Origin of the sequence: Hymenobacter perfusus (assembly GCF_003944765.1) — a bacterium.
Lineage (GTDB): Bacteria > Bacteroidota > Bacteroidia > Cytophagales > Hymenobacteraceae > Hymenobacter > Hymenobacter perfusus.
Genome location: NZ_RWIU01000001.1, coordinates 1 through 57,293, shown reverse-complemented (window position 1 = coordinate 57,293; position 57,293 = coordinate 1). Strand labels below are relative to the sequence as shown.

Below are 57,293 nucleotides of genomic sequence, written 5' to 3'. Positions count from 1 at the left end.
GTAATCTGCATAATCCGCGCTAGATAATCTGTAGCGGAATGCCCAGGGCCAGCATAATCAGAATGATCATGCCCACCGCAATGCGGTACAGCCCGAAGGCACGGAAGCCAAACCGGGACACAAAATCTACGAACGACTTCACCGCCAGCAGGGCCACAATAAAGGCCACCACGTTGCCAAACAGCAGAATCTTGATGTCATCGGTGCCGGGCGCGGCTACTTTAAAGGTTTTATAAAGCTGGTAGGCCGTAATGACCGCCATGGTGGGCACGGCCAGCAGAAAGGAGAAGTCGGCGGCCGAGCGCCGGTCAAACCCCTGCGCCAGACCGCCCACGATGGTAGCCGCCGAGCGGGATACGCCCGGAATAAGAGCAATACATTGAAACAGCCCGATTCTGACGGCCTGCGCGAAATTGGGTGTGGTTACCTGCTTTCGCTCCGAAGTGAAAAGCTTGTCGATGAATACCAGTACCACCCCGCCCAGCATAAGTGACCAGGCCACTACGGCCACGTTCTTGAGCAAGGCTTCAATCACATCCTTGAGCAGGAAGCCCAGAATCCCGAAGGGAATAAAAGCTGCCGCCAGCTTCAGGTAAAAGTCGAAGCTCTGCAGAAACCGCCGCCAGTAGAGTACCACCACCGATAGGATGGCCCCAAACTGAATGGAGGTGATGAACGTGTCGGTGAATGGCAACTGTCCGATGCCCAGCAGGTTGGCCACGATAATCATGTGGCCAGTGCTGGAAACCGGTAAAAATTCGGTCAAGCCTTCGATAATAGCCAGTAAAAAGGCGTGCCAGTACGACATAAGCAGAGGAGTAGGTTGCTAAAAACAGCCAGCATCCTGAGCGGAACGGAGTATCGGCCGTAAGTGGCTGAAACCTCGTTTCGCTCAGGATGGCCGCGAAAAAAACAGAAATTGAAACGACCTACCGCTTGTAAGTAGGTGTGGTGATGACGGGCGTAGCCGGAGCGGCCTGCGAAGGAACCGTGGTTACAGTAGCCGCGTCACGGGCAATGGGAGCTGCCGCGCCGGAGCGGGTCATGATGGCCCAGAATTCAATGACAAAGCCCACGGCCAGCAGAATCGGGCCGAGTGTGATGCCCAGAAATCCTTCGCCGTAGTCTTCGGTATCGAGGGTCATGGTGATGAAGCCGGCAGCCAGCACGGCCAGCCCGATGAACATCAGGCGGTAGTTACGCGGCCCGAAGGCGAAGCGGGGAGTGTTCGGTTCCATGCAGGCAAAGGTAGGAGGGATGCGGCAACGCACCGCGTAAATTCAACCAACGGTGGGTTGGGCTCAATACAATTCGTCCAGCGACATGCTCAGGTACTTGCGCACGGCGCGCCAGGAACTGAGAAACCCGATGCCCATGCCCAACACTACCAGCGCCACAGCCAAGGCCCCGAACAGGCGAATATCCTGCAACAGGCGTAATTCGGCCAGCTGCAGATACGCGTATTGCAGCAGCGCCAGCAGCAGCAGTCCGGCCAGCATTCCGCTTACCAGCCCCTGCCACACCGCCCGCCGCAGAAACGGCCACTGAATAAACGACGGCGTGGCTCCTACCAGCTGCATGCTGCGAATAAGAAACCGCTGCGAGAACAAGGCCAGCTTAATGGTATTATTGATAAGGACCACCACCACAAACGTGAGCACCGCCGCAAAGCCCAGCAGCACCAAGCTCACATTGCGCAGGTTCTCATTCACGGAGGTAATCAGGCTTTCCACGTATTCCACTTCAAACACGCCCTCTTCCTGCGCCAGCTCCTGCTTGATGCGGGCCAGGTTTTTGGCGTCAGCAAAGTCGGCGTTTATTTTGATGAGGTAGGCGTCGCGCAACGGGTTGTCGCCCAGAAACTGCTGAAAATCCTCGCCGGTCTGGTCGATGAGCTGCTTGGCGCCTTCCTCCTTGGAAAGGAACCGAACCTGGCCTTGTCCGTTCTTCACGGCCACGTAGGGCTTGCGGGCGAAATCCTGTTGCAGCCGCAGCAGCTGGGTTTCGGGCAGGCCGCGCTCCAGATACACCTGCATTTCCAGGTTCTCCTTCACCAGCGTCGACACTTTCTGGGCATGAATCAGCAGCAGCCCAAACAGCCCGATTACCAGCAGCGCCAGCGTGATGCTAAATACCACCATCAGGTGCGGGTAGCTGCCGAGCTTCTTCTTGCGGGTCGGTTGGTTCATGGAGGTGAGGCGGTGATTTAGCGAGTTAGTGATTTAGTGAATTAGTAATTAAGCCATGCTGATTGCGCAAGTAGAGCGGTCAACTCGCTAACTCACTAAATCACCATTTCACATCACGGTGCGGGGGTCATCGTCGATTTGTAGTTCGCGGGCCTTGCGGGCGTTCTGGTCGCGGCGGCGCAGGCGCTTGCGTGAGAACAGCTCCCGGAAGGTGTCGAATTGCTCGGTGTGCAGCAGCGAAACGCCGGCGCGGGCCTGGTTCACGTTCTGGCTTAAGCCGGTTAAGTCACGCGGGGTTGTTTCGTAGCGTAGCTTGGCCCGAAACTTCCCATCGGGGCGCAGGTAGTATTCCAGGCTCAAATCACCGATTACAGAGCTTTGCGCAGTGGCAATGGGTTGGGGCCCCGCAACGGAACTACCTACGGCATTGCCCCCGATACTGCCTTCGCGGGTGATGCGCAGACGACCATTCAGAAAAGAGTAGCTGAGGCGCAGCTGCAACGCCTGCAAATCCTCGGACGTCAGCCCATTCAGGTTGAAGCTGATTTCCAGATTGGGGTCAATCTGGGAAGTAAGCAGGCCCAGCTGGGTTGAAATAATCTGGCCCAGGCTATTGCCGATGGCATTATTTTCCCCTTGCAGGCGCGTAACCGCCAATGAACCAATGGGCGTCAGCTGCCGGAATACTACCAAGCTGAAAACCTGGCGGTTCAGCTCCTGCTCATCATTACGCAACGACGAGAGGAACGGCGCCAGGTCACCTTCCAGCGAGGATGGAATATCGTTGAACTCCAGGTTCAGGCGGATGATGGGCTGCAGCAGCGGGCCCGTCAGGTTCATAACGGCCGTCACGGGTACCACGGCCGTGTTGGTGGCCAGAATGGGAGCCAGGGAAGTGCGCTGGGTGTAGGTGGCCGTCACGTTCATCTCGCCGGCCAGCGGGTCACCGTTCCAGGAAATAATACCGCCGGGCCGCACCACAAATTCCTTGTTGACGAGGCCCTGAAGCGTAAAATTGTAGGCCCCACGCACAATTTCTACCTGCCCGTACATATTGAAGTCACCGCGCGTATCAATATTGAGGCGTAGCTGCCCGGTGGCCGTGCCCCGGATGATGTCACCGGTGCTTTCATCCAGCAGCAGTTCCACGTAGGCATCGGGCGTGATGTCGAGATTCATGTTCAGGCGAATGCCCGAAAGGTCGGTGGTACCGGCCACCTGCACGGCCTTGGTGCGGGCCGTATCGGGCAGGTTCCGGTTCACGAACTTGATATACTTGGCCTGCTCGGCCTTGGCCGCATTATCGAAGGGCAACGATACGCGGGTACCCGGCTCGGAGCGCGCCGTTACGTTCATGAACAGGTTATCGGAAGGGCCGCGCACCACCGCCGTGCCGGTTGCATAAGCCTGCCCGAAGTACAGCTCATTGTCTTTGCGGGTGGTGTTCAGGACCTGCAGCTTCCGGAAGGAGGCGTTCAGGTCCAGGCGCATGTTCTGGAAGCCCTGCTCGTAAATATTGCCGTTGATGGTACCGGTATTGCCCTGAGGGTCGCGCACCGTGATGTTCTGCAGCGCAATCCGGTCTTCCAGGAACCGAATCCGGTCAGAAAAAGTGTAGGTGGTGCCCAGGTAGATGAAGGTGAGCTGTCCGTCCGTTACATCAATATTACCCGTCAGAACCGGGGCCGAAAGTGGGCCGGTGACGCGCAGCGTGCCCACGCCGGTTCCATTCAGGTCCCGGAACAGCGTATTCAGGAAAGGTTCGGCCAGCTTGATGGGCGCCTTATCGAGTACGCCGGTGAGGTTGAGCTGCTGGCGTTCCTCGCCGGGAGCGTAGTAGCCCGTGACGGCCAGTACGCGCTGCTGGTCCCGGGCTACATCCAGGTTCACGGCCAGGCGCTTGGCGGCGTTGTCCCAGTCGCCCCGGCCTTCCACGTTACCGATGAGCACATTGCCCATCTGCAGCGAATCGACCTGCAAAGTAGAGTTAATTACCAGCGGACCATACACGCCGCTGATGGTACCCAGGGCATTCACCCGGCCCGCAAACTTCTGGGTACCGGTCAGGCCGTTCAGCGTAGCCAGCTCGAAATTCTTCACCGTCAGGGCCAGCGGTTTGTTGGGATTCTCCGAGAGAAAACCCTGGGCGCTGATGCTCTGGCCACCATTGCTGAGCGTCACGTTCTGAAAATTGAACTCCCGGCCGCCACCCGATATAATCAGGGAGTTGTCAGGCGCAATGGTCCAGTCCTTGCCCAGCAGGTTCACGCCCGACTGCCGGAAGGTCACCTGCACGGCATCTTCCAGAAACGCCAGGGCCCCGTTAATCTGGGCTTTGTTGGTGGTGCCGGTCTGGGCAAGGGAAGTGGAGAAGTTGATGCGCTCCTGGTCCCACACGCCTTCCACGTAGAATTTCTCGGTGGCACCCAACCCCGGAACCCGCTGCCGCTCCGAGGTTACGCTGGCCTGCGCCAGTACTTCGGGCTGGTACGGCAGCTTGGAAGTGATGAAGTCGAACTCGCTGCTTTGCAGGCGCAGGCTGTCGTAGCGCAAGTCGGCTACCAACCCGCCCAGCTGGAAAATGGAGGTTTGCCCGTTGCGGAAAGAGCCCTCAATGAAGGTCGAATCGGACACTGTGAGCTGGGGCATGAACAAATGCAGCACCGGGTTGGGCTTCTTCAGCAGCACACTCAGGCCAATTTGGTAGTTGGGCAGGGGCCGTTGCCGCTTGCGGCGGTAGTAGTCGGCGGTGGCGGCATCGTTGCTGGCGAAGTTGAGGCGGTATTCCTCTACCAGCGTCGTCACGTCGCGGATAACGGTGCTGGGCGTGAAGTTGCCGGCCAGGGCCAGGTTCAGCACTTCCGAGCGGACCGTGAGGCGGCGCTGGCCCTCACTGTACTGGCTCACCACGTCCAGCGTATCGACGGGCACGGTGCGGCCGGCATAGGAGATGCGAGAGTTGCGCAGGCGGGCATAGCCCAGCAGCTTATCCAACTGCAGACCCTTGAACTTCACATCGGCGGTGGTAGCAATGGTGACGCTCTGGTTGGTGAGGCCCAAGGCCCGCAAATCGGCCTTGCGCACGCGGGCCCGCAAATCGAAGGCCTGACGCGCCTGGTTCAGGTCGATAGTGCCGTCGGCGTCGAACTGGAGGCTGGGGTCGTTGGCAGCCAGTTTGCCGGTGAAGGACTCGCGGCTGAAACGGCCGTTGGTGGTGATGTTGCGGTAGCGGTAACCGTTAAGCCAGATGCTTTGCACGGTGGCGTTGGCCGTGAGGCGGGCCGTGCGCAAATCGAAGCCCACGCCCTGCACCTTGCCGTTCAGGGTCACGTCGCGCACAGTGCGCTCATCGCCCAGCAGCTTGCCCAGTTGAAAGCCGGTGGTGCGCACCTGGCCCTCGTAGCTACTATAGCGCGGGTCGTTCTTGAACTTGAGGTTCACGTCGCTCACCACCGAGCCCAAAGCCGTCTGGAAAGAGCCGTTGGCCACAAAGTCGTTGTAGAAGCCTAAGAACTGGCCTTTCAGCCGCACCGTGCCCAGCCGCTGCACGTAGGGCCAGCCCGAAGCCGGAATGTAGCGCCGGATGTCGCGCCCATCCACCACCGACGGTTGCAGGCGCATCTCAATGAAGCTTTCCTTGATATTGGGAAGCCCTTCCACATTGATGTCGCCCTTCACCCGGGTATTGCGGCCGTAGGTGATGTCGAGGTTTTTGGTGGTGAAGTTGCGCACGTAGCCCTTGGCTTGCCCCGAAATTAGGACGGTTTCCTTTAGCTCACGCATGAAGGGCTGGGGCGCAAACTTGGCAATATCGTCAGAGTACACCCGACTGGGCTTGAGCCGGGCAATGACTTTCACTGAGTCGTTGAAGTCGGTGAAGTTCAGGAAGTGCTGGTATTCGAAGCGCAGGTAATCGTGCAGCTGGCTGTTCTGCACGCGCAGCATCAGCTTATCAAATTCCCAGAATTTGCCCGCGTAGGTCATGTTCGAGGTCAACTCGCGCAGACGGGTGCCCGAGGGCCGGTCCACGGTGCGCAGCCCCTGAACGTTGGCGTGAATGGTGTCGCCCTTGAACCACAGCTGGTCGGCATCGGCGTAGATGCTGTCCAGGTACATGTGGGCGTAATCCATGGTGCGGCCGTACTCCGGAATGCGCGGCACGTTCTGGCGTTCCAGCACAAAGCGGCCGTTGCGCAGGCCCAAGGCCTCAATCTTGAAATCGAAGGGCTTACTGACTTTGGTGGTATCGGACGGGCCCAGCAGCCGCTTCACGGAGCTGATGAACTGGTCCAGAGTGGTCGAATCGGGCTGGTCCTTATAGGTTATCAGATTAAAGCGCGGCTCTTCCAGCGTGAGCTTGCCGACGTGCAAATGGCTGGGGTCGAAGACGGTAAACAGCCGGATATCGGCATCGGCCCGTCCAATGCTGAACAGCTCGTTGCCGCGCCGGTCCAGCACCCGCACGCCTTCCAGCAGCACCCGCGAAAACGGCCGGATATCCACCCGGTTCACCAGTACCTGCTGGCCCAACTTATCGGTGAGGATGCGGGCGGCGCGCCGGGCCACATCGGTTTGCACGCTCGGAATCCGCAGGGCCACCAGCGCCCCCACCACCGCCAGGACCAGCAGCAGCAGCAACGCAAACACGACTTTGAGGAGGACGGACAGAAACCGGGGCACGGAGGAGAGGGGCTGAAACGGGGCAACAACAAAGATAGGTACTTACCCCCGACCGTTGCCTGGGAGGCCGACTGCCGGCAAAAACGTTTGTCTGCCGCGTAAGGTTAAAGAAAACGCCCGAAGCGGCAATCTGGTCTTTTGCCCCGACCTTTGCGGGGAGAAAAATTGTCTGTCATCCTGAGCTTGCAAAGGACCTTGTTGCGCCTGCACAACCAGAGGGCGCCTTGCTCTACTGTTAAAAGGTTCTTCGTAAGCTTAGGGGGACAGCATTTCACTCATTTGATCCGTTACTCAGCTACTCTCTCAGATGACCATTCTCGCTATTGAGTCTTCCTGCGACGATACCTCGGCCGCCGTTTTGGTGGACGGGGAAATCCGCTCCAACGTGGTAGCCACCCAGCAGGTGCACGAACAATACGGCGGCGTGGTGCCCGAACTGGCCTCTCGCGCCCACCAGCAGCACCTGATTCCGGTGGTGGAAGCGGCTCTACAGAAAGCCGGCGTCAGCAAAGCTGATCTTGATGCCATAGCCTTCACCCAGGGCCCGGGCCTGCTGGGCTCGTTGCTGGTGGGCGGTATGTTCGCCAAAACCCTGGCTTTGGCCCTGAATAAGCCCCTGATTGCCGTGAACCACATGCGGGCCCATATCCTGGCCCACTTCATCGAGGACCCCAAGCCCCGGTTCCCGTTCCTGTGCCTGACCGTGAGCGGGGGGCACACCCAACTGGTGGTGGTGCGCTCGGCCCTCGATATGGAAATTATCGGCCAGACCACTGACGACGCGGCCGGCGAAGCCTTCGATAAAACCGGCAAGCTGCTGGGCCTGCCGTACCCGGCCGGTCCCCACCTCGATAAGCTGGCCCGGCAGGGCAACCCCACGCGCTTCCCGCTGCCGGTAGGTGCCATGCCCGGCTACGATTTCTCGTTCAGCGGGTTGAAAACGGCGGTGCTGTACTTCCTGAAAAAGGAAACGGCTCAGAACCCGAACTTCATCCAGGAAAACCTGCCTGACCTCTGCGCCAGCATTCAGCACACAATCATCCAGACCTTGCTGCGCCAGCTGCGCCGCGCTGCCCACGACCAAAGCCTGACCCAGATTGCCCTGGCCGGAGGCGTGGCCGCCAACAGCGGCCTGCGTCAGGCGCTGCAGGACGAGGCCGCCGCGCAGGGCTGGGAAGTGTTCATTCCCGCCTTCCAGTACTGCACCGATAATGCCGGCATGGTGGCCATAACCGCCCAGTTTCAGTATGAAGCCGGCGACTTTGCCGATCAGCTCGTCAGCTCCGATCCGCGCCTGAAGCTGGCCTAACCCGGTTGAACGACGAACCGGAACCGGCGGGGTATTCCTGTTATTTTCGGGCCGAAAACAGCCCTGACACTGCCGTCTGCGTACACCTTCCACTGCGAAACACTGCGAGAATCAACACCGTGAGTAAGAAAGACGACAAACCCAAGAACATCAACATCCAGAACCGTCGGGCTCGCCACGAGTACGCGTTTCTGGTGCAATACGAAGCCGGCCTGATGCTCCAGGGTACCGAAATCAAGAGCATCCGGGAGGGCAGCGTGCAGCTCCAGGACGGCTTCTGTACCTTCCACCAAGATGGCAGCCTGTGGGCTCATAATATTACCATTGCCCAGTACACCGAGGGCACATACAACAACCACGAGCCCACCCGAGCCCGCAAGCTGCTGCTCAACAAAAAAGAGCTGAAGCAGCTGGCCGGCAAAGCCCAGGAGCAGGGCCTGACCATCATTCCGGTGCGCATGTTCGTCAGCGACCGGGGCTTTGCCAAGCTGGAAATTGCGCTAGCCAAAGGCAAAAAACTCTACGACAAACGCGACGACCTCAAGGCCAAGGACCAGAAGCGCGAAATGGACCGCGCCCGGGACTACTAAGTGAAATGGTGAGGTGGTGAAATGGTGAGTTTTTACGTTGGTTTTTGGTGAGTTACATTTTAAGCGGGAGCTTCGCAGAAATATATAAGTAGCGTGCTTGGATAAGTAACGCCTACTTACGCAAGGTGAACGTCAAACTCACCATTTCACCATCTCACTATTTCACCGTTTTGGAATACGGAATTTGCGCGCTGAGCGCCGTGCCGGTGCGCGCCGAAGCCTCCGATAAAGCCGAAATTGTCACGCAGCTCACCTTTGGGGAGTGCTACTCCGTGTTGCGTGCCCAAAACCAGTGGCGGCAGATCCGGGTGGCGGCCGACGGCTACGAGGGCTGGTTCGATGTGAAGCAGCACCTGCCCGTGTCGGCCGCGTATTTCCAGCAGTGGCAGCAGCAGGACCACCCCCGCACCCTCGATGTGGTGCAGATGGTGAGCGACGAAACCACCCGCATCCCCGTGACGCTGGGCACCCGCCTGCCGTTTTTCGATGGCATGACGCTGCGGGTTGGCGAGCGGCAGATGTTCTATAACGGGGCCGCCACCAACCCCCAGAACGGCCACGGCCCTCACGGCCCGGCCGAGGTGCGCCTGCGCCTGCTCCTGAAAATGGGCCAGTTGTTTCTGAAAGCGCCTTACCTGTGGGGCGGCAAAACGCTGTTCGGCATCGACTGCTCGGGGCTGATGCAACAACTATACGGCCTCATCGGGGTGCAGCTCCCGCGCGATGCGCACCAGCAGATTCACCTGGGCCAGCCGGTGCATTTCGTGGCCCAGACCCGCCCGGGCGACCTGGCTTTCTTCGATAATGCCGACGGCCGCATTATTCACGTAGGTCTGCTGTTGGAAGACCAGCAGATTCTGCACGCCAGCGGCGAAGTCCGCATCGACCCGCTCGACCACAACGGCATCTTCCGCCGCGACCAGCAGAAGTACAGCCACAAGCTCCGCCTCATCAAGCGCATTCTGCCCGATGACTGAGCTGCCGGTGGTCACCAGACCGTCATGCTGAGCTTGTCGAAGCATCTCGCGTGCTGATGTCTGAATAGCATTGCGACGTCAGCACGCGAGATGCTTCGACAAGCTCAGCATGACGGTCTGTAATCGGTGCAATGCCCCGCCGAACTAAAGCCTTCGTCTATTGTTAATGCGCTAAGAATCATCTAGCTTTCTGGCAGACCAGATTCTTTTTTCTTAGCGTAATATGGACCAAAAAGTGCTTGTGTTAAACGGCGACTACACGGCTATTACGCTGTGTAGTGTACAGAAAGCTTTCGTGCTACTGTTCCTGGAAAAAGCCGAGCTGATTGCCAAATCGGAAAATGGCGTGTTGCGTACGGTGAGCAAGGCATTTCCCAAGCCCAGCATCATTCGCCTGCAGCGGTATGTGCGTGTGCCTTACAAAGGCATTGCCCTCAGCCGGCATAATATCATGAAGCGGGACCATTTCGAGTGCCAGTATTGCGGCTCCACGAAAAACCTGACCCTCGACCACGTATTGCCTCGAAGTAGGGGCGGCGACTCCAGTTGGGCCAACCTGCTTACGGCCTGCGCCCGGTGCAACCATTCCAAAGGCCACCGTACCCCCCAGGAAGCTGGCCTCACCATCCGGCAGCAGCCCAAAAAACCCACCCTCACCGGCTTCCTCAAGCTCAGCGCCGGCACCCTCGACCAAAACTGGCACCCGTATCTGCACTAAAACCGGCAGCCCCCGTGGCTGACCGGTTTTTTTGTTGGCTTTTGCGTGCCATTAGTAATCAGCCGCTGGTCCATGCAACTATTAAAAATACAAGCAGCTCTTCTATTAGAACAACCCTGCTTTTACCTCCCATGAAACATTTTATTCTGCTCATCTTCTTAAGCCTGGGCAGCCTGCTCCAGGTATCCTGCCAAAAGGAAACCGTTACGGATGGTGTCCGCGTCAGAGTGAAAAACGCCAGTAGTTACCAGTTCAAAGACGTGCATATTGATACCTCTGGTGGCACCAATGACTATGGCCGCCTGAACGCCGGAAAGGAAACCGAGTACGCTGCTTACACCCAGGCCTATAACTATGCCTACATAAAAGTGACAATAGATGGCCGGGATTTGGTGCTGCAACCTACTGATTACGTGGGTGAAACAGCTCTGGAGTCCGGTAAATATACATACCGAGTAGGAGTCAGTGACCTGGCCGCGGGCCGCCTGAGCCTCGCCTTGGAAAAAGACTAGATAATACTTCTCTACAAAGCGCAAAGGCCCCGCATCACCTGATGCAGGGCCTTTGCATGTTAAGTGGCTGGCCGCTAGTACCGGTCGGCGGTACCTTCTACGGGAGTGCCGGCGACAAAAGCAGCTAGGTCCCGGTTGAGTCGTTCCTTTTCCGTGATGAACAGGCCGTGCGGTGCGCCGGCGTACTCCACGTACTGGGCCTGGGGTACAAACTGCGTCATCCGCTCCCCGCTTACTTTGGCCGGTACGGTGGCGTCGTCGCCGCCGTGGATAACCAGCGTGGGTACTTTCAGGACCGCCAGGTCGCGGCGGAAGTCGGTGGCGGCAAAGGCGTACACGCACTGCTCGGTGGCGCGGGGCGAGGCAATCTGGCACATGGCCTGCATCCAGTCGAGCGTAGCCTGGCTTACCGGATGGCTAACCATCCCTGCGCCGAAGAACTGTTTGCCGAAGGTGGCCAGGAAATCGAACCGGTCTTTGTTGATGCCTTCTACCATCTTGTCGAAGTTCTCCTTCGGCGCGCCGTCGGGGTTATCGTCGGTTTGCAGCAGGAAGGGCGTAACGGCCGATACGAAGACTACTTTACTCACGCGGGCACCGCCGTGACGGCTCATGTAACGGGCCACTTCGCCGCCACCCATCGAAAAGCCCACCAGCGTTACGTTCTGCAGATCCAGCGTGTCCAGTACGGCTTTCAGGTCGTCGGCAAAGGTGTCGTAGTCGTTGCCGTCCCAGGTTTTGGTGGAGTTGCCGAAGCCCCGGCGGGTGTAGGCCACAACGCGGTTACCGTGCTTGGGCAGTTCGGCCAGCTGGTATTCCCACATCTCGTAGGAAGCGGGCCAGCCGTGAATCAGCACGATGGGGTTGCCCTGGCCCTGGTCGGTATAATGCAGTTTTACTTCGGTACCGTTGGCGTCCTGGCCGGCTTTGATATAACTCATGGGAAAGTCGTGAAGAAGGTAAGAGAGAAATGAGTCAGAAAATAAACTCAGGTATCTGCATACGCCGGGCCTCAGGCAACGATAATCGAATGCCAAGAAATTGCACGAGTTTGAACGCGTAGCCAAATTCTGCGTTATTTGGGCCGATGAGCTTCCTTTCCCAATCTCGCCCGGCCCGGCTGCTTCGCCTGCTGCCCGCCCCTCTGGCCCTTGGCCTGCTGCTAACGGCCTGTAATTCCGGCTCCGACAAATCGGCCGCCGAAACTTCTGAAACGGTAGCGGCTACCGCTCCCACGGTAGCCCTCACCGATAGCGCCTCCTGGTACCAGCAGTTCCGGGGCGTACTGCCGGGCTCTACTGATAGCATCACGGTGCATTTGCAGCGCGTGAACGAAGTGCCCGGTGAAAACACCCTGGGCCGCCTCGTAGGCTTCTACGCCGCTGCCGATGGCCATCCGTATGAGCTGACCGGCGACGTGAGCCCCGCCACCGACAGCCTGCGCCTGCGCGATACCAGCCACGAGTTGCTCAACGAGCAGAACGTAGGCCCGCAGTGGCTGCTCAAGCAAGAGGGAGGGGCCTTGGTAGGCACCCGGGCCGGCCAGCCGGTACGCCTGCGCCTGCTGCGCCAGCCGGTGGGCGTGCGTTTAAGCACCCGCACGTTTGCCGCCGCTGTGTTGCCCCGCCCAGAAAGCCCACAGGATAGCGTGTTCGGGCAAATTTCCATGTTTGCGCTGGTTCCTGAATCGGGGGCAAGCAAGGATAAGCTGGCCGCCAACCTGGCCCGGGGCCTACGCGGTGACTCGCTGGAATCGAAACCCGCTTTGTCGCTGGATGCGCTTTGGGACGAGCAACTGGCCTATTTCACCAAGGAATACCGCAAGGAAGTGGCCCCCATGGTGAGCAAAGTGCTGGCCGACAGCACAGATGACTACCAGCCCCTGGCTACGCTCAGCTACGAGCAGGAAGCCAACACGTACGTGCTCTGGAATGAGGGCGACCTGCTGAGCATCGGCTACTTCGGCTACGACTTCTCGGGCGGCGCGCACGGCATCTACGGTACCTACGTGCGCAGCTATGACACCCGCACCGGCCGCGCCCTCGGCTTCAACGACATCTTCAAGCCCGGCACCCGGCCGCAGCTGGAAGGCATTCTGGGCCGCTATGCCCGGCCGGCCCTGGGCCTGAAAGACGGGGCCTCGATGGCCGGTAAGCTGTTCAAAAACTCGCTGCCTGCCACCCGCAACGTGTACCTGACCAGCGGCGGCGCAGTATTCGTGTACCTGCCCTACGAGGTAGCCTCCTACGCTCAGGGCGAAATCAGCGTGTTTGTGCCGTATTCGGCGTTGCAGGCGGTGTTGAAGCCCGGACTGCCCATCAGCGGCGGCCAAGCCGTAGCCCGCAACTAGCGGTAGCCAATCAGGCAGAAGCACCCCGAAAGGTCCGGCCCGTCGCGGAATATCTCTACTAATCTGGAGTATTCTGCGGCGGGCCGGACCTTTCGGGGGCCGTATTGGGGTTACGCAAGCAGAAAGAGCCCCGGTGTATAAAATACCGGGCTTTTAGGCCCGCCTGAATCCGCATCGGAGGTAGAAGCGGTATCTTTGACACAGTTCCTTTTTACCACCTTCTATGCTCGCACCCAAATTCGCAGCTTCCCGCTCCTTCCACCAGGAGTTGAAGCGCCGCACCAACGCCTACTTCGCGGACGCCGGTAAATCCACCACCGGCGGCAAAACGCTGTTTTTCAAAGCCGTGCTGCTTACGGCTGCCTTCGTGGCCGTGTACCTGCATCTCGTATTCTGGACGCCTTCAGCCTTGGTTGGTGTGGCCGAATGTGCTTTGCTGGGTCTCATTGGCGCGGCCATCGGCTTCAACGTGATGCACGACGGTGCCCACGGCTCGTTCAGCAAGAAGAAGTGGATGAACCAGTTTGCGGCCTTCACTCTCAACGTGATGGGCGGCAACTCCTACATGTGGAACGCCAAGCACAACCTCATCCACCACATGTACACCAACGTGGAAGGCGTGGACGACGACCTCGACGCCCAGCCCTGGCTGCGCCTGAGCCCCGAGCAGCCCCGCCGCAAGCTCCATCGCTTCCAGCATCTGTACTTCTGGTTTTTCTATGCTTTGCTGTTCGTGGCCTGGATTTTCTTCATGGATTACCAGAAGTATTTCAAAGGCAAAATCGGCGAAATGCCCATTAAGAAGATGACCGCCTCCGACCAGGGCGTGTTCTGGGGCTTCAAGGCGCTGCACCTCGGCCTGTTCGTGGCGCTGCCCATTTACACCGTAGGCTTCCTGGGCTGGCTGGTAGGTTTTCTGGCGTTTGCCGCCGTGGCCGGTTTCACCCTGAGCATCGTGTTCCAGCTGGCGCATACCGTGGAGCACACCAGCTTCGTGGTGCCGCACGAAACCACCCGCAAGATTGAGGACGAGTGGGCCATCCACCAGATCAAAACCACCGCCAACTTCGCAACTGATAACAAGGTCATCAGCTGGCTAGTGGGCGGCCTCAACTTCCAGGTTGAGCACCACCTGTTCCCCAACATCTCCCACGTCCACTATCCGGCCCTGAATAAAATCATCCGCCAGATGTGCCAGGAGTTCAACATCGAGTACAACGAGTACCCCAAGATGCGCTACGCCGTAGCCTCCCACGTAGCGCACTTGCGCGAGTTGGGCCGGGCGTAAATTAGAGATGTCCACATTAGTACTCAAAAAGCCGAACGGTCTACTCTAAGCTGGGTAGACCGTTCGGCTTTTTGAGTACTAGCGTTTTAGCTGTGTCACTCTACGGCGGATAAGCGGTAAAGCATTCTTTCTGAACTCTGCTAGTGCGGGTCCAGCATCTTCCCAATTAACCTTATGGATAATCGAGTCATTTTGTAGCACACTAATATTGGTGATTCTTAGGTCGCAATTCGGACCAATTAATCCCTGAGAAGATGAAACAGGGTAGCCACAATTACACAAATTGAATCCATAGAAGGTATTGGTTTTAGGATTGTAGAGGATGTATTGCTTATTGTTTCGATAGTCGAGAAAATATCCACTATCTATAAACCTCGTGTCTCCAACGACATTCACACCTCTGCGCTTAGCTTCACTACTAACAATCGGTTGTAGTATTTGATAATTCGTACGGAACGTGCTGTCATAGTATAGGCTGGTAATTCCTTCCTCAGTCAGTGCTTTGCTATGAGCTCTGACTTTTTGATAAGATCTAAATTGCTCATGGTAGGTGCTGCAACTACTAAGCAGAAAACCAATAGTATAGAATATGTATCTGAGTGCCATATATGGAGTAGCAGTAAGACGATAGATCAAGCTAGTCAAATGTAGCAAATACACTTTCGTATTCCTGCCCCAAACTCCGTATCTTTGCGGCCCCGCCAGGGTGGCGAGGCCGGCGCAAGTGCGCTGTGTATCAAACAAAAACGCGTTCCGGAGGCGGGCCCTGCGCCGGACGTGTACACGAGGGCCATTGCTAATATCATGGCAGAAGTAGTAGACAACTTCGACTGGGACAACGTGGGAGCCAGCGGCTTCGGTGGAAACTATTCCGCTGAGCAGCGCGCCGAAATGGAGCAGATGTACAGCGAAACGCTGACCACTGTTCAGGAGGAAGAAGTAATTAAAGGTACCGTTGTGGGCATCACTGACCGCGACGTAATCCTGAACATCGGCTTCAAATCCGATGGTCTGGTGCCGCTTTCCGAATTCCGCGACCTGCCCGACCTGAAGGTTGGTGACGAGGTAGAGGTATTCATCGAAGACCAGGAAGACCAGAACGGTCAACTGATCCTGTCCCGTAAGAAGGCCAAAATCAAGCAGGCTTGGAAAGCTATTTACGACGCTCTGGAGAACGATACCGTTCTGGAAGGCGTAGTGAAGCGTCGCACCAAAGGCGGTCTGATCATGGACCTGGACGGCGTAGAAGCCTTCCTGCCCGGCTCGCAAATCGACGTGAAGCCCATCCGTGACTTCGACATCTATGTGGGTCGTCGCATGGAAGTGAAAGTGGTGAAAATCAACGCCGCTTTCGACAACGTGGTAGTTTCGCACAAAGTCCTGATCGAGAAAGACCTCGAGAAGCAGCGCGAAGCCATCCTCAACAACCTGGAGAAAGGCCAGATCCTGGAGGGCGTTATCAAGAACATGACCAACTTCGGTGTGTTCATCGACCTCGGTGGCGTAGATGGTCTGCTGCACATCACGGACATCTCGTGGGGCCGCATCGCTCACCCGAGCGAAGTACTGCAGCTCGACCAGAAACTGAACATCGTAGTTCTGGACTTCGACGAAGCCAAGAAGCGTATCAGCCTCGGTCTGAAGCAGCTGACTCCTCACCCATGGGATTCGCTGCCCGCCGATATGGGCGTAGGCTCGAAGGTGAAAGGCCGCATTGTGAATGTTGCCGACTACGGCGCGTTCATGGAAATCATCCCCGGCGTAGAAGGCCTGATCCACGTTTCAGAAATGAGCTGGAGCCAGCACCTGCGTAACCCGCAGGACTTCATCAAGCAGGGCGACGTGGTAGAGGCTCAGATCCTGACCCTGGACCGCGATGACCGCAAGATGAGCCTCGGCATCAAGCAACTGAGCGAAGATCCATGGACCCGTGGCGACTTCGGCACGAAGTACGCCGTAGGTACCAACCACAACGGTCTGGTGCGCAACCTGACCAACTTCGGCCTGTTCGTTGAGCTGGAAGAAGGTGTGGACGGCCTCGTACACGTTTCGGACCTGTCGTGGACCAAGAAGATCAAGCATCCTTCGGAAGTAGTGAAGGTGGGTGACCGTCTGGACGTGGTAGTACTCGAACTCGACGTGGCTAACCGTCGTCTGGCCCTGGGCCACAAGCAGCTGGAAGAAAACCCCTGGGATACGTTCCAGACGGTATTCACCCCCGGCTCGGTCCACAAGGCTACCATCACCGATAAGAACGACCGTGGCGCGGTGCTCGAATTGCCTTATGGCATTGAAGGCTTCGCGTATCCCAAGTCGCTCTCGAAAGAGGATGGCTCGCAGGCTGAAAACGGCGAAACCCTCGACTTCCGCGTGATTGAGTTCTCGAAAGATGACCGTCGCGTAGTTCTGTCGCACTCGGCCGTGTACAATCAGCAGGCTGAAGAAGACACCCGCGCTTCGAAATTCACCAAGAAGAAGCCGGCCGCTGGTGCTGCCGCTGCTCAGGGTGAAGGCAAGCTGAGCGACCTGAAGAAAACTCAGCCGGCTGAGAAGTCGACCCTGGGCGACCTGGACGCTCTGTCGGCTCTGCGCGACAAGATGCTGGGCAACGAGCAGGGCGCTGAGTAATCAGCTAATCGCTTTTGTCTGTAAGAAGGGCCCCGACGCAAGTCGGGGCCTTTTTTGTGGTAATTTTTCCCGCACAATGCCAATGACTTACTGTACCCAGGCGGGAAAAACCAGCAGTTGGCTTGGCAGGCGTAGGATTAAGCCGTATGTTTGCATCCTCAAAGCCCTGGTGACGTGACCGAGTGGCTAGGTAGAGGTCTGCAAAACCTCCTACAGCGGTTCGAATCCGCTCGTCACCTCTTCTACAATTCCTGTTTTCAGAGTGCCAGTGCCCCGGTTGACTAGCCCCGACCGGGGTTTTTTGCGTCTAATGGGTTCGGTCTGAAAAAAGATACCAAGGCTTTCCGGCTGAGAATGATACGCCTACGAGGTGGAGAAGCTGCTAAACCAAAAATCGGTTTCCTGCGGCATAATCCCTACATTTCATTTCTGCGTAGAAGCGCGCACGCAACTATTCTTTCCACTTCTCTCCCGTATGAAGATTATTGACCTCCGCACGATGCGCGGCCCCAGCTATTGGTCCGTGAAGCATTACAAGCTGATTGTAATGAAAGTGGACCTGCAGGACCTAGCCGACGTGTGGTCGAATGCCCAACCGGTACTGGCCGAGCGGCTCCCCATGCTGCTGCCCGAGCTGGGCCAGCCCCAGCCCGCCGAGTCCGAAAAGTCGGCTCAGAAACACCCGCCCCTCACTGACGAGCAGTTGGCCGATGGTGAGCCTTTGGGCCACGTAATTCAACACGTAGCGTTGGCGCTGCAGCGGATGGCCGGTATGCCGGTGTACTGGGGCAAGTCGTATCCGGCGCACCAAGAGGGTGTGGAGTTTGTGGTGTTCAGCTACCAGGAGGAGCGAGCCGGCCGCATGGCCGCCGAGGCCGCCGTGCAACTGGTGGACGACCTGTGCCACGGCCGAGAGGTGAACGTGAAGCCGATTATCGACGAGCTGCACGAAATCCGGGAAGAGGAGTTTTTCGGGCCCAGCACCTGGAGCATCGTTTCGGAAGCAGCTTCGCGCAACATTCCCTACATCCAGCTCAAGAACAGCAGCATCATCCAGCTGGGCTACGGCGTGAACCAGAAGCGCATCTGGGCCACCACCACCAGCTACACCTCCCACGCGGGCGTGGAGGTGGCCGGCAATAAGAACCGTACTAAAGCCATGCTCAAGGACTCGGGCGTGCCCGTGCCCAACGGTACCACCGTGTACTCGGAGGACGGCCTGCGCGACGCGGTGGAGGAGCTGGGCTTTCCCATCGTGACCAAGCCGCTCGATGGTAACCACGGCAAAGGCGCCACCATCCGCATCACCAATTGGGAAGATGCGGTGGAAGGTCTGAAAGCCGCCCAGAAGTATTCCCGCGCCGTGATTGTGGAGCAATTCATTGAGGGCGACGACTACCGCATGCTGGTGGTAAACGGCAAGCTCATTGCCGCTGCCAAACGCACGCCCGCGGCCGTAAAGGGCAACGGCACCAGCACGATTCAACAGCTCATCAACGAAGTAAACACCGATTCGCGCCGGGGGGTGGGCCACGAGAAGGTGCTCACCAGCATCAAGGCCGATCAGCATACCATTGACCTGCTCAGCAAGCAGGACCTGACGCTGGACTCAGTGCTGCCGGCCGGCCAGGAGTTGTACCTGAAAAGTACCGCCAACATCAGCACCGGTGGTACTGCCACCGATGTAACCGATCTGGTACACCCTTACAATCTGCTGCTGGCTGAGCGGGTGGCCGGCATTGTGGGCCTCGACATCTGCGGGATTGATCTGCTGACGTCAGATATTGCCATTCCGCTGAACGAAACGCGCGGGGCCGTTATTGAGGTGAATGCCGCACCGGGCTTCCGGATGCACATTTCGCCCACCGAGGGGCTGCCTCGCAACGTGGCCGCGCCGGTGGTGGACATGCTGTTCCCGCAGGGCAGCACCGCCCGGATTCCGATTTTCGCGGTAACGGGGACCAACGGTAAAACCACTACCTCCCAGTTGCTGGCCCACATTGTGGCTTCTAAGGGCTATAAGGTTGGCTTCACCACTACCAATGGCATCTACATCCAGGGCGTGCAGTTGCAAAGCGGTGACTGCACCGGCGGCCAGAGCGCCGAGTTTGTACTAAAGGACCCCACCGTGAACTTCGCGGTATTGGAAACGGCCCGGGGCGGTATGCTCCGTTCGGGGCTGGGTTTCCACACCTGCGACGTAGCCATTGTGACCAACGTAGCCGCCGACCACCTGGGTATGCGCGACATCTACACGGTGGAGGAAATGGCGGCCGTGAAGGGCGTATTGCCGCGCACGGTGCGCAAGAATGGCTGGGCCGTCCTCAACGCCGACGATGACCTTGTGTACGCTATGCGCGAGAAGCTGGAGTGCCGGGTGGCACTATTCAGCATGGATGAGCACAACCCCCGCATCCGGGAACACGCCGAAAACGGCGGGCTGGCGGCCGTGTACGAGGAAGGCTACATCTCCATTTACAAAAACAGCTACAAGCTGCGTATCGACCGGGCGGCAGAATTCCCGATTACGTTTGGCGGTCGGGCCACGTTCAACATCGAAAACTCGCTGGCGGCGGCACTGGCCTGTTACTGCTACGGGTTCGACAAGGATGAAATCAAGCAGGCGTTGCGCACGTTTGTGCCGTCGGCGGCCAAAACGCCGGGCCGCATGAACTCCTACAAATTCCCGCAGTTTGAGGTGATTGTGGATTACGCCCATAATACCCACGGCATCGGCAAGTTTGCTCAGTTCCTGAACGCTACCGAAGCCACCCACAAAGTAGGCGTGATATCGGGGTTGGGTGACCGGCGCGACGAGGATACCCTAGGTTTCTCCCGCATTGCTGGCCGCATCTTCGACGAGGTTATTCTGCGCCAGGACCGGGATTTGCGCGGCAAAACCGCCGAGCAGCTTAAGGAAATCATGGAGCGCGGCCTGCGTCTGGATAACCCGGACCTGCCCATCACCTACATCGAAAACGAGATGGATGCCATTGACCACGTGCTGGCCACCGCTAAGCCCGGCTCGGTTATCGTGATGTTCACGGAGAACATCAAAGCCACCATTAAAAAACTGGACGACTTCGAATCACGGATTTAAGCGGACTACGGCGGATTGGTCGGATTTTGTAGACGATTCTGACGTACTCTCCGCAGCTGTGAACTAAAAACGAAAGCGGCTTGCCATTTAGCAAGCCGCTTTCGTTTTCGGTTGAATAGGCAATCATCTACGAAATCCGACTAATCTGCGAAGGAAGCCGCGTGAATCCGTGATTTATTTCAGCGTGAAGGTGGTTTTGCCGATCATCACGCCGCCTTCGTAAAGCTCTACCGTGTGGAGGCCGGTTTTGTAGCCGGCACCTTTGGCGTACAGGAACTGCACGGGCTGGCGGGTATTGTCGAACACCACGTCCTGCTTGGCAGTGTAGAAGGCTTCGGCGCCATCAATCATGAACGTACCGCCGCCGGTACTCAGGTTGTAGAGGGCTGCGCCATCGGGCTCAATCAGACGCATCATGATCTGCTTGGTTTCCTTCGGCGACACATCGTTGCGGCCCAGGTTGAAGGTTATCTTGATTTTCTCGACACGCTTGGCCTTGAACTCGTTGTCGTCGTCAGCCTTTTCCTTTTCGCGGCTGTTTACCACACCCACGCGAATATTCTCGGCCTGCAGGCGGGAGGCTACAGCCACTTTCTCGCTCAACTCCTGGTTGGAGCGCACTACCGTGGAAATGGTGTCCGTGAGCTTGTTCTGGCGCTCTTTCAGGGTGGTGGTTTCGGTGTAAAGCGCTTCGTTATCGGCTTTCAATTGGACAATTTCTTCATCCTTCTTGCGGAGCTGAGCTTCGAAGTTGGAGGCGCGCTGCTTGAAGCGGCGTTGCTCGGCCACGCTGAAGCTGCTGGCCCGGAAGGAGCGGAGTTTCAGCAAATCGGCATTGATCTGGGCCAGTTTGGCTTCCAGCGAATCATTGGCCAGACCCATGCCCTGTACTTCCTGGCTCTGGCGCTCAAAATCAGCCTTCAATGCCTCGTATTGCTTGATTTGCTCTTCCAGCTTGGCGTCCTTGGTTACCACATCGGCCTGGAGCTGCTCGTTCTGCTTGCTCTTCTGCTGGTTCATGTAGAACAGCACGCCGTTGATGCCCAGCAGCACCAGAATCAGGGCCACAATCAGCAGGACGCGGTTGTTGTTTTTGGGCTCGGGGCTCTGGTCTTGTTCCATTGCGAATGGGGTTAAGTGAAGCCCGGAGAGTCCGGGCGCAGGTAGTACCTTTAGGGCAAAAATAACGGAGTTCCGTACCCTGGCAAGTGCCGAAGGTACAACCCTGCCGCAATATGCTCCCATATTCGCCCCTTGACGCCACTTACTGGCAGCAACGCTACGCAAATGGCCAAACGGGCTGGGACGCGGGCCGGATAACGCCGCCCCTGCAGGAATATTTTGCCCAGCTGGGGCCGCCCGATGCCCGCCGCATCCTGATTCCGGGGGCCGGCCGCGCCTACGAAGCCGAGTATCTGCACCGCCAGGGCTGGCCCAACGTGTGGGTGGCCGACCTAGCGCCGGAACCCTTCCGCGACCTGCAGCAGCGCGTACCGGACTTCCCGGCCGGGCACCTGCTACTGGCTGATTTCTTTCAGCTGGAACCCAATCCGGCCTTCGACCTCATTGTGGAGCAGACCTTTTTCTGCGCCCTCGACCCGGCTTTGCGCCCGGCTTACGCCCGGCAGTGCGCCCACCTGCTCCGGCCCGGCGGTACACTCATGGGCCTGCTGTTCGATACTGAATTCAGCCAGCCCGGTCCGCCATTTGGGGGCTCCCGCGCTGAGTATCGGCCCTATTTCGAGCCGTACTTTACGTTCCACCACTTTGAAACCGCCACCAATTCCCTAGTTCCCCGCCAGGGGCGGGAGCTGTTTATCTGTTTGAAAAAGAAGGAGCACACGCCGTAGCTTGTGCCGTACCGGGGTTTAGTCCCATCTAATAGTTTCCTTTTCCATCTGCTTGCGTTGTTACAACCCAAGCTAAAGCGTGTGCTACATGATTGATCAACTTGCCAACGCCCTGCCGCATTTCCGTAATACCAATTCCGGTCAGTTCTTTTTGATGGCCGGCCCCTGCGTGATTGAGGGCGAGGATATGGCCCTGCGCATTGCCGAGCAGGTGCGCACCATCACCGACCGCCTGCAGATTCCGTTTATCTTCAAAGGCTCCTACCGCAAAGCCAACCGCAGCCGCCTCGATTCCTACACTGGTATCGGCGACGAGAAAGCCCTGAAAATTCTGCAGAAGGTAAGCCGGGAAATCGGCGTGCCCACCGTCACCGATATTCACGAGTCAGAAGAAGCGGCCATGGCGGCCGAGTACGTGGATGTATTGCAGATTCCGGCGTTTCTGTGCCGTCAGACCGATTTGCTGATTGCCGCCGCCAAAACCGGCAAGGTGGTGAACGTGAAGAAAGGCCAGTTCCTGAGCGGCGAGTCGATGCAGTTTGCGGTGGACAAGGTGCGCCAGTCAGGCAACCCGAACGTGATTCTGACGGACCGGGGCAACTCCTTCGGCTACTCTGATCTGGTGGTGGACTTCCGCAACCTGCCGGCTATGCGTGCGTTTGGCGTGCCCGTGGTGATGGACGTGACCCATTCGCTGCAGCAGCCCAACCAGAGCAGCGGCGTAACCGGCGGCCAACCCCAACTCATCGAAACTATTGCCAAAGCCGCCATTGCCGTTGGGGCCGACGGGCTGTTCATCGAAACCCACCCTACGCCCGCCACGGCCAAATCCGACGGGGCCAACATGCTGGCCCTGGATGGCCTGGAAGACCTGCTCCGCAAGCTCACCCGCGTGCGCGAAGCCGTGCGGTAGCAGTTGTTAGTTGTCATTGCGAGCATGTGACGCATCAAGCCAGTGTCGAAGCACCCGAAGGACAGCGTAGCTAATCCTTCCTTATCTGAGCGCGAATCCTGACCTATGCAAAAAGCCCCTGACGCCAGCACGGACGTTGGGGGCTTTCTGCTTCTCAGGGTTCAGAACACGAAAAAGGACGGATTAGCTACGCTGTCCTTCGGGTGCTTCGGCCGCCAGCCTCGTAATAACAGAAATGCTAAGCCGATAGCCGGCGGGTGCGCTCCAGCACTTTATCTACCAGATTATCGAAGCGGAGTGCAAAGTGCTGTTTGGGCTGGTTGCGGCGGAAGAACACTAGGCCGATAAAAAACAGGTCTATGGTCAGCGTCACATCGGGGTGCTGCTGAATGGCGGCCCAAGCCTGCTCCATTTCTGCCGACCAGTGAATGTCGTCCAGCACGAACACGCTGTGGTCGGTGCGGTGCTGGTTCATCTGCTCGAAATAGCGCAGGGTAGGTTCGTAGCGGTGGTTCCCATCGAAAAAGGCAAAATCGACGGGGGCGGGGAGAGCCGCCAGGGCCGGCCCCAAAGTATCATCCAGGTTGCCTTCGATAATTTCGGCGTTGCGGATGCCGGTGGCCTCGAAGGTACGGCGAGCCACGGCGGCCGTGGCGGGGCAGCCTTCGAAGGTGAGTACCCGTGCCCGGGAGTCAGCGGCGGCCAGGTAGGCGGTGGTCAGTCCCAGGGAAGTGCCCAGCTCCACGATGGTGCGGGGCTGAAAGTGGTTAACCAGTCGGAACAGCAGCTGGCCCAGTTTGGGCGGCTTGGCGGCCGTGCGGGCAATATCGCGCAGCTGCCGCACACGGCCGGCTCCGGTGTGGGAACCCGCGCCAAAGTCCCGGACTTCGATGGTCGTGGCGTCGTGCATGAGTTCAGTGCGCCGGTTTTCTACTACGTCATAGGCCGCGAAATAGCCTTGGTGGTTCACGACGTGCGTGTACAAACCAAAGACGAAGGGCGAGTGCAACCCGTGGGCATTACCGGAGCGGAGCAGGAAACGCAGGTAGCTGAAAATCTGAAAAAACAACGGCGGGAGCAGATACGAGCCGGCCAAACCAGCTCTGATCAACAAAAAAGGTATAAAGTCACTGGCGCCGACAGAGGAAAACGGAAACGCAGAAACTCATCCGAGGACCTGCAAGATACCGAACCCACAAAAAAGCCGCCCCGGCAAAAACCGGAGCGGCTGAGAAGTATCGTTCGTACTGGCAAGGCGTTAGTTCAGACGATACGGCACCACGAGCGTAAACTCAGGAATGTCAACGGTAAACTCGCTACCGTCCATCACGCGCTCCATTTGGTAGGTGCCCCGCATTTTGCCCAGTCCCGATTTCAGGTTGCATCCCGATACGTACTGGTGCGCTTCGCCGGGTTCCAAGGTAGGCTGCTGTCCTACCACGCCTTCACCCTCTACTTCCCGTACCACGCCGTTGGCATCATAGATGTACCAGTGGCGGCGCAAGAGCTTTACCGTGTACTCGCTGTTATTGCGGATATCAATTTTGTAGGCAAAGACGTAATGTTCCTGGCCTGGGCTGGAGTAGTCGGGCAGGTAGTTAGTGGTAACACTGACGGTTACGCCCTGGGTGGTGGTAGTATTCATAACGCCGGGATTTCCGAAGGAGAAAAAAGCTAACAGCCGTGTGCGGAATTTGGTTTATCTACGCAGCCGGCGCCTACAATGGTCCACCCAACTGAAAAATAATCCTCTCCCGTATGTCTGTAAAGATAGAAGAAAGCTGGCGCAAGGTACTAGCCGCCGAATTTGAAAAACCGTACTTCCAGCACCTCATTGCCTTTGTGAAAGGGGAATACGCTACTACCACCGTGTATCCGCCCGGCCCCCAGATTTTTCATGCCTTCGAGGCCTGTCCGTTCGAACAGGTGAAAGTAGTGATTCTGGGTCAGGACCCTTACCACGGAAAGGGCCAGGCCCACGGCCTGAGCTTCTCGGTAGCCGAAGGAGTGCGTACGCCGCCGTCGTTACAAAATATCTTCAAGGAGCTGCAGGCCGATTTGCCCGAGAGGCCGCCGGCCCCCAACGGCAACCTCGACCGGTGGGCCGAGCAGGGCGTGCTGCTGCTCAATGCCACGCTTACCGTGCGGGCCGCCGACCCGGGCAGTCATCAGAAGAAAGGCTGGGAGCAGTTCACCGACGCCGTTATCCAGCAGATTTCCGACCAGAAGGAGCACGTAGTATTTGTCCTGTGGGGCGCGTACGCCCAGAAAAAAGGCGAAATCATTGATGCCCGTAAGCATCTGGTGCTGAAAGCCGCTCATCCTTCGCCCTACGCCGCCGACCGGGGTTTCTTCGGCAGCCGCCCTTTCAGCCAGACTAATGCCTACCTGCAGCAGCACGGCGAGCAGCCGATTACGTGGTAACTCACGGATTTAAGCGGATTAGAACGGATTAGTCGGATTTTGTGGTCGATTACTCAGTTCAGACTGATGTTCTGAAAATGAAAAAGGCTTGCCCACTGGGCAAGCCTTTTTGCAACTATGGGCTCGTCAGAAGCCGGCTATAAAATCCGACTAATTCGTTCTAATCCGCTTAAATCCGTGAGTTAATCTACCAAGTTAAACAGGCGGTTCCAGCGGATTTTCTGGGCAAACGAGGCGTGCGGATCAACCGACAGCCAGATAAGCACGGCCTTGCCCACAATGTGGTCGGCGGGTACGAAGCCCCAGAAGCGTGAATCCAGAGAGTTGTGGCGGTTGTCGCCCATCATGAAGTAGTAGTCCTGCTTGAAGGTGTAGCTCTTCAGGGGCTGGCCGTTCTGCAGAATCTGGCCGTTGGCATCCACGCTCATGCCTTCGTTGTGCTCGTAGCGCAGAATGATTTTCTGGTACTGGGGCGAGTTCTGGGGCGTGAGCTGCACCGTCTGGCCCTCTTTCGGAATCTGGAGGGGACCGTAGTTGTCCTTGTTCCAGGTGGGGAAGGGCGGGTTGGCCAGAGGCTGGCTGTACGGCGAATCAGGGTTGTTAGGGAATACCTGCTGCCGCTCCGGCTGGTTCGGCGGCGTCTTCAGATCCACGATTCCCTTCACGTAGGGCTGCTTTTTGAAAAACTCGTAGGCTGCCTGGGTCATGTGTACCTCATAGCCCCGGCCATACTGCTCGGTATCCATCTGGTACGGAATGCCCTCGGGCGTGTCGTAGTTCACCACGCCGTATTCCTTGAAGGCAGCCGTGAGGTCGTCGTTGGCCTGGGGAACCTGCAGGAAATAGCTGCTCTGCATCTCCGGATAGTTCTTGGCGGGTTTGCCGTTGATGAACACCTGGCCCTGCTTGATTTCGAGTACGTCGCCGGCAATGGCAATGCACCGCTTGATGTAGTTGGTGCGTAGGTCGGCGGGGTGCTCGGCCTCGAAGGGCACGTTGAACACCACCACGTCGTTGTTTTTCACCTCCGAGAAGCCGGGCAGCCGGTAGCTGGGCAGCTGAATCAGGTCGGAATAGCTTTTGATGCTGCTGCCCCAGATGGTCTGGTGTGTGAGCGGCACCTGCAAGGGCGTCTGGGGCGTGCGCGGGCCGTAGTGCAGCTTGCTCACGAACAGGTAGTCGCCCACCAGCAAAGAGTGCTCCATGGAGGGCGTGGGGATGGTATAGGCCTCGAAGGTGGCCCAGCGGATGAGCGTGGCCGCCACCACCGCAAACAGAATGGCGTCGCCCCATTCCCGCACGGCGCTTTTGCGCTTTTTCGGCTCTTTGCCGGGGGGGACCGGGCCCGACGGGTTTTTCTCGAGGTATTTCTCCCAGGATTGTACTGCCATAACTAAGTCAGAAACCAAAAAAACAAACAGCCGGTCGTTACCGACTCAGCTTCAGTTTGAACGACGGAAGATGCGAAATAATGCGGGAAGTGGTTAAATGGTGAGTTGGTGATTTAGTGAGTTGTGTGTTCGGCTGACGCTGCCTGCGCAGATTGAACGTCTAACTCACCATTTCACCACTTCGCTAACTCACCACTTACAGTCCCAGCAGATCCTTCATGCCGAATACACCCTGGCGACCAGGCAGCCATTCGGCGGCCAGCAGCGCGCCCTGCACAAATCCTTCGCGGGTGTGGGCTTCGTGCTTGAGTTCAATAGAATCGGCAGGGGAGGAGTAGGTGACGATGTGGGTGCCCACTACCGCGCCCTCGCGCTCCGAGAGAATCGCCAGCTCCGAAGCCACGTCGGTGGCTTCGTTACGCCAGGTGGTTTTGGCCGGGAAGTGGCGCAGAATGCCTTCGGCGGCCGTGAGGGCCGTGCCGCTGGGCTGGTCCACCTTCTGGGTGTGGTGGATTTCCCGCACCTGCACGTCGTAGCCGCCAAACTGGTGTATTTTGGCGGCTATGTACTCATTAAAGTGGAAAAACAGATTCACGCCCACACTATAGTTAGAAGCGTAGAACAATGGCGTGTTAGTTTCCTGGCTCAGCGCCTGGGCCTCGGCGAAGTGGTGAAGCCAGCCCGTAGAGCCGCACACTACCGGAATACCCTGCCGGAGACAGGCCACCACGTTCTGAAACGCGGCGTCGGGGTGGGTGAACTCAATGGCTGCATCCACCTGGGCGGTGGTAAAGTCGGAGATGCGTACGTCGGGCCGCGAGGGGTCCACGATGCCGGCAATCTGGTGGCCGCGGGCAATAGCCTGGGCTTCGATGGCGCGGCCCATTTTGCCGTAGCCAATCAGCAGGAGCTTCATGAGGAAAAAATTCTGGTAAGCAGATTTCGGGGTGTTTCCGGCCAGCTTGGCGCTCCAGGCAGCCGAACTATCATTATTTCAGCCGCAAGGTAAGGGCCAGACCCGCGCCGGGCGCTATGGAGTGAGTAGGCAGCAGAGTTGGCTGCACCTGCAGGCTCAGGTCGTCGCTGATGTCGAAGTCGCGCAGGTGCGCGTCTACCAGCGCATCAAGCACCGTAATACCGTACACCAGCGCCGTGTAAGCAATGAATGTGTCGCGGTTGCGGCGGTAGAAAACAATGCCTCGCTGGATGTTGTCGATGCTGGTTTCCTGACTAACGTTGTCGCCATTCAGGTCGCCGAAGGCGATGCGCGGGTTGCTGTTCAGGTATTGGTCTTTGCCGTTTACATACTCTTTGTAGCGGGTTTGGTAGAAGAACAGGCCGTAGCCCACACCGCCCAGGCCACCGTACACCAGCGGCAGCTTCCACCAGCGGCGGTTGTAGATCTGGCCCGCACCGGGCAGCATCAGGGCCAGCAGCGTGGCTTTCTTGGGCCGGGTCATGCGCATACCAAACAGCCGCTCGGTCATGCGGGCCGTATCGGGGGCGGCTTTCGTAGTCACCTGCACCGAATCGGGGCCGGCCGTAACCGTTTGCGCCTGGCTGGTGAAGCCAGGCAGCAGAAGTAGGCTAGCCAAACCGCCTGCCCAACCAAAACGGACAACCAAAGACATCATTTTACAAAGTGGTTTTAGGCTGCCCCGGGGCTTTGAAAGCCATGCGGAGCTGTATCCCGGGCGTAAAGCCGGCCGTGGTGGCGGATAATAAAGTGGGCCGAAACTGCAAAGCCAGATTTTCGCTTACGTCGAAATCGTGCAAGTGTGCATCCACCAACGCATCCAGCGCAACTACGCCGTACACAATACCAGTGTAGCCGATAAAGGTGTCACGGCGGGTACGGAAGCGGCTCAAACCAACATCTACAGCCTGCTCAGTTAACTCGCGGCTGACATTTTTGCCGCTCAGATTTTGCAAACTTTGGCCTTTGCCCAGCTCCCGACTGCCGGTAACGTACTCCCTATACAGCATCTGATAGTGGTAGAGGCCATAGCCTACACCTCCCAGGCTGCCATATACTAGCGGCAGCTTCCACCACCGACGGTTATAGATCTGACCTGCACCCGGCAGCATCAGAGCCAGCACCAGTGCTTTGCGAGGACGCGTGACACGCTGGCCCAGCAGCCGCTCAGTACGCCTGGCCGAGTCGGCTGGAACCGGTTGACGCTGCGCCTGTGCCGTCATGCTCAGGCCGAGGCTTCCCAGCATAATTCCGAGCATAGCAGAAAAGCGGAAGAAGCGCATAGCGACGGAAAGAAAGAGGCGGAACGAAGTTCCGCCCTTTAATGGTATCTAGGCTGGCTGCAGAATGTGCAGGATGCGTTGCATGTCCTCCACCGAGTCGAAAGCAATTTTGATTTCGCCCTTGCCTTGCGGACCGGGCTTTACCAGAACCCGGCTGCCAAACCGCTCCGAGAGGTGACGCTCGGCGCGCTTGAGCTCGGCGGGTGGTACTACGGGCACGGCTGGCTCGGTTGGTTTCCGGTCCTCCTCGGTGGCGGCTCCGGCTCCGTTGCGTACCAGCTGCTCTACGCGGCGCACCGAAAGGTCCTCGTCCACGATGCGGCGGAACAGGCCGAGCTGCTGCTCCATGCTGTCTACATTCACCAAAGCCCGCGCGTGGCCCATGCTGATGACGTTGTCGCGCAGGCCGATCTGAATATCGGGCGGGAGCTTGAGCAGGCGCAGGTAGTTGGTTACCGTTGAGCGGTTCTTGCCCACCCGGTCGCCCAGCTCTTCCTGCTTGAGGTTACACTCACTCACCAGCCGCTGGTAGCTGAGGGCAATTTCAATGGCGTTGAGATTTTCGCGCTGAATGTTCTCAATCAGGGCCATTTCCAGCATCTGCTGGTCATCAGCCTTCCGGATGTAGGCCGGAATGGCGTCGAGGTCGGCGAGCTTGGAGGCCTGGAGGCGTCGTTCCCCCGAGATGAGCTGGTAGGCATTGGTGCCTACCTGCCGAACCGTTACGGGCTGAATGATGCCCTGCACCCGAATGCTCTCGGCCAGCTCCTGAAGGGCTGCCTGGTCAAAATGGGTGCGGGGCTGGTAGGGGTTGGCCTGAATGTGAGCCACCGGAATCAGGCCCACGGAGTTTACGGGGTGGGGTACCAGGCCCAGCCGTTCGCTCTTTTTCTCATAGCTGCCCTCAATCAGGGCGTTCAGGCCCCGGCCCAGGCCCCCAATCCGGCGCTTGGCCCCGAGAGCGGCGGCCGGAATATTCTTGTCTTCGTTTTTCTCTGACATACCTGCAGTCAGCCTTCGCCCAATAGCACGGAGCAAAAGCCGGATTCAAAAATACACAAACCCCCGGGATGCGCGGAGAATTTGTTCCACGGTCCGCAAAAATCGTGAAACACAGGGCTAAAAATAGAGTGGGTCAGCGACTTAAGTCGCTGACCCACTCTATTTTTCTTCAATTTGAAGATGACGATTTTTCAAGAAAACTGCCGTATCTGCCCAGCTATCGACTATATGACTACCAGAAACCAGCTACGCAGTGGTGTCCTCAGTAGCTTCTTCCGGCTCGTCGGCGGCCTCAATGTTCTTTTCCACGATTTCGCGGGCCAGGTTGAGGTAGCTCAGGCTGCCTTTGCTCTCGGCGTCGTGCAGAATCACCGGAATGCCGAAGCTCGGCGACTCCGACAGCTTCACGTTGCGCGGAATGATGGTATCGAACACTAGTTGCTGGAAGTGCAGCTTCACTTCTTCCACTACCTGGTTGCTCAGGCGCAGGCGCACGTCGTACATCGTGAGCAGGATGCCCTCAATCTCCAGCTCCTCGTTGAGGCGGCTCTGGATGATTTTGACCGTGTTGAGCAGTTTGCCCAGGCCTTCGAGGGCAAAGTATTCGCACTGCACCGGAATGATAACCGAGTGCGCGGCCGTGAGAGCATTCACCGTAATCAGGCCCAGAGAAGGTGAGCAGTCGATGATGATGAAGTCGTACTGGTCGGCCAGGGGCCGGAGCGCGTCCTTCATCTTCTCCTCCCGGTTAGGCAGGTTGATCATCTCCACTTCAGCGCCTACCAGGTCAATATGGGAGGGCATCAGGTCGAGGTGGGGGAGCAGGGTGGTTTGCAGGATGATATCCTGGGCGTTGATGCCGTCCACCATGCACTCGTAGATGCTGTTCTGAATGTCCTTCGGGTCGAAGCCCACGCCGGAGGTGGCGTTGGCCTGCGGATCGGCATCTACAAGCAGGGTCCGATACTCCAGCGCCGCCAGCGAGGCCGCGAGGTTGATCGAGGAGGTGGTTTTGCCCACCCCGCCCTTCTGGTTGGCTACCGCAATAATTTTGCCCATGTGGTTGAAGCTGTTAGCTACTAGCTGTTAGCCGTTAGCTCGTCTCAGATAATGCAGAAAGAAAAACTGTTGGCAGTCGGCCGACGGCTTTCTTACAAAGAAATGGTTTCGCCTACGGCCAGCAGCATCAGCTCCTTGCCGGCGGCAGTGGCTTTGGCTTTGGCTTCCTCGTGGTTGATAACCAGCGGCGGGAAGGTATCGAAGTGCATGCCAATAACCTTGCTGGCCCCGGTCCAGTCGGCGGCTACCAGCGCATCATCTACGCCCATTGTGAAATGGTCGCCGACGGGCAGGATGGCGAAGTCCAGCGTGTGTCGCTCACCGATGAGCTTCATATCGTAAGTGAGGGCCGAGTCGCCGGCGAAGTAGAAGGTTTTGCCTTCGGCTTTCACCACGAAACCGGCTGCCAGTCCGCCGTAGGAGCCATCGGGCATGGAGCTGGAGTGGGCGGCGGCCACCATCTGCACGGTGCCGAAAGGCAGCTGCACGGTACCGCCCAAGTTCATTTTGATGTCGGCTTTCAAGCCCTTGGCCTCAAACCAGGCCAGCACTTCAAACATGCCCACCAGCTCGGCGCCGGTACGCTTGCCAATTTCCTCCACGTCAGCTACATGGTCGCCGTGGCCGTGGCTGAGTAGAATGAAATCGGCTTCGATCTGGTCAACGTTTACGTCCTTGGCCAGCGGGTTGGGCCGGATGAAGGGGTCGAACAGGATTTTGCTGCCGCCGGCTTCGAGCAGGAAGCAGGAGTGGCCGTAGTAGGTCAGGTTCATAGGAGGAAGGGCTGGTAAAACGGCAATATGGCCGCAAACCCAGGATGGGATACCTTTGCAAATATACACTGTTTCGCCGTTCCCATGTCCCCGTTTTCGCGCCGTGCTGTTGGTTTTGCCCCGTTACTGCTTGGTTTGCTGGCGGCCTGCTCCGAGCCGGCGGCCACTACGGATACCCGCCGAGTGTTCCGCTACAACCAGCCCGAAAGCCTGACCTCGCTGGACCCGGCCTTCGCCCGCAACCAGGCCAACACCTGGGCCGTGACCCAGCTCTACAACGGGTTGGTGGAGCTCGACGACAGCCTCAAGCCCGGTCCTGCGCTGGCCCAGCGCTATGAAATCAGCCCCGACGGCCGCCGCTACACCTTCACGCTACGCCCCGACGTGCGCTTCCACGATGACGCCGTGTTTGCGGGCGGCCAGGGCCGGCGCGTCACGGCCCAGGACTTCGTGTACTCGTTCCGGCGGCTGCTGGACAGGGCCACGGCCAGCCCCGGCGGCTGGATTTTTCGGGGCAAGGTGCTGGAGAAAGCCAGCGGGGAACCGTCGGATACGTGCTTTGTGGCCGTGAACGACTCCACGCTGCGCATTCACCTGAAGGAGCCGTTTATTCCGTTTCTCGGGATTCTGACCATGCCTTACGCTTACGTGGTGCCGCAGGAGGCGGTGCAGAAGTGGGGCAAGGATTTCCGGGCACACCCGGTGGGCACGGGGCCGTTCCGGTTTAAGGAGTGGGACGAGGGCAACGCCATCATCTACCACCGCAACCCCACCTACTGGAAAAAAGACGCCGAAGGAAAGCAACTGCCTTATCTCGACGCCGTGCAGATCAGCTTTATTCAGGACCGCAAGACGGAGTTCCTGACCTTTATGCAGGGCAAGCTCGACTTTCTGAGCGGCATCCGGAGTGGTTCCCGTGACCTTATTATGTATCCTGATGGCGCGGTGCGGGAAGATTTCAAGGGCAAATTCCGCCTCCAGAAAGTGCCCTACCTCAACACCGAATACCTGGGCATGCAGCAGGACCTGACCAACCTGCGCGGCGACAACCTGACCACCGGCCGCGCTTTGCAGGACAAGCGCGTGCGCCAGGCTCTGAACTACGCCCTCAACAAGCCGGAGTTCCTGGCCTACTTCCTGAATAACGTGGGCAAGCCCGGCAACTCCGGCTTCATGCCGGCCTCGCTGCCCTCTTTCAGTGCCGAAAAGGTGCCCGGCTACGACTACCAGCCCGAGAAGGCCCGGCAGTTGCTGCGCGCCGCCGGTTACGGTCCCGGCAAGCCGCTACGCCTGCGCCTGAACACGGTGGCCGAGAGCAAGGAGTTCTGCGAGTACTACCAGAAAAAGTGGGCCGACGTGGGCGTGCAGGTGGAAATTGACGTGAACCAGGGCGCGGCCCATGGCGAAATGGTGGACAACGGCCGCGCTGCTTTCTTCACCCGCAGCTGGCTCGGCGACTACCCCGACGCCGAAAACTACCTGGCCCTGTTCTACAGCCCCAACTTTGCCCCGGCCGGCCCCAACAAAACCCACTTTAAAAGTGCCCGCTACGACCAGCTCTACCAGCAGGCCAAGCTGGAGCAGGATGCCGCCCGCCGCTACGCCCTCTACCAGGAAATGGACCGTCTGGTAGTAGCCGAGTGCCCCGTCATTGCCGTGTACTACGATGAAGTCGTGCGCCTCACCCAGAACAACGTGCTGGGCCTCACGCCTAACCCCATGAACCAACTGGTGCTGGAACGAGTGCGGAAGGAGTAAGAGAGCTTAGATCATAGAACAAAGAGCTTAGAATACAGCCAGTCAGGTACTGTGTTCTAAGCTCTTTGTTCTATGATTTAAGCTCTAAACTACGGGTTGGTGCTCCACATGCCAGCCTCTTTAATAAAGATGCGGCGGTTGAGTTTGAGCTGGCTGATGATGATTTCGGCAATGTCTTCGGGCTGCATTACCTTGTCGGGGTTGCCGTCGGTGAGGTTGTTGCTGACGGCCAGTTCGGTGGCCACGGTGCTGGGTGTGAGGGCCGAGACGCGGATGTTCTGCTTGCGTACCTCCTGCATCAAAGACTCGGTGAAGCCGAGCAAACCGAACTTCGAGGCGCTGTACGCGCTGGTGGTGGCGGCTCCGCGCTGGCCGGCCGTGCTGGCCACGTTGATGATGTCGCCGGTCTGGCGCTCTAGCATCTGGGGTAATACGGCGCGCGTCACGTAGTAGGCCCCCAGCAGATTCACCCGGATGATGTTTTCCCACTCCTCGGGGTCCATATCCACCACTTTGGCGAAGGTGCCGATGCCGGCGTTGTTGATGAGGATATCGATGGTGCCGAGCTGGCCGAGGGCCTGCGCTACGGCCGTATCCACGGCGGCGCGGTCGGCTACGCTGGCGGCTACTACCACGGCCTGGCCGCCCAGGGCCTCAATTTCGCGGGCTACCTCTTGCAGCTGGGTTTCGGTGCGGGCCAACAGGGCCACGCGCACGCCTTCTTTGGCCAGAGCCAAGGCTACGGCCCGGCCGATGCCTTTACCGGCACCCGTCACCAGGGCCGTTTTGCCAGTCAGATTTTCCATGAGTTGGATTGAGTTGAATAGGAGAGAGGGTATAACTGTATTGCGGCCGAAAGGTTGATACTGTCATTTCGAGCGAAGCTAGAAATGACAGTAGCGCGCAAAACCTGCTTATCTTTCTCGCCCGTACTTCTTTCCTGCTTCCTATGAAGAAAATTGCCCTTACCGGTCTGCTGGCCGGGGCGCTGCTAGCTGGCTGCAACCAACAGAAACCTGCTGCCGAAACCGGTGCGGCCACTGAAACCACGCTGGCTGACATGAAGGACCTGCCCACGCTGTTCGACGCCTACTGGGAGGAAAATGCTAAGCTGTTTCCGCTGGAGGCCACCAGCCAGGGCGACAACCGCTACAATGACCAACTGCCCAACGACGGTACTAAGGCCTTCCGCCAGCAGCTCCGGAGCTTCTACCAGAAATACCTCGACGGCCTGCACAAATTCAACCGCGAGGAGCTGTCGGCCAACGATAAAATCAGCTACGACATCTTCGAGTACGACGTCCAGAACAAGCTGGAAGGCCTCAAGCTGAATACCTGGATGATTCCGTTCCAGCAGTTCTGGGGCCTGCCGATTTCGATGGGCCAGTACGGCTCCGGCGAAGGCGTGCAGCCCTTCAAAACGGCCCAGGACTACGACAACTGGCTGGGCCGCGTCAAGGGCTTTTCAGTGTGGGCCGATACGGCCATCAGCAACTTCCGCCAGGGTATGAAGGCTGGCGTGGTGCTGCCCAAGGCGCTGGTAGTGAAAATGATTCCGCAGATGCGGGCCATGGAAACCACCGACGCCACCCAGAGCCTGTTCTACGGCCCCATCAACAAGCTGCCCGCCGATATGCCGGCCGCTGAGAAGCAGCGCATTACGGCGGCCTACCAGAAGGCCATTGCGGAGGAGCTGGTGCCCACCTACAAAAAACTCGGCGACTTTCTGGAGCGGGAATACCTGCCCAAATCCCGACCCAGCACCGGCATTGCGGCCATTCCCGGCGGGGCCGACATCTACAAATACTACGTGAAAACGTGGACGACTACCGACAAAACGCCGGAGGAAATCTACCAGACCGGCCTGAAGGAGGTGGCCCGCATCCGGGGTGAAATGGAGAAAGTGAAAACCCAGGTGGGCTTCAAGGGCGACCTGCCGGCCTTCTTCGCTTCCCTGAAAACTGACCCCAAGCTGATGCCCTACAAAACGCCCGAGCAGGTGCTGGGCGCGTTCCGGGCCATTCAGGCCAAAATGCAGCCCAACCTGAAAAAGATGTTCGGCCGCACGCCCAAAACGCCGTTCGAAATCCGTCAGACGGAGGCGTTCCGCGCGGCCTCGGCCTCGGCCGAGTACAACCAGGGCAGCCCCGACGGCTCCCGCCCCGGCATCTTCTACATCCCGATTCTGGATGCCACCACCTTCAACGTGACGTCGGGTATGGAGTCGTTGTTTCTGCACGAGGCCATTCCGGGCCACCACTACCAGATTTCCCTGCAACAGGAAAACACCGAGCTGCCCAAATTCCGGCGTTTTGCCTGGTACGGGGCCATGGGTGAAGGCTGGGCCCTCTACACCGAAAGCCTGGGCAAGGAGCTGGGCCTTTACACCGACCCCTACCAGTACATGGGCGCCCTCGGCGACGAGATGCACCGCGCCGTGCGCCTGGTGGTCGACGTGGCCATGCACTCCAAAAACATGACCCGCGAGCAGGCCATCCAGTACATGCTGGCCAACGAAGCCATCAGTGAGGAAGGCGCCACCGCCGAAATTGAGCGGTACATGGCCATTCCGGGCCAGGCCCTGAGCTACAAAATCGGGGCGTTGCAGATCCGGGAGCTGCGCCGCCGCTACGAGCAGCAGCTAGGCGCGCATTCCGATAAGCTGCGCGAGAAGTACGCCGGCCAGAACCGCAGCCACTTTAGCATCAGCGCCTTTCACGACGAGCTGCTGAAGGATGGCGTGATGCCGCTGGCCGTGCTGGAACGCAAAATGGATAACTGGGCCCGCAATCCGCAGTAAGGCCTTATTGGTGCAGTGTTAGCCATAGAATAGAACGTCATGCTGAGCTTGTCGAAGCATCTCGCGTGCTGATGTCGGAATAACATTGCAACGTCAGCGCGCGAGATACTTCGGCAAGCTCAGCATGACGTTCTTATGCCCAGATAGAAACCATTCCCAGCCACACAATTCCGTCTAAAGAGGCCCGTAACTGACCGTTACGGGCCTTTTTTGCGGGTGTACCTGACCAAGTTGCAGCTGCGGCCGTTAAAGGCATCATTCACCCCGAACCTCTAATTATCCCGACCTAAGATGAGCAAACACCAATGGCAAACCCTGGGCCTGGGCACTCTGGCCGGCTTCCGCAGCATGACGGCCCCGGCCTTGCTCAGTAGTAACCTGCTCACGTACCGGCCCCACGCGCTGGCCGGCTCGCCGCTGCGCTACCTGCAAAAACCCCTGGTGGCGCACGGCCTCAAGCTGCTGGCTGCCGGCGAAATGACGGCCGATAAAATGCCCCAGATGCCTGACCGCATCACCCCTACGGCCCTGCTGGGCCGGGCCGGCGCCGGGGCGCTGGTAGGCGCCACGCTCTACAAAATCAACCACGACAGCCAGTGGCGCGGGGCGCTGCTGGGCGGCGTGGCCGCCATTGCGGGCTCCTACCTGAGCTTCTTCCTGCGCAAGAAAGCCACCGAAGGCTCCGGCCTGCCCGGGGGCCTGGTGGGCGGCCTGGAAGACCTGCTCACGGTAGGCTCGGGCCTGGCCCTGACCAAAGGCAGCCACGCCGGCGAGCCAGAGTCGCGCCGTTGGGCTTTGTAAGCAACACCTCAACAGACAACGAACACAAAAAGCCCCCGCAGCGAAGCTGCGGGGGCTTTTTTTCTCTCTTGAAAGTGCTCCGGCTACTCCTCGCGGGTGGTGCTGCGTGCTTCGGGCGAGCTTTCGGGCATGGTGCTGGTGGGGGAGTTGGGGTTGCCGGGAGCGGCGTCCAGGGCCGCATCGGGCGAGGTTTTCTGGTCGGCGGCCGAGCCTTTACCCATCGGGGTGTTCACCTCCTGCTGGCTGCTGATGCTGTCGAGGTCGGTTTCGGTGGCGCGGGCTTTGGGGGCTTCGGAGAAATCCTGGCTGGCTTGCGGGTCTTTGCCGGGCGTCTTGTTGTAGTCGCAGGCCGAGAGCGTGGCTAGGGTGCCGGCCAGCAGCAACGGAAGAATACGTTTCATGGGAAGAAAGAAAGGGAGGAAAGAATACGGGTTCTGAAAAGTGGAGGAATCCTGCCGGGGGCGGCCTAGTGGCCCGGACCAGGGCCGGGGGCGGCCGCCGGTTGGGTGGCACTCTGCACTGCTTGTTGCTGCATAGCGCCGGTCGTGCCGGTGGTGTCGGCCGTGGCGGGGCCGGCGGCTTAGCGCTCCTCGGCCGGACGGGCGTTTTCGCAGCTGGCCAGCGCCAGGCCCGCCAGTAGCAGCAGGGGTTTCAGGGAATGGAACATAAACAGGAATACGCTGATGAAAAGCTTCTGCTGGGCAAACGTGCGGGGCGGGGCTGCGGTTGCGCGCCTATCTTTGGCCCATGTCCATTCCTGCCCTGATGAACTGGAGCGGCGGTAAAGATTCGGCCCTGGCCCTCTACCACGCCCTGCGCAACCCCGCTTTGCACGTTACCGATCTGCTCACCAGCGTAAATGCCCACTACGGCCGCGTATCCATGCACGGCGTGCGGGTGGCGCTGCTGGAGGAGCAGGCTCGCCGCATCGGACTGCCCCTCACGAAGCTGGAGCTCCCCGAAATGCCTGATATGGCCGACTACGAAGCCCGGATGCGGGCCACCCTGGCTCCCTTGCAGGCAAAAGGCATTCAGCGGGCCATCTTCGGGGATATTTACCTGGAGGATTTGCGCCGCTACCGTGAGCAGCAGCTGGCCGGCATCGGGTTGGCGGCGGAGTTTCCGCTCTGGCAACGGCCCAATGCCGATTTGCTGCGCGAGTACCTGGCGCTGGGCTTCCGGGCCGTGGTGGTGTGCGTGAACGAGAAGTATCTCGACCAGAGCTTCTGCGGCCGGGAACTGGATGCCGACTTCCTGCGCGACCTGCCGCCCGGCGTGGACAGCTGCGGTGAAAACGGCGAGTACCACAGCTTCGTGTTCGACGCGCCCTATTTCAGCAGCCCCATTCCATTTGAGCGGGGCGAAATCGTGCGGCGCACCTACGCCGCCCCGGCCAGCAGCAGCGTGTGCGCCCCCGATGATGAAACCGACGCCTCGCCCGCGCCCTTCGATACCGGCTTCTGGTACTGCGACCTGCTGCCCGTGGAACCGGCCGCTGGCTGAGCCGCTGAAACCTTTGGCGCGGTTTGGCAGTCCCTATACCATTCCCAACCCGCCCCTTATGACCGACGCGTCGGCTATCATCCTCTTCGACGGCGTGTGCAACCTGTGCAACGGGTTCGTGCAGTTCGTCATCCGCCACGATGCCGCCGGCCGGTTCCGGTTCGCGGCGTTGCAGTCGGCCGCCGGGCAGGCGCTGCTGCGGCAGCACCAACTGCCCACGCCCGCTGAGCCCGACTCGGTGGTGCTGCTGACGAACGGGCAGGCGTACACGCACTCGGCGGCGGCGCTGGGTATTCTGCACGGGCTGGGTGGCGGCTGGCGGTGGCTGGCGCGGTTAGGCTGGGTATTTCCCCGGCCGCTGCGTGATGCGGTGTACCGGCTCATTGCCCGTTACCGCTACCGGTGGTTTGGCCGGCAGGATGCTTGCTGGCTGCCCACGCCCGAGCTGCGCGCCCGGTTTCTGTAGTCCATTCTTTCCCTTTTCCTCTTTCCACCCACATGATGCACGCTCTGGTTTTAGCTGGTATTGATCAGCCCGCCGTTTTACAGGAAGTTCCCACACCCCAGCCTGGCCCCGGCCAGGTGCAGGTATTGCTCCACGCCGCCGCCCTCAACCACCGCGACGTCTGGATTCAGAAAGGCCAGTACGCCGGCCTGAAATTCCCCATCATCCTTGGTTCCGATGGGGCCGGCGTGGTAACGGCCCTGGGGGCCGGCGTAGATGCCAGTCTGCTCGAGCAGGCCGTTATCATCAACCCCGGCAGCAACTGGGGCCCCAACCCCGCCGCCCAGGGCCGCGAATTCCAGATTCTGGGCCTGCCCCAGGACGGCACGTTTGCCGAGTACGTGTGCGTGCCCGCCGAATACGTGCGCGCCAAACCCGAATACCTGAGTTTCGAGGAAGCGGCTGCCCTGCCGCTGGGCGGCGTAACGGCGTACCGCGCCCTTTTTACCCGGGCCAACCTGCAGCCCGGCGAGCGGGTGCTAATCAGCGGCGTGGGCGGCGGCGTGGCCTTGCTGGCCCTGCAGATGGCCGTGGCCGTGGGCGCGGAAGTATGGGTTACCTCCGGCTCGGAGGAGAAAATTGCCCGCGCTGTGGAGTTGGGGGCCAAAGGCGGCATCAGCTACCACACCGAAAACTGGCCGGCTACCCTACTCAAGCAGGCTGGCGGTGGCTTCGATGTACTGGTGGACAGCGCGGCCGGCCCCGGTTTCAACCATCTGGTAGACGCCGCCAACCCCGGCGGGCGCATCGTGTTCTACGGCGCTACTCAGGGCGACATGCCCGACGTATCGGCCCGCAAAATATTCTGGAAGCAGCTGTCGGTGCTGGGCTCCACTATGGGCACGTCCCAGGATTTTGCCGCTATGGTGAGCCTGTTCGAGCAGCACCACATCCGGCCGGTTATCGACGAAACCTTTCTGCTGGCTGAGGGCGAACAGGCCCTGCGCCGGATGGCCGACGGGTTGCAGTTTGGGAAGCTGGTGCTAAAAATACGGGAATAGATTTTAGCGGCTGAAAGGGGTAAAAAGCAAGAAAATACGGTGGTATGGCGGAATCTAATTCGTGCTAACATCGTTAGCTATTTAACGAATCGAGAACTAACTTGCTGCCCTATGAAGACGCCCGCTGACTACCTCGCCTGCCCGGTTTTTGAGTTGACGTATCCTACTGGTGAAGCCGCCGAGTCGGTGCCGGTGGTTGCGTACACCGATGCGCTACGGGCCATTGAAGCGGCCCTGGCCGACGCCGAGAAATATAAGTACCTGCTGATGCGGGCCGTGCGCCGCAGCACACCCACCCAGCAATACCCACCCATGACGGTTTCCTCGGCCTTTGCCCCCGAAACACCAGTGCTGCCCCTGTACTCACCCGATGAGCTGGCCGCTTAGTATATAGACATAAAAAAGCCTTCCTAACTCAATTGGGAGGGCTTTTTTATGTCTGATTCAGCCATTGCCTATTCGTTTTCCGCGCTGTCCCGTAACCGGCGGCCCAACTCCTGTGCTAACTCTACGGCCTGCTCCCGCAATTCTGGTACGGCCGTTGATTCAAACGAGGCGGGGCGGCGGCTGGGGCCCAAGGTGAAAAGCAGGGGCGAAGCCTGTCCGGTGGCATCCAGCAGCGCGCCGTGGTTGTCCGTCTGAATGCCCAGCCGTAACGCATCAGGCTGTAAGTGGCCGCCCGCCCGCAAATCGGCCACCACGGGTTCCTGAATGCGGCTGTAATCCAGCAGCGGCCCGGTGCAGGTGATGACGTGGCGGGCGGTGAGATGCTGGGCCAGCTGCCGTCCTTTCTGGATGGTTACCGTCAGGCCGTCGGGACCGGGTGTAATATGCTGCACCCGGCCGGTTGCCTGCGCCAGGCGGCCCGAAGCCAGTAATTCGGCTACGATGGCAGCGTTCCGGGGCGGGCTGCGGTGCCGCAATACTGACCAGATACCGGCCAGATGCCGCAGAAAACGGGCCTGTTCCGCCTGCGGCCACGCCGCCCAGATCCGGCCCAGGTTCGGACGCAGCACATCCAGCACCATGCGCCAGTCGATGCCCTGCTGCGCCGCCTCCCTTACGTGGCGGCGCACCGTGCGCAACACCTCCAATACAGTAGTGGCACCGGCTAAGTCAGTGGCATAAAAGTCGGGGTAGGGGGCGCTGCCGAAGGCATGCGCCGCCGGCCAGCGGCCGTGGCCCGAAACCGCCGTTATCAGTCCCCGGTGCCCATCGGCGCGCAAACCCAGCAGTACGTCCACGGCCGTCAGCCCCGTCCCGATCAGCAGCACCGTATCGTCAGTACCGATGTTGCGCAAGGCTCCCTGCGCCCAAGGGTTGCCGTGGTAATTGGGGTGCGTCAGGTACGCGGCACTTCGGGTGGTAGGGTGGGGTGGAGGGAAGTTGCCCAGCGCCAACACCACGTAAGAGCTGGGAAGCTCTGTGCCATCCAGCAGGCGCACCACAGCCCCCACGCCATCGGGCGCGATGGTAACCGTGCGGGCGGCCTGGTTGTGCCAGTAGCACCGGATACCGTTCATGGAAGGCCACTCCAGCACTTGGCTGACCAGCTGCTGCAAGTACCGGCCATAGCTTTGGCGGGAACAGAAGTCGTCGTCGCAGGCCTCGGGGCTGGTCACACGCAGCCAGTTCTGGAAGTGGTCGGGCTGCTCGGGGAAGGCGCTCAGAAACTGGCTGCGCACATTCAGCAGGTATTCGGGGCGGCGGGCGGTGTAGGCCAGGCCGGGGCCGGGCACGGGGCGGGGCTCCACCAGATGCACGTCGCAGGCATATGGGTGGTTACCGGCCAGCCGGGCCAGCTGTACCGCCAGCATCGAGCCCGAAAATCCACCGCCGATAATCGTTATGCTTTTGCGTTGCACCAGCCTGAGTTAGTGAAGGAAGTAGCGGGTAAATTACTCTGGAAAAAATGATATAAAAATTAATTTCCGCACTATAAACCTCATCAGCAGACGAAAATTTGGCCGGTCTGCTGCCGTTGCCAGCCGTGCTTCTGAGACTAACTGCCTGACTAGCAGAAAGCCCGGCTGCCTGCTCTGCCGCCAGGGCAAAACATACAGTCGGGCTTACCAAAAAGTGGCTAGGCGGCAATAAAAGGGCCTAATAGTACTGGCCCGGTACCAGATAATTGCGCACGTAGTCGTCGATGCCGGCTTCCAGGGAGGTGAAGGGCCGGTCGTAGCCGATGCTGCGCAGCTTGCTCATATCGGCCTGGGTGAAGTACTGGTAGGTGTCACGGATATCCTCGGGCGTGTCGCGGAAGTGGATGTCGGCCGTGCGGCCCAGGGCGGCGAAAGTACCCAGGGTCAGGTCAAGGAAGGTGCGGGCCTCGCCAGTGCCCAGGTTGTAGATGCCCGAGTCGCGGCGGGTCTGCATCAGGAACAGGCACACTTCCACCACGTCTTTCACGTACACGAAGTCGCGCTGTTGCTCGCCGTCGGCGTACTCGGGGTTGTGGGAGCGGAACAGCGTCATGGAGCCGGTTTCCTCAATCTGCCGGAAGGCGTGCAGAATCACGGAGGCCATACGGTTCTTGTGGTACTCGTTGGGGCCGTACACATTGAAAAACTTCAAGCCCGCCCAGAAAAACGGTTTTTCGGGCTGCTGCACGGCCCAGTTATCGAAGTCGTTCTTGGAGTCACCGTAGGGGTTGAGGGGTTTGAGCAGCGGCAGTAGCGCGTCGTCATCGGCGTAGCCCAGCGTACCCGAGCCGTAGGTGGCGGCCGAGGAGGCGTACACCAGCGGGAGCTGGTAGCGGCAGCAGGCCAGCCACATTTTCTGAGAGTACTCCAGGTTCAGCACGTTCAGCACGTCGCGGTTCTGCTCGGTGGTATCGGTGCGGGCGCCGAGGTGAAAAATGAACTCCACCTGCTCGTGGTGAACATCCAGCCACTCAAAAAACTCCTCGCGGTCTACGTATTCGCGCAAGTGCTTGCCCTTCAGGTTGGCCAGCTTGCGCTCGACGTTGAAATTATCCACCACCACGATATCGTTGAAGTTGGCGGCATTGAGGCGGGTGACAAGACAGCTGGCAATAAAGCCGGCGGCTCCGGTAACGACGATCATAAGACAGAAATTTGGTCAAAAGTAACCTGCGCGGCGCGGATTCAGCCGTTGGTCCGAATTTCTTTCCGCGCCGCTGGTTGGTGGGGTTCTTACAACTGGTTTACAGCCCTGGGGGTTGTGCTGTTGCCTGCTGTCCACAAAGGTCAGGGCAAAATCCGGCGGGCCGGCGGGTTGGGCAGATTCCGCGTTTACCTTTGCCGCATGTTCTGCCCGCCTTTTGTTCGCCGTCTCCGGTTTGCGCTGCCGGTACTGGCCCTGCTCGCCGCCTGCCAGCCCGATAAACCCGCCACCACCGAAACCGACGCCCTGCACCAAGTGCGCGACGACCTGGGCCACCAGCTGACGGTACCCCGGCACCCGCGCCGCGTCATGGCGTTGGCTCCCTCCATGACGGAAATGCTGTATGCCGTGGCCGATACCAGCACCATTGCGGCCCGCACCCAGGTCTGCGACTACCCAGCAGCGGCTCTGCGCAAGCCCATTATCAACAGCTATCCGCTGGATCTGGAGCGGTTGGTGGCCCTCAAGCCCGATATTGTATTTACTACCGAAGGCATGACCACCCCGGCCGACGCGCAGCGGCTGCAGGAGCTGGGTATTCCGGTGTACTATCAGCGCTACCAGAAAATCGAGGATATTTTTCGGGGTCTCACCGACCTGGGCCGGCTGCTGGACCGTCCGGCCCAGGCCAAACGGGTGGTGGACTCCCTGCGCGCCGAGCTGGTCCGGATTACGGCCCAGGTGCCTCCCCAGCCGCTGCCCCGCGTGCTGGCCATCACCTGGACCGACCCGATTTACGTGTACGGGCAGAATACCCTGTTCACCAACAAGATTCTGCTGGCCGGCGGCCAGAACGCCGTGGTGGAGAAATTCGCCCAGCCCTATCCGGCCCTTACCCGTGAGTACATTCTCAAGCTGAATCCGGATGTTATTATCGGGGGCAGTTTCGGGAAGATGGACAGCACCTTTTTCCGGCTCTATCCTGAGCTGAAGCGCATCAACGCCTACCGCAACCGCCGGGTGTACGACGCTACCGACGACCTGATGGCGCGCCCCAGCCCCCGGGTAGTAGCCTCGGTGCGGGAGCTGAAACAGCTGCTGACGTCTAAATAGCCCCGTTTTCGCCATCTATGCACCGTTCCGCTCTGCCCTGGATTCTGGCCTGCCTGCTGCTGCTGCTGGGGCTGCTGGTGGTGGGCCTGCGCGTGGGCAGCTACGAAACCGACTTCGCCCTGCTGGGCCGGACGCTACTGCACTACAATCCCCAGGACCCCGCCCAGTTGGTGCTGGTGGAGCTGCGCCTGCCGCGCCTGCTGCTGGCGTTGCTGGCCGGGGCGGCCCTGGCCCTGAGCGGCTACCTCATGCAGATTATGGTGAACAACCCGCTGGCCGACCCTTACCTGCTGGGCATGGCCTCAGGGGGCGCGCTGGGCGCGAGTGTCACGTTTGCCTTTGTACCGGTGCTGGTGGTGGGGGGCTTCTACCTGCCGCCGCTGGCCGCGTTGGTCGGGGCGTTGGGCACTACGCTGGTGGTGGTAATCATCGGGAGCCGGCGCGGGCGGATTGTACCGGCGCAGTTGCTGCTGGCCGGGGTAGCCGTCGGCTCGCTTACTACGGCCCTGGGCGGGCTGCTTACGTTTCTGGCCGCCACCGAGGAAAAGCTGCGCACTATTACGTTCTGGGCGTTGGGCGGATTTGAGCGGGCTAGCTGGGCGGTGCTGCCGTACCCGGCGGCAGCGGTGGGGCTGGGGTTGCTGGCGGTGCTGCTGCTGCGCAACAATCTGAACCTGCTGTTGCTGGGGGAGGAGCGGGCCACGGCCCTGGGCCTGCCGGTAGCCCGCACGCGGTGGCTGCTGCTGCTTATTGCCTCGGGCCTTACGGGTACGGTGGTGGCCCTGTGTGGCCCGGTGGGGTTCGTGGGGCTGGTGGTGCCGCACATTACCCGCTGGCTGCTTGGGGCCGTGGGCCGGGGTAATCTGGTATTCTGCGCGCTACTGGGCGGTACGTTCCTGGTATTCTGCGACCTGCTGGCCCGCCTGCTGTATCCACCGGCCGGCTTACCCGTGGGCTTGGTTACGGCCCTGTTTGGCGTACCGTTCTTCGTATATTTGCTGCGAAAACAGGGAACGTAGGGCCTCCGGCACTGCGGAACTTGGTCGAAATCCAGCGGGACGTGTGGTCGTGCGGGGCCTCTTCCATAGCCGCCAGCCAGGTTCCGACGTTCCCAAGTACCCAAGTCCCTTACCAAAATGGTTTACATCAGCCGACAGGAACACTTCAACGCGGCCCACAAGCTTCACAATCCCAACTGGAGCGAGGAGCGCAACCGTGAAGTCTTCGGCCCCTGCGCCAACGCCAACTGGCATGGCCACAACTACGACCTCATCGTTACCGTCAAAGGTCGCCCCGATCCGGAAACCGGGTTTGTTATCGACCTCAAGCAGCTCAGCACCGTCATCCGCACCCATGTGGTGGACGAGGTGGATCATAAGAACCTGAACCTCGACGTGCCGTTCATGCAGGGCCAGCTGGCCAGCACCGAAAATCTGGTTATTGCCTTCTGGAAAATTCTCCAGCCCGAAATCGAGCGGATTTCCGCTGCCAAGCTGCACAGCATCAAACTCTACGAAACGCCACGCAACTTCGTGGAATACTTTGGGGAGGAATAGATCAATTTTTAATTGACAACATGAAGTATTACCTGATAGCGGGCGAGCGGTCCGGCGACTTTCACGCGGCCAACCTCATGCGGGAGCTGCGCCAGCAAGACCCTGCGGCCGAGTTCCGCTGCTGGGGCGGCGACATGATGCAGGCGGCCGGCGGCGAGTTGGTGCACCACTACCAGGAAATGGCCATTATGGGTTTCTGGGAAGCGGCTACCAGCATCCTCAAATTCCGGGGCTACCTCAAGGAGGCCCAGCAGGATCTGCTGGCCTGGAAGCCTGACGTGGTGATTCTGGTGGATTATGCCGGCTTCAACATGCGCATCGCCAAGTTTGCCAAGACCAACGGCCTGAAGGTGTTCTACTACATCTCACCCAAAATCTGGGCGTGGAACCAGAGCCGTGTGCATCAGGTGAAGGAGCGGGTGGATAAGATGTTCGTGATTCTGCCCTTCGAGGAGGAGTTTTACCAGCGTTTCGATTACAAAGTTGACTACATCGGCAACCCGACTTCCGATGCGGTGGCCGAACACCAGAAGTCGGCCGATTTTTACGAGCGCAACAACCTGGACCCGCTGCGGCCCATTATTGCGGTGCTGCCCGGCTCGCGCAAACAGGAAATCGAGGAGATGCTCTATGAGATGGTAGCCATTCTGCCGCCCTTCCTCGACTACCAGTTTATCGTGGCCGGCGTCGATAACCTCGACCGAAACTACTACGCCAACTTCGAGCGCAACAACGTCCGCATCCTCTTCGACCAGACCTACGACCTGCTGGCCCACGCCACCGCCGCCCTAGTCACTAGCGGCACCGCCACCCTCGAAACCGCGCTGTTCGATGTGCCCCAAGTGGTGTGCTACCGCACCAGCGCCGTATCGTACGCCATCAGCAAGGCCGTTATCAAGGTGCCCTACATTTCCCTGGTGAACCTCATTGCCGGCCGCGAAGTCGTGAAGGAGCTTATCCAAAGCGACTTCAACGCCCGCAACCTCGTTACCGAACTCAAGAAAGCCACCGCCGACGACGCTTTCATTGCCAAGCAGAAAGCCGGTTACGCCGAAATCCGCGAGAAGCTAGGCCAGCAAAAATCTGCCGAGAAAGCGGCTAAGCTGATGGTGGGGTATTTGAAATGATAGAACTTCATGAAAAAGAAAAAGCCTCGCCAGAATTTTCTGGCGAGGCTTTTTTGAGTGTGGTGAGGGTCGGGGACTCGAACACCCGTTCTCAGTCCTGAATTTAAATTACTTTTTCTATGCTTTCTATGCTTTCTATGTCTGATAGTATGGAGTCAGGAAGCCGTTCCCCCACGAGAGCTATTCCACCTACTAAACTTATGAATGTTGTTATCATATTCGTTAGGTTTTGGGTTTTCAACACCGAAATAAGTGAGGAGAACGTCAGTACACCAACTAACGACATTGCCAAGTTGATAGTCAAAGTAACCTTTAAACTCAGGCTCTTTACCTGTTGAAAGGTAATATCTATGCTGCCCGCAACTGCTTCAGAGCCGTTTGCTCGAACTTGCTCCGGGCGTATTCCTCGTCGATAACCAGCTCGGTGGTGCCTTCCTCCGAGGGCATATCAAACATGGCGTCGGTCATAATGGCTTCGCAGATGCTGCGCAGGCCCCGCGCCCCGAGGCGGTACTCGTCGGCGCGTACCACAATGTATTCCAGCGCGCCTTCCGAGAAGCTGAGCTGAATGTTCTCCATATCGAACAGGCGCTGGTACTGCTTCACGATGGAGTTTTTGGGCTCCGTCAGAATTTTGCGCAGGGTAGCGTGGTCGAGCGGATTGAGGTGGGTGAGCACTGGCAGGCGGCCAATCAGCTCCGGAATCAGGCCGAAGGCTTTCAGGTCCTGGGCCGTCACGTAGCGCAGGAAGTTGTTGGTGTCCACCTTCTCCTCCATCTGTGTTTTGGCAAAGCCGATGGGCTTGGTGTTGAGCCGGTTCTTGATGATGCGCTCGATACCCACGAAAGCCCCGCCGCAGATAAACAGGATATTTTCGGTGTTCACCGTAATCATCTTCTGCTCGGGGTGCTTGCGGCCACCGTGCGGCGGCACGTTCACCGTGGTGCCTTCTAGCAGCTTCAGCATGGCCTGCTGCACCCCTTCGCCGCTCACGTCGCGCGTGATGCTGGGGTTGTCGCTCTTGCGGGCAATCTTATCGATTTCGTCGATGTATACGATGCCGCGCTCCGCCGCTTCCACGTTGTAGTCGGCCGCTTGCAGCAAGCGGGTTAGAATGCTTTCCACGTCCTCGCCCACGTAACCGGCCTCCGTGAGGACGGTGGCATCGGCAATGCAGAAGGGCACCTGCAGAATGTTGGCCAGCATGCGCGTGAGGAAGGTTTTACCCGTGCCGGTTTCGCCCACCATAATGATATTCGACTTCTCAATCACCACGTCGTCCTTCTGCGGAGTCTGCATCAGGCGCTTGTAGTGGTTGTACACGGCCACCGACATCACCTTCTTGGCTTCGTCCTGGCCCACCACGTACTGGTCGAGGTACTCTTTCATCTCGCGGGGCTTCACGAGGTTGAACTTGGGCGTTTTAGAGGTTGCCCGGATCTTGTTTTCCTCGTTGAGAATCTGCTGGGCCTGTCCCACGCACCGTTCGCAGATGTGCGCGTTGATGCCCGAAATCATCACGGTAACGTCTTTCTTGCTCTTGCCGCAGAAGGAGCACGTAATATCTGCCATTGCCAAAGGAACTCGCTGAAAAAGGGGAGGGTAGGAAACGCCAAGCGTACCCACCGCAAAGGTACGAAAAGGCTAACGCCCCGGCCGGCCGAAAAAGTGCCGGCCAATCAGGCATCTAGTATAACAAAAAAGCCCACCGAAGCGGGCTTTTTTTGGTGTCATTCCGAGCGAAGCGAGGAATCTGGCTTGTAATCAGGAAGCTGACTCAGCTACCTCACTCCATTCAGACTATCAGAAACTACCGCCTTACGCAGCCTTTTTCTTTTCCAGTACCTCGTCGATGAGGCCGTACTCCTTGGCTTCGTCGGCGCGCATCCAGTAGTCACGCTCCGAGTTGTCGTAGATTTCCTGGTAGCTTTTGCCGGTGTGCTGAGCCAGAATGTCATACAGCTCCTTCTTCAGCTTCAGGATTTCGCGGGCCGTAATTTCAATGTCCGTCGATTGGCCTTGCGCGCCGCCCGAGGGCTGGTGAATCATCACGCGGGCGTGGGGGAGGGCCGAACGTTTGTCCTTAGCCCCGCCAGCCAGCAGCACGGCACCCATCGAGGCGGCCAGACCGGTGCAGATTGTGGCTACGTCGGGGTTCACGTACTGCATCGTGTCATAGATGCCCAGACCAGCATACACCGATCCACCGGGCGAGTTGATGTAGAGCAAAATATCTTTCTTGGCATCTACCGACTCCAGAAACAGCATCTGTGCCGTCAGGATGTTGGCCACGTAATCATCCACGGCCGTGCCCAGGAACACAATCCGGTCCATGATCAGGCGGGAGAAAACGTCAATTTCGGCGAAGCGCGTGGGGCGCTCCTCAATTACCGAACGGGTCATGCCGGTCGGCATAATCAGGCCGTTGCGGGTCTGGCCTTCTACGTGCTGGATGAATTGGTCAACGCCCAGGCCGCTCAGGCCCTGGCCTTTCACGGCGAACTTGCGGAACTCTTGTTTATTCAACATGGGAGAAAAAAAGGAGTTAGGAGATAGAAGCAAGGAGCTGGAATCCGGACTGAGAAGCAGGAGGGTGGCCGGCGCAGAACGTGCTGCTGACTGCTGGCTTATATCTTCTGACTTCTCAACAACAAAAAAGCCCTTACGGCAAGTAAGGGCTTTTTTGTTGGTTCGAAAACCGAAAAATGTCAGCGGTTAGCCGGCATTCTGATTGCGGAAGTCCTCGGCCGTAATCGGGTTGTCGTTAACAACAACTTTGCCGCGCAGGTTTTCCAGCACTTTCTCTGCCAGAATGGCCTCATACTCGTCTACGTAGTTTTTGCCGTTCTCCTGACGCAGGAAGTTGTCAGCAAAGCCACGTACCGATTCTTCCAGCTCGGGCGTCATTTCCATATTGAACTGGCCCAGGATCTTCTGTACGGTCCGGTCCACGATTTCCTCGTTCGATACCTTCAGCTCCTGCGCTTCCACCACTTTGTTGCGGATCAGCGACCATTTCAGCTCCTTGGCGTAATCCTCGAAGTGCTCCTCGATCTGCTCAGCAGTCAGCTTGCCTTCGTTGGCGCGCAGCAACCACTTCTTGAAGAACTCTGTGGGCAGCTCGATGGTGGTGTTTTCCAGCATCTTGTCGATGATCTGGCGGTTCACCAGGTTATCCGACTCCCGGTCGTAGTTTTCCTGTACTGTCGAGCGCACTTTCTCGTCGAAATCCTCTTTCGACGTTACGATGTCCTTGCCGAATACTTTGTCGAACAGCTCCTGGTTGAACTCAGCAGGAGCCGAGCGCTGTACTTTCTCCACGGCCAGGGTGTACTCACCTTCCACGCCTTCAGCTTCTTCCTTGCTCAGGCCCGAGAAACCCCGGATAGCCGCTACGTCGCCACCGAAAGCATTCTTCAGGTCGAAGGCTACTTCGTCGCCGCCTTTCACGCCAACAAACTTATCAGCATCGGCCTTCAGTTTGTTGGTGGGCAGCAGCACTACGCGGCCTTCGCCTTCTTCGCCGGCCTTCTTCAGCTTGCCGTAGATGAAGTCGTTAGCTTCCGAAACCTCGGGCTCCGAAGTCTCACCAAACTGGCGCTCCAACTGCTCGTAGGTTTCTTTCAGGGTGTTCTCGTCGAGTTCTACTTTATGACGGTCAACGCTCACGACCTGGTCGGCAGGCAGCTCGAACTCGGGGAGCAGGCCCAGCTCAAACTGGAAGGAGTAATCCTTCTGGTTGTCGAAGTCGATATCCGTGGGTACGGGCAGGGGCTCGCCCAGAATTTTCAGGTTGTTCTCCTTGATGTACTCATCCACCGACTTGCTGAGCAGGCCGTTGATTTCTTCCACCAGAATGCCTTTGCCGTACATTTTGCGCACCAGCCCAACCGGTACCTTGCCCGGGCGGAACCCTTTGATCTGCGCTTTTTTGCTGTACTCCTTCAGCTTGCTCTCCACGGTGGGGGCATAATCAGCCTCCGTGAGGTTCACTGTCAGGATGGCATGGAGCTGGTCGTCTTTTTTGTCGAGGGTAATGTCCAAAACGAGGGTCGGTTAAGGGTACTACGTTGGGTAAATAGCGGGCCAAAACCCGGGTAAAAAGAAACCCCCAACGGGTGGGTTGAGGGTTTAAAAGTGGTTTTTATCGTCAAAAACCTAAAAAGTGCGGATGGAGGGACTCGAACCCACACGCCTTGCGGCACCAGATCCTAAGTCTGGCACGTCTACCAATTTCGCCACATCCGCGTCACGAAGCCAACTGCCTCGGGGGCGCAAAACTACGGAAGCGAATCGGAAAAACAAACGTAGTATGCAACTAAGCCCAAGGTTTGTTACCAATTTATTGGGGCGAAGCCGGATTTCAAGCGTAGAATAGCTTCTTTAGCCGATGCAGGATGGGTTTTTCGTGACACAATAACTTCCTGCACCAACCCCGCCGGCTCGTTGTTGTATACTATAATAAGGCTTCGTGACCGAAAGGCGCCCGGAGCCTGCCACCGCTTGCGCCGTAAGCCGTACCTTAGCCATCTCTATTCTGGTGCCAGCCGGCACCCACCGCGTACCATGTCCACTGTCATCGACCCTGAGGTAGAGCGTCAGGAAATTCTGCGTCACTACCGCCGCTTGCTTCGCACGGCCAAGCCGTACCTGAAAGGCGAAGATGCCAAGCTCATCAAAAAGGCCTTCAATACCTCGCTGGAAGCGCATAAGGAAATGCGCCGCAAATCGGGGGAGCCCTACATTCTGCACCCGCTGGCGGTGGCCCAGATTGTGGTGGAGGAAATCGGGCTGGGTACTACCAGCATCGTGGCGGCCTTGCTGCACGACGTGGTGGAGGATACGCCCTGGGAAGTAGCCGATGTGGAGCGGGAGTTCGGCCCCAAGGTGGCGCGCATCGTGGATGGGCTCACCAAAATCTCGGGCGTGTTCGACTACGGCACCTCTGAGCAGGCTGAGAACTTTCGCAAAATGCTGCTCACCCTCAGTGACGACGTGCGCGTGATTCTCATCAAGCTTGCCGACCGCCTGCACAACATGCGGACGCTAGACTCGATGCCGCGCCATAAGCAGCTTAAAATTGCCTCCGAAACTATCTACCTCTACGCCCCGCTGGCCCACCGCCTGGGCCTGTACAGCATAAAAACCGAGCTGGAGGATCTGTATCTGAAGTACACGGATACCGAAATCTACGCCGAGCTGGTAAACCGGGTGCGGCAGAGCCGGGCCTCGCGCAACCGCTTCATCAAGGAGTTTGTGCAGCCCATTGATGAGGAGTTGAAGGCCCAGGGCTTCCACTATGAGGTGAAAGGCCGGCCTAAGAGCATCTATTCCATTCTGCGGAAGATGCGCAAACAGAACATCACCTTCGATGAGGTGTATGACCTGTTTGCCATCCGGGTTATTCTTGATGTGCCGCCGGAGCAAGAAAAAGCGGCCTGCTGGCAGGTGTACAGCGTGGTCACCGACTTCTACCAGCCCAACCCCGACCGTCTGCGCGACTGGGTGAGCACGCCCAAAGCCAATGGCTACGAGAGCCTGCACACCACCGTCATGTCGCGCACCGGCCAGTGGGTGGAAGTGCAGATCCGCAGCCGCCGCATGGACGACATTGCCGAGAAAGGCTACGCCGCCCACTGGAAATACAAGGATGCGGCTACGGCCCAGTCCGAATCGACGCTGGAAGCCTGGATTAACAAGGTGCGCGAAATGCTCGAATCCAATAATTCCAGCGCCCTGGAGTTCATGGACGAGTTCCGCCAGAACCTGTTCGTGAAGGAGGTGTACGCCTTTACGCCCAAGGGTAAGCTGGTGATTCTGCCCGATAAGGCCACGGCCCTCGATTTTGCCTTCGAAATCCACTCGCACATCGGCCTGCAGTGCCTCGGGGCCAAAGTCAACCAAAAGCTGCAGCCCTTGAGCTACCAGTTGCGCAACGGCGACCAGGTAGAAATCCTGACCTCGCAGAAGCAGAAGCCCACTGAGGAGTGGCTGCAGTACGTAACCACCTCCAAGGCCCGTACCCGCATCAAGGATTGGCTGCGCGACGACAAGCGTAATAAATCGGAGGATGGCCGCTACTTGGTGGAAAAGCGGTTGGAGCTGCTGGGCGTGGAGTACACGCCCGATAACCTCAACCGCCTGCTGGCCCACTTCAACACCAGCAACGCTCCCGATTTCTTCTACCGCATTGCCATCGGGCAGATTGACGGCCGCGAAATCCTCAAGGACCTGTTCGATCCGAACGTGGAAGCTCCTCGGCCGCCGTCCCGCTTGGAGCCCAAGGCCTTCGACCACGAGGTGCAGAAAATCCGGGGCGTGAATGCCAATATGCTGGTGATAGGGGAGCGGACCGATAAGTTCGATTACACCATTGCGCCCTGCTGCAATCCCATTCCTGGCGACGACGTGTTCGGCTTTGAAACTGGCCACGGCATCGAAATTCACCGCACTTCTTGTCCGAAAGCCGTGCAGATGATGTCGAACTACGGCAACCGGATTGTGCGCGCCAAATGGACGGAACAATTGGAGTTGGCTTTCCTAGCCGGTATCCGCATTAAGGGCTCCGATAGGGTAGGGCTGGTGAATGATGTGACCCGCATTATCAGTACCAGTCTTAAAGTTAACATGCGCTCCATTACCATCGACTCCAATGATGGTATGTTCGAAGGCCAGATCATGGTGTTCGTCAACGACACCGCACACCTCGACAAGCTTATTCAGCGCCTGCTGAAAGTGAACGGCGTGCTACTGGTGGAGCGGTTCGACTCCTAGCCGGTTCTAAAAAGTTTTCCTGAAAAGACATGGCACAAAACGGCATAAGAAGTTCCCCACCGCTCGTCCTTAGCGGTTTCTTTTGCCAGTAACTTCTGCCAGCTTTTTCAGTTTTCACTCCTTATATATAAGGCCCCATTCAATGCCCCTTCCTGAGAAGCATCTAGATAAAGAAAAGTACGAGGAGGTAAAGAAGATCTTCACCGCTTACCTCGAGAATAAAGGCTTGCGCAAAACCTCTGAGCGGTATGCCATCCTGGAGGAAATCTACTCCCGTACCGGCCACTTCGATGTGGAGGAGCTCTACGCCGGCATGAAAGAGCAGGGTTTGCAGGTGAGCCGGGCCACCGTGTATAACACCCTCGATCTGCTGGTCGAACACGGGTTAGTCAGCAAGCACCAGTTTGGTCGGAATCTGGCGCAGTACGAGAAAAGCTACGGCTACCGTCAGCACGACCACGTCATCTGCACGGAATGCCATAAAGTGGTGGAATTCTGTGACCCGCGCATTCACGGTATCCAGACGATGGTCGGGGAGTTACTCAACTTCCATATCTTGCATCACTCTTTGAACCTTTACGGCGTGTGCGGCGACTGTCGTGCCAAAGCCGCCGCCCGCTCTCTAGCCGAATGAAAACTGATTCTGCCGTCCAGGACGGTATCCTCTTCGTGCGCCTTTCCGGCGACCTGATCGGCAGCCCCGATACCCAGCAACTTCTGCAAAGTGTCGACCAGCACTTGGGTGAAGACCTGCGCCACTGCGCCGTCGATTTGTCAGGCATCCGCTACATCAACAGCACCGGCATCGGTGTACTGGTATCACTGCTGACCAAGTTCCGCAGCCGCGGGGGCGAGCTGGTATTGATCAATCCAGCTGACCATCCGCGAAAAATGCTGGCCCTGACCAAACTGAACGCTATTTTTTCCATTGCGGACGATGAACAGTCGGCCGCTCAACAACTGAAAGCCGCAAACTAATGCCTGTTGACGTACTAGTAGGATTACAGTGGGGGGATGAAGGCAAAGGCAAGATTGTCGATGTGCTGGCCCCCACCTACGATGTAGTAGCCCGCTTCCAGGGCGGACCTAATGCCGGTCACACCCTCACCTTCGGCGGTACCAAGCACGTGTTGCACCAGGTGCCCTCCGGTATTTTTCACCCGCATATCATCAATGTGGTGGGTAATGGCGTGGTACTCGACCCTGTGGTATTTCGCCAGGAGTTGCAGAAGCTCACGGATCGGGGTGTTAACTGGGAGCAGAACCTGTACATCTCCCGTAAGGCTCAACTGATCCTGCCTTCGCACCGTGCCATCGACCGTATCAATGAGGAAGCACGCGGTGGCAGCAAGATTGGCTCTACTTTAAAAGGTATTGGCCCCACGTATCAGGACAAAATTGGCCGTACTGGCCTCCGCGTTGGCGACATTCTGCTGCCCGATTTTCAGGAGCGTTATCAGGAAGCCGTTTCCCGTCACACCACTCTTGCTGAATTCCACGGCCGCGGCCTCGAAATTGAAGAATTCGAGGCCGATTTCTTTTCTGCCGTCGAATTCCTGCGCACCCTCAAGCTCACCGATACCGAGTACCTGCTGAACGATTTGCTGCGTCAGGGCAAAAACGTCTTGGCCGAAGGCGCGCAGGGTTCTATGCTGGATATTGATTTCGGTACGTATCCGTACGTGACTTCTTCCAGCACTATCGTAGCAGGTGCCTGTACCGGCCTGGGCATTGCTCCCCGGCATATAGATAAGGTATATGGAATCAGCAAAGCGTACTGCACGCGTGTAGGCAGCGGCCCGTTTCCCACCGAACTGCACGACGCAGTAGGGGAGCAGATTCGCCAGGCCGGCCGCGAGTTTGGTTCCACCACCGGCCGTCCCCGTCGCTGCGGCTGGATTGATTTGCCTGCGCTGCGCTACAGCATCATGCTGAATGGGGTAACGGAAATCCACCTCATGAAAGCCGATGTACTGGATGAGTTTGATGAAATCCAGGTCTGCACCCATTACCAGCTCCCTAACGGCGAACAGACAGATCATCTGCCCGACCACGGCGACCTAGAGAAGCTGACTCCTATATATAAGAGACTGCCTGGCTGGCGTACCGATCTGCAATCCATCACCGATCCGCAGGCTCTACCCCAGCAACTCAAGGACTATGTGCTTTTCTTAGAGGAGCACTTAGAAGTTCCTGTAAGCATCGTAAGTGTTGGTCCAGATCGGGTAAGCACGCTACACGTGAAGTAAGAATCTCTTACTATCTTCTTCCAAAAGCCCATTTGCCCTTACAGCAAATGGGCTTTCTCTTTCCTGCTAGATATATAGTGCATATCCTCTTAACTTTTATCAGTGCGCAAAAAACTGATTATAAGAGATATGGATTAATAGCAAGATGTTTTGATTGTTTTTTTGGCTGCCAGGTTTGCAAATGCGGGGGCAACCCTGCACTTTTGCACTCCCAATCCGAAACGCGGATGAGGCCGCTGCCAACCCCCGGGCCACCAGCGTGAAAGTTCTTGCTTGCCTCCCGGCTACTTGGCTCGCCCCGTTGCTTTCCTCGGAAACACGGGTTGAAAAAAAGGTAGCCACAGGGGTTGCGAAAGTCAGCGAGAAGTTGCTACCTTTGCACCCCGCTTCAGAAGAAGGCGCTTTCCACGAACTGAAACCGAAAAACTTTTTTCGGTCTGACTCTTGGAAAAAGGCAGGAAAGGTTGCTACCTTTGCACCCCGCTTTCGAACGAGAAACGGGCGCTACGAAGTGAAAACGAAGAAAATAGCAAAAACTTTTTTCTTCCCACTTCTTGGAAAAAGCAACAAACTGTTTACCTTTGCACCCTGCTTCCACCGGAAGCTGGCTGACTGAAAAACGAATTACTTTCGAAACTCGCTTCGAAAAAAAAGTTTTTCGGAAAAGCTTGCAGCAATCAAAAAGCTGCTTACCTTTGCAACCCGCTTCGACCGGAAGGGGAGTATAACACGAATAACCGGCTGCTTTCGAGCGGCCCACGGTAGCGCCCAACGGGGCTCTGCACACGTTCTTTGAATGACTGGAAAAGACAAAAACGGTAAGCAACCTCGCTTCTGAGTAATCAGACAACGAGGTTGAGATTACAGGTTTTCAAGCGAATCATGGGATGAGCCCACTAAACAGCTCGTCAAATATACCGGGTCGGATCAGCACTTGACATCAGCCAGTTTTCGAACTGGTGAAGAGAATTTCTTACAATGGAGAGTTTGATCCTGGCTCAGGATGAACGCTAGCGGCAGGCCTA

50 protein-coding genes and 2 tRNA genes are annotated in these 57,293 nt (G+C 58.4%); 29 read left to right on the top strand and 23 right to left on the bottom strand.

Annotation, left to right across the window (positions count from 1 at the left end; all coding sequences use genetic code 11):
• Positions 1-19: 19 nt before the first annotated feature.
• The 4 genes from EI293_RS00260 to EI293_RS00245 form a co-directional block, all read right to left on the bottom strand.
• Entirely contained in the window at positions 20-808 is a 789-nt protein-coding gene (locus tag EI293_RS00260) for an undecaprenyl-diphosphate phosphatase (protein WP_125434590.1), read from the bottom strand.
• A 121-nt stretch (positions 809-929) separates the two neighbouring features.
• Positions 930-1,238 carry a DUF3098 domain-containing protein gene (locus EI293_RS00255; protein WP_125434588.1) on the bottom strand — a complete coding sequence of 103 codons (309 nt, stop codon included), beginning with the start codon at positions 1,236-1,238 and terminating at the stop codon, positions 930-932.
• Between the two features lie 63 nt (positions 1,239-1,301).
• The gene (locus tag EI293_RS00250; protein ID WP_125434586.1) at positions 1,302-2,189 is read right to left on the bottom strand and encodes a cell division protein FtsX; all 888 of its coding nucleotides are present in this window, start codon (positions 2,187-2,189) and stop codon (positions 1,302-1,304) included.
• 108 nt (positions 2,190-2,297) lie between these two features.
• Positions 2,298-6,869: a translocation/assembly module TamB domain-containing protein gene (locus EI293_RS00245; RefSeq protein WP_125434584.1), complete on the bottom strand. Its 4,572-nt coding sequence runs from the start codon at positions 6,867-6,869 to the stop codon at positions 2,298-2,300.
• Between the two features lie 307 nt (positions 6,870-7,176).
• Here EI293_RS00245 and tsaD point away from each other — a divergent pair, with 307 nt between their 5' ends.
• The 5 genes from tsaD to EI293_RS00220 all read left to right on the top strand — a co-directional run bounded on the left by tsaD (position 7,177) and on the right by EI293_RS00220 (position 10,975).
• A complete protein-coding gene (gene tsaD, locus EI293_RS00240) occupies positions 7,177-8,178 on the top strand; it encodes a tRNA (adenosine(37)-N6)-threonylcarbamoyltransferase complex transferase subunit TsaD (protein ID WP_125434582.1) in 1,002 nt (333 codons plus the stop codon).
• A 110-nt stretch (positions 8,179-8,288) separates the two neighbouring features.
• Positions 8,289-8,768 (top strand): SsrA-binding protein SmpB, encoded by a 480-nt coding sequence (gene smpB / locus EI293_RS00235; RefSeq protein ID WP_394343391.1) that lies wholly within the window; start codon positions 8,289-8,291, stop codon positions 8,766-8,768.
• 170 nt (positions 8,769-8,938) lie between these two features.
• Positions 8,939-9,745, top strand: a complete 807-nt coding sequence (locus EI293_RS00230; protein ID WP_246010490.1) for a C40 family peptidase — start codon at positions 8,939-8,941, stop codon at positions 9,743-9,745.
• Positions 9,746-9,968: 223 nt separating this feature from the next.
• Entirely contained in the window at positions 9,969-10,463 is a 495-nt protein-coding gene (locus tag EI293_RS00225) for an HNH endonuclease (RefSeq protein WP_125434578.1), read from the top strand.
• Positions 10,464-10,594: 131 nt separating this feature from the next.
• Positions 10,595-10,975, top strand: a complete 381-nt coding sequence (locus EI293_RS00220) for a hypothetical protein (protein ID WP_125434576.1) — start codon at positions 10,595-10,597, stop codon at positions 10,973-10,975.
• Between the two features lie 74 nt (positions 10,976-11,049).
• Here the strand turns inward: EI293_RS00220 and EI293_RS00215 are convergent, their stop codons facing one another.
• A complete protein-coding gene (locus tag EI293_RS00215; RefSeq protein WP_125434574.1) occupies positions 11,050-11,916 on the bottom strand; it encodes an alpha/beta fold hydrolase in 867 nt (288 codons plus the stop codon).
• Between the two features lie 146 nt (positions 11,917-12,062).
• Here EI293_RS00215 and EI293_RS00210 point away from each other — a divergent pair, with 146 nt between their 5' ends.
• From EI293_RS00210 to cphA, 5 genes are all read left to right on the top strand, one after another.
• Positions 12,063-13,325 (top strand): DUF3298 and DUF4163 domain-containing protein, encoded by a 1,263-nt coding sequence (locus EI293_RS00210; RefSeq protein WP_125434572.1) that lies wholly within the window; start codon positions 12,063-12,065, stop codon positions 13,323-13,325.
• Positions 13,326-13,548: 223 nt separating this feature from the next.
• Entirely contained in the window at positions 13,549-14,613 is a 1,065-nt protein-coding gene (locus tag EI293_RS00205) for a fatty acid desaturase family protein (RefSeq protein ID WP_125434570.1), read from the top strand.
• Between the two features lie 804 nt (positions 14,614-15,417).
• Positions 15,418-17,241 (top strand): 30S ribosomal protein S1, encoded by a 1,824-nt coding sequence (rpsA, locus tag EI293_RS00200; protein WP_125434568.1) that lies wholly within the window; start codon positions 15,418-15,420, stop codon positions 17,239-17,241.
• Positions 17,242-17,409: 168 nt separating this feature from the next.
• Positions 17,410-17,480, top strand: a tRNA-Cys gene (locus tag EI293_RS00195).
• Positions 17,481-17,716: 236 nt separating this feature from the next.
• Positions 17,717-20,341 (top strand): cyanophycin synthetase, encoded by a 2,625-nt coding sequence (cphA, locus tag EI293_RS00190; RefSeq protein WP_125434566.1) that lies wholly within the window; start codon positions 17,717-17,719, stop codon positions 20,339-20,341.
• 174 nt (positions 20,342-20,515) lie between these two features.
• On the opposite strand, the gene EI293_RS00185 is transcribed toward cphA, so the two are convergent.
• Entirely contained in the window at positions 20,516-21,463 is a 948-nt protein-coding gene (locus tag EI293_RS00185; protein ID WP_125434564.1) for a hypothetical protein, read from the bottom strand.
• Between the two features lie 113 nt (positions 21,464-21,576).
• Here EI293_RS00185 and EI293_RS00180 point away from each other — a divergent pair, with 113 nt between their 5' ends.
• Positions 21,577-22,191: a methyltransferase domain-containing protein gene (locus EI293_RS00180; RefSeq protein ID WP_125434562.1), complete on the top strand. Its 615-nt coding sequence runs from the start codon at positions 21,577-21,579 to the stop codon at positions 22,189-22,191.
• A gap of 88 nt (positions 22,192-22,279) precedes the next feature.
• Positions 22,280-23,104, top strand: a complete 825-nt coding sequence (kdsA, locus tag EI293_RS00175; RefSeq protein WP_125434560.1) for a 3-deoxy-8-phosphooctulonate synthase — start codon at positions 22,280-22,282, stop codon at positions 23,102-23,104.
• 238 nt (positions 23,105-23,342) lie between these two features.
• Here the strand turns inward: kdsA and EI293_RS00170 are convergent, their stop codons facing one another.
• Both EI293_RS00170 and apaG read right to left on the bottom strand, forming a co-directional pair.
• Positions 23,343-24,173, bottom strand: coding sequence for an O-methyltransferase (locus EI293_RS00170; RefSeq protein WP_125434559.1), 831 nt, complete (start codon positions 24,171-24,173; stop codon positions 23,343-23,345).
• Between the two features lie 189 nt (positions 24,174-24,362).
• Positions 24,363-24,749, bottom strand: coding sequence for a Co2+/Mg2+ efflux protein ApaG (gene apaG / locus EI293_RS00165; protein ID WP_125434557.1), 387 nt, complete (start codon positions 24,747-24,749; stop codon positions 24,363-24,365).
• 113 nt (positions 24,750-24,862) lie between these two features.
• On the opposite strand from apaG, the gene ung reads away from it, so the two are divergent.
• Positions 24,863-25,528: a uracil-DNA glycosylase gene (gene ung, locus EI293_RS00160; RefSeq protein ID WP_125434555.1), complete on the top strand. Its 666-nt coding sequence runs from the start codon at positions 24,863-24,865 to the stop codon at positions 25,526-25,528.
• Positions 25,529-25,710: 182 nt separating this feature from the next.
• Here ung and lepB read toward each other — a convergent pair whose 3' ends face one another.
• The 7 genes from lepB to EI293_RS00125 all read right to left on the bottom strand — a co-directional run bounded on the left by lepB (position 25,711) and on the right by EI293_RS00125 (position 32,012).
• Entirely contained in the window at positions 25,711-26,919 is a 1,209-nt protein-coding gene (gene lepB / locus EI293_RS00155; protein ID WP_125434553.1) for a signal peptidase I, read from the bottom strand.
• Between the two features lie 196 nt (positions 26,920-27,115).
• Positions 27,116-27,835, bottom strand: coding sequence for a 4-hydroxy-tetrahydrodipicolinate reductase (gene dapB, locus EI293_RS00150; protein ID WP_125434551.1), 720 nt, complete (start codon positions 27,833-27,835; stop codon positions 27,116-27,118).
• 73 nt (positions 27,836-27,908) lie between these two features.
• Positions 27,909-28,514, bottom strand: coding sequence for a DUF5683 domain-containing protein (locus tag EI293_RS00145; protein ID WP_125434549.1), 606 nt, complete (start codon positions 28,512-28,514; stop codon positions 27,909-27,911).
• A 40-nt stretch (positions 28,515-28,554) separates the two neighbouring features.
• Positions 28,555-29,178, bottom strand: a complete 624-nt coding sequence (locus EI293_RS00140) for a DUF5683 domain-containing protein (RefSeq protein WP_125434547.1) — start codon at positions 29,176-29,178, stop codon at positions 28,555-28,557.
• Positions 29,179-29,226: 48 nt separating this feature from the next.
• Entirely contained in the window at positions 29,227-30,180 is a 954-nt protein-coding gene (locus EI293_RS00135; RefSeq protein ID WP_125434545.1) for a ParB/RepB/Spo0J family partition protein, read from the bottom strand.
• Positions 30,181-30,426: 246 nt separating this feature from the next.
• Positions 30,427-31,239, bottom strand: a complete 813-nt coding sequence (locus EI293_RS00130) for a ParA family protein (RefSeq protein ID WP_125434543.1) — start codon at positions 31,237-31,239, stop codon at positions 30,427-30,429.
• A 92-nt stretch (positions 31,240-31,331) separates the two neighbouring features.
• Positions 31,332-32,012 (bottom strand): metal-dependent hydrolase, encoded by a 681-nt coding sequence (locus tag EI293_RS00125; protein ID WP_125434541.1) that lies wholly within the window; start codon positions 32,010-32,012, stop codon positions 31,332-31,334.
• 84 nt (positions 32,013-32,096) lie between these two features.
• On the opposite strand from EI293_RS00125, the gene EI293_RS00120 reads away from it, so the two are divergent.
• On the top strand, positions 32,097-33,770 hold the full coding sequence (locus tag EI293_RS00120) for an ABC transporter substrate-binding protein (protein WP_246010489.1): 1,674 nt from the start codon (positions 32,097-32,099) through the stop codon (positions 33,768-33,770).
• An 89-nt stretch (positions 33,771-33,859) separates the two neighbouring features.
• On the opposite strand, the gene EI293_RS00115 is transcribed toward EI293_RS00120, so the two are convergent.
• Positions 33,860-34,576: a 3-ketoacyl-ACP reductase gene (locus EI293_RS00115; RefSeq protein ID WP_125434537.1), complete on the bottom strand. Its 717-nt coding sequence runs from the start codon at positions 34,574-34,576 to the stop codon at positions 33,860-33,862.
• A 143-nt stretch (positions 34,577-34,719) separates the two neighbouring features.
• On the opposite strand from EI293_RS00115, the gene EI293_RS00110 reads away from it, so the two are divergent.
• Both EI293_RS00110 and EI293_RS00105 read left to right on the top strand, forming a co-directional pair.
• On the top strand, positions 34,720-36,570 hold the full coding sequence (locus EI293_RS00110; protein ID WP_125434535.1) for a DUF885 domain-containing protein: 1,851 nt from the start codon (positions 34,720-34,722) through the stop codon (positions 36,568-36,570).
• A 291-nt stretch (positions 36,571-36,861) separates the two neighbouring features.
• Positions 36,862-37,371: a DUF4126 family protein gene (locus tag EI293_RS00105; protein ID WP_125434533.1), complete on the top strand. Its 510-nt coding sequence runs from the start codon at positions 36,862-36,864 to the stop codon at positions 37,369-37,371.
• Positions 37,372-37,454: 83 nt separating this feature from the next.
• Here EI293_RS00105 and EI293_RS00100 read toward each other — a convergent pair whose 3' ends face one another.
• Positions 37,455-37,772, bottom strand: a complete 318-nt coding sequence (locus EI293_RS00100) for a hypothetical protein (RefSeq protein ID WP_125434531.1) — start codon at positions 37,770-37,772, stop codon at positions 37,455-37,457.
• A 346-nt stretch (positions 37,773-38,118) separates the two neighbouring features.
• On the opposite strand from EI293_RS00100, the gene EI293_RS00095 reads away from it, so the two are divergent.
• The 4 genes from EI293_RS00095 to EI293_RS00080 all read left to right on the top strand — a co-directional run bounded on the left by EI293_RS00095 (position 38,119) and on the right by EI293_RS00080 (position 40,767).
• Positions 38,119-38,874, top strand: a complete 756-nt coding sequence (locus tag EI293_RS00095) for a Dph6-related ATP pyrophosphatase (protein WP_170170183.1) — start codon at positions 38,119-38,121, stop codon at positions 38,872-38,874.
• A gap of 58 nt (positions 38,875-38,932) precedes the next feature.
• Positions 38,933-39,340: a thiol-disulfide oxidoreductase DCC family protein gene (locus EI293_RS00090; RefSeq protein WP_125434529.1), complete on the top strand. Its 408-nt coding sequence runs from the start codon at positions 38,933-38,935 to the stop codon at positions 39,338-39,340.
• A gap of 35 nt (positions 39,341-39,375) precedes the next feature.
• On the top strand, positions 39,376-40,380 hold the full coding sequence (locus EI293_RS00085; protein WP_125436222.1) for a zinc-binding dehydrogenase: 1,005 nt from the start codon (positions 39,376-39,378) through the stop codon (positions 40,378-40,380).
• 111 nt (positions 40,381-40,491) lie between these two features.
• The gene (locus EI293_RS00080) at positions 40,492-40,767 is read left to right on the top strand and encodes a hypothetical protein (protein ID WP_125434527.1); all 276 of its coding nucleotides are present in this window, start codon (positions 40,492-40,494) and stop codon (positions 40,765-40,767) included.
• 68 nt (positions 40,768-40,835) lie between these two features.
• Here EI293_RS00080 and EI293_RS00075 read toward each other — a convergent pair whose 3' ends face one another.
• Together EI293_RS00075 and rfaD are read right to left on the bottom strand one after the other, a co-directional pair.
• Positions 40,836-42,245 carry an FAD/NAD(P)-binding protein gene (locus EI293_RS00075; protein WP_125434525.1) on the bottom strand — a complete coding sequence of 470 codons (1,410 nt, stop codon included), beginning with the start codon at positions 42,243-42,245 and terminating at the stop codon, positions 40,836-40,838.
• 238 nt (positions 42,246-42,483) lie between these two features.
• Positions 42,484-43,449, bottom strand: coding sequence for an ADP-glyceromanno-heptose 6-epimerase (gene rfaD / locus EI293_RS00070; protein ID WP_125434523.1), 966 nt, complete (start codon positions 43,447-43,449; stop codon positions 42,484-42,486).
• Between the two features lie 201 nt (positions 43,450-43,650).
• Between rfaD and EI293_RS00065 the strand changes: the two genes are divergently transcribed.
• From EI293_RS00065 to lpxB, 4 genes are all read left to right on the top strand, one after another.
• Complete coding sequence (locus EI293_RS00065) at positions 43,651-44,562, top strand: ABC transporter substrate-binding protein (protein ID WP_125434521.1); 912 nt, start codon at positions 43,651-43,653, stop codon at positions 44,560-44,562.
• A 17-nt stretch (positions 44,563-44,579) separates the two neighbouring features.
• Positions 44,580-45,581 carry a FecCD family ABC transporter permease gene (locus tag EI293_RS00060; RefSeq protein WP_125434519.1) on the top strand — a complete coding sequence of 334 codons (1,002 nt, stop codon included), beginning with the start codon at positions 44,580-44,582 and terminating at the stop codon, positions 45,579-45,581.
• Positions 45,582-45,698: 117 nt separating this feature from the next.
• Positions 45,699-46,118, top strand: a complete 420-nt coding sequence (locus tag EI293_RS00055; protein WP_125434517.1) for a 6-pyruvoyl trahydropterin synthase family protein — start codon at positions 45,699-45,701, stop codon at positions 46,116-46,118.
• A gap of 20 nt (positions 46,119-46,138) precedes the next feature.
• Entirely contained in the window at positions 46,139-47,245 is a 1,107-nt protein-coding gene (gene lpxB / locus EI293_RS00050) for a lipid-A-disaccharide synthase (protein ID WP_125434516.1), read from the top strand.
• Positions 47,246-47,593: 348 nt separating this feature from the next.
• On the opposite strand, the gene clpX is transcribed toward lpxB, so the two are convergent.
• From clpX to EI293_RS00030, 4 genes are all read right to left on the bottom strand, one after another.
• Positions 47,594-48,817: an ATP-dependent Clp protease ATP-binding subunit ClpX gene (gene clpX / locus EI293_RS00045; RefSeq protein ID WP_125434514.1), complete on the bottom strand. Its 1,224-nt coding sequence runs from the start codon at positions 48,815-48,817 to the stop codon at positions 47,594-47,596.
• Positions 48,818-49,063: 246 nt separating this feature from the next.
• Positions 49,064-49,774 (bottom strand): ClpP family protease, encoded by a 711-nt coding sequence (locus EI293_RS00040; RefSeq protein ID WP_044002742.1) that lies wholly within the window; start codon positions 49,772-49,774, stop codon positions 49,064-49,066.
• A 186-nt stretch (positions 49,775-49,960) separates the two neighbouring features.
• Positions 49,961-51,289: a trigger factor gene (tig, locus tag EI293_RS00035; RefSeq protein ID WP_125434512.1), complete on the bottom strand. Its 1,329-nt coding sequence runs from the start codon at positions 51,287-51,289 to the stop codon at positions 49,961-49,963.
• Positions 51,290-51,411: 122 nt separating this feature from the next.
• Positions 51,412-51,493, bottom strand: a tRNA-Leu gene (locus EI293_RS00030).
• Between the two features lie 318 nt (positions 51,494-51,811).
• Here EI293_RS00030 and EI293_RS00025 point away from each other — a divergent pair.
• From EI293_RS00025 to EI293_RS00005, 5 genes are all read left to right on the top strand, one after another.
• Complete coding sequence (locus tag EI293_RS00025) at positions 51,812-54,019, top strand: RelA/SpoT family protein (RefSeq protein ID WP_125434510.1); 2,208 nt, start codon at positions 51,812-51,814, stop codon at positions 54,017-54,019.
• Between the two features lie 142 nt (positions 54,020-54,161).
• Positions 54,162-54,653 (top strand): Fur family transcriptional regulator, encoded by a 492-nt coding sequence (locus EI293_RS00020; protein ID WP_044002738.1) that lies wholly within the window; start codon positions 54,162-54,164, stop codon positions 54,651-54,653.
• Positions 54,650-54,997 (top strand): STAS domain-containing protein, encoded by a 348-nt coding sequence (locus EI293_RS00015; protein ID WP_125434508.1) that lies wholly within the window; start codon positions 54,650-54,652, stop codon positions 54,995-54,997. Before EI293_RS00020 ends, EI293_RS00015 begins: the two co-directional genes overlap by 4 nt.
• The gene (locus EI293_RS00010) at positions 54,997-56,268 is read left to right on the top strand and encodes an adenylosuccinate synthase (RefSeq protein WP_125434506.1); all 1,272 of its coding nucleotides are present in this window, start codon (positions 54,997-54,999) and stop codon (positions 56,266-56,268) included. Before EI293_RS00015 ends, EI293_RS00010 begins: the two co-directional genes overlap by 1 nt.
• Positions 56,269-56,527: 259 nt before the next feature.
• Positions 56,528-56,884 (top strand): hypothetical protein, encoded by a 357-nt coding sequence (locus tag EI293_RS00005; protein ID WP_125434504.1) that lies wholly within the window; start codon positions 56,528-56,530, stop codon positions 56,882-56,884.
• Positions 56,885-57,293 lie beyond the last annotated feature (409 nt).

What these genes read in the sequence shown, in the direction of transcription:
- kdsA (WP_125434560.1), top strand. Translation starts at nt 22,280, where the DNA reads ATGATTGATCAACTTGCCAACGCCCTGCCGCATTTCCGTAATACCAAT.
- EI293_RS00215 (WP_125434574.1), bottom strand. Translation starts at nt 11,916, where the DNA reads ATGAGTTATATCAAAGCCGGCCAGGACGCCAACGGTACCGAAGTAAAA.
- EI293_RS00015 (WP_125434508.1), top strand. Translation starts at nt 54,650, where the DNA reads ATGAAAACTGATTCTGCCGTCCAGGACGGTATCCTCTTCGTGCGCCTT.
- EI293_RS00040 (WP_044002742.1), bottom strand. Translation starts at nt 49,774, where the DNA reads ATGTTGAATAAACAAGAGTTCCGCAAGTTCGCCGTGAAAGGCCAGGGC.
- apaG (WP_125434557.1), bottom strand. Translation starts at nt 24,749, where the DNA reads ATGAATACTACCACCACCCAGGGCGTAACCGTCAGTGTTACCACTAAC.
- lpxB (WP_125434516.1), top strand. Translation starts at nt 46,139, where the DNA reads ATGAAGTATTACCTGATAGCGGGCGAGCGGTCCGGCGACTTTCACGCG.
- EI293_RS00255 (WP_125434588.1), bottom strand. Translation starts at nt 1,238, where the DNA reads ATGGAACCGAACACTCCCCGCTTCGCCTTCGGGCCGCGTAACTACCGC.
- EI293_RS00225 (WP_125434578.1), top strand. Translation starts at nt 9,969, where the DNA reads ATGGACCAAAAAGTGCTTGTGTTAAACGGCGACTACACGGCTATTACG.
- EI293_RS00125 (WP_125434541.1), bottom strand. Translation starts at nt 32,012, where the DNA reads ATGAACCTGACCTACTACGGCCACTCCTGCTTCCTGCTCGAAGCCGGC.
- EI293_RS00095 (WP_170170183.1), top strand. Translation starts at nt 38,119, where the DNA reads ATGTCCATTCCTGCCCTGATGAACTGGAGCGGCGGTAAAGATTCGGCC.
- cphA (WP_125434566.1), top strand. Translation starts at nt 17,717, where the DNA reads ATGAAGATTATTGACCTCCGCACGATGCGCGGCCCCAGCTATTGGTCC.
- EI293_RS00085 (WP_125436222.1), top strand. Translation starts at nt 39,376, where the DNA reads ATGCACGCTCTGGTTTTAGCTGGTATTGATCAGCCCGCCGTTTTACAG.
- EI293_RS00185 (WP_125434564.1), bottom strand. Translation starts at nt 21,463, where the DNA reads ATGGAACAAGACCAGAGCCCCGAGCCCAAAAACAACAACCGCGTCCTG.
- EI293_RS00120 (WP_246010489.1), top strand. Translation starts at nt 32,097, where the DNA reads ATGTCCCCGTTTTCGCGCCGTGCTGTTGGTTTTGCCCCGTTACTGCTT.
- dapB (WP_125434551.1), bottom strand. Translation starts at nt 27,835, where the DNA reads ATGAAGCTCCTGCTGATTGGCTACGGCAAAATGGGCCGCGCCATCGAA.
- EI293_RS00210 (WP_125434572.1), top strand. Translation starts at nt 12,063, where the DNA reads ATGAGCTTCCTTTCCCAATCTCGCCCGGCCCGGCTGCTTCGCCTGCTG.
- EI293_RS00020 (WP_044002738.1), top strand. Translation starts at nt 54,162, where the DNA reads ATGCCCCTTCCTGAGAAGCATCTAGATAAAGAAAAGTACGAGGAGGTA.
- EI293_RS00055 (WP_125434517.1), top strand. Translation starts at nt 45,699, where the DNA reads ATGGTTTACATCAGCCGACAGGAACACTTCAACGCGGCCCACAAGCTT.
- EI293_RS00090 (WP_125434529.1), top strand. Translation starts at nt 38,933, where the DNA reads ATGACCGACGCGTCGGCTATCATCCTCTTCGACGGCGTGTGCAACCTG.
- EI293_RS00060 (WP_125434519.1), top strand. Translation starts at nt 44,580, where the DNA reads ATGCACCGTTCCGCTCTGCCCTGGATTCTGGCCTGCCTGCTGCTGCTG.
- EI293_RS00105 (WP_125434533.1), top strand. Translation starts at nt 36,862, where the DNA reads ATGAGCAAACACCAATGGCAAACCCTGGGCCTGGGCACTCTGGCCGGC.
- tsaD (WP_125434582.1), top strand. Translation starts at nt 7,177, where the DNA reads ATGACCATTCTCGCTATTGAGTCTTCCTGCGACGATACCTCGGCCGCC.
- EI293_RS00260 (WP_125434590.1), bottom strand. Translation starts at nt 808, where the DNA reads ATGTCGTACTGGCACGCCTTTTTACTGGCTATTATCGAAGGCTTGACC.
- EI293_RS00115 (WP_125434537.1), bottom strand. Translation starts at nt 34,576, where the DNA reads ATGGAAAATCTGACTGGCAAAACGGCCCTGGTGACGGGTGCCGGTAAA.
- clpX (WP_125434514.1), bottom strand. Translation starts at nt 48,817, where the DNA reads ATGGCAGATATTACGTGCTCCTTCTGCGGCAAGAGCAAGAAAGACGTT.
- EI293_RS00080 (WP_125434527.1), top strand. Translation starts at nt 40,492, where the DNA reads ATGAAGACGCCCGCTGACTACCTCGCCTGCCCGGTTTTTGAGTTGACG.
- rfaD (WP_125434523.1), bottom strand. Translation starts at nt 43,449, where the DNA reads ATGATCGTCGTTACCGGAGCCGCCGGCTTTATTGCCAGCTGTCTTGTC.
- EI293_RS00220 (WP_125434576.1), top strand. Translation starts at nt 10,595, where the DNA reads ATGAAACATTTTATTCTGCTCATCTTCTTAAGCCTGGGCAGCCTGCTC.
- EI293_RS00180 (WP_125434562.1), top strand. Translation starts at nt 21,577, where the DNA reads ATGCTCCCATATTCGCCCCTTGACGCCACTTACTGGCAGCAACGCTAC.
- EI293_RS00025 (WP_125434510.1), top strand. Translation starts at nt 51,812, where the DNA reads ATGTCCACTGTCATCGACCCTGAGGTAGAGCGTCAGGAAATTCTGCGT.
- EI293_RS00140 (WP_125434547.1), bottom strand. Translation starts at nt 29,178, where the DNA reads ATGCGCTTCTTCCGCTTTTCTGCTATGCTCGGAATTATGCTGGGAAGC.
- EI293_RS00205 (WP_125434570.1), top strand. Translation starts at nt 13,549, where the DNA reads ATGCTCGCACCCAAATTCGCAGCTTCCCGCTCCTTCCACCAGGAGTTG.
- EI293_RS00100 (WP_125434531.1), bottom strand. Translation starts at nt 37,772, where the DNA reads ATGAAACGTATTCTTCCGTTGCTGCTGGCCGGCACCCTAGCCACGCTC.
- EI293_RS00250 (WP_125434586.1), bottom strand. Translation starts at nt 2,189, where the DNA reads ATGAACCAACCGACCCGCAAGAAGAAGCTCGGCAGCTACCCGCACCTG.
- ung (WP_125434555.1), top strand. Translation starts at nt 24,863, where the DNA reads ATGTCTGTAAAGATAGAAGAAAGCTGGCGCAAGGTACTAGCCGCCGAA.
- EI293_RS00135 (WP_125434545.1), bottom strand. Translation starts at nt 30,180, where the DNA reads ATGTCAGAGAAAAACGAAGACAAGAATATTCCGGCCGCCGCTCTCGGG.
- EI293_RS00110 (WP_125434535.1), top strand. Translation starts at nt 34,720, where the DNA reads ATGAAGAAAATTGCCCTTACCGGTCTGCTGGCCGGGGCGCTGCTAGCT.
- EI293_RS00130 (WP_125434543.1), bottom strand. Translation starts at nt 31,239, where the DNA reads ATGGGCAAAATTATTGCGGTAGCCAACCAGAAGGGCGGGGTGGGCAAA.
- EI293_RS00065 (WP_125434521.1), top strand. Translation starts at nt 43,651, where the DNA reads ATGTTCTGCCCGCCTTTTGTTCGCCGTCTCCGGTTTGCGCTGCCGGTA.
- lepB (WP_125434553.1), bottom strand. Translation starts at nt 26,919, where the DNA reads ATGGCAGTACAATCCTGGGAGAAATACCTCGAGAAAAACCCGTCGGGC.
- EI293_RS00010 (WP_125434506.1), top strand. Translation starts at nt 54,997, where the DNA reads ATGCCTGTTGACGTACTAGTAGGATTACAGTGGGGGGATGAAGGCAAA.
- rpsA (WP_125434568.1), top strand. Translation starts at nt 15,418, where the DNA reads ATGGCAGAAGTAGTAGACAACTTCGACTGGGACAACGTGGGAGCCAGC.